Source organism: Escherichia sp. SCLE84 (assembly GCF_012584495.1).
In the GTDB taxonomy this organism is placed as follows: Bacteria; Pseudomonadota; Gammaproteobacteria; order Enterobacterales; family Enterobacteriaceae; genus ECMA0423.
In genome coordinates this window covers 2,474,616-2,532,286 of sequence record NZ_CP051430.1, presented here as the reverse complement: position 1 = coordinate 2,532,286, position 57,671 = coordinate 2,474,616, and the positions used below count along the sequence as shown (strand labels likewise).

Genomic DNA, 57,671 nt, shown 5'->3' with positions numbered 1-57,671 from the left:
CTGGGTATCGAGAAATTTTTCCTGCACGAACTGGCCGAGATTTTCGCCAATCCGGTCTTTATTACGCGGGATAATCGCCGTATGACGAGAAATGATCGGAATCGGCACGCGGCGAAACAGCGCCACCACCGCAAACCAGTCCGCCAGCGCGCCGACCATCGCCGCTTCAGCAATCGCCTTCACGCCGCTCACCCAAAAATTGGGCGGCAAAAACAGCGTAACGACAAAGGTAGCAGCGGCGATAAGCAGTAAAGAGAGCGCCAACATTTTGGCGCGTCTGAGTTCAATGAGTTTATTCATAACGTTAAGAATAGAGCCTGACGGCAGGATCGCGCAAAAATCACCGCTCCTCCGCCAGCTCGGCAGCCTGATGTTGGCGCACGCGATTGAGCAATCCTGCCAGGGTGAAAACGACGATAACGCCCGCCACGACGGCTAACAGATGAAACGGCAAGCGACCGCCGTTAAACCACAGCCAGCGGCCGATTTCGACCGAGACAGACATCACCATCAGGATCACCATATTCAGCGATGCGGAGACGGTTCCTTTCGGTAAGTTATTGGAAAAAAGCGTAAAGCGGAATAAGGTCGGGAAGATCAAACCAATCCCGAAAGCATACAAACTGGTGCCCAGCACCGACCACAGCCAGACGTGCGGTGACAGCAGATTGCCGATAATCAACAGCGCGAGGCCGACCAGTTGAATGGGTACAGCACGCCAGATAAAGCGCGGTTCGGTCGGATCTTTAACGAAACGCGCCACGATGGCATTCGCGACAATCACCGCGCCGAACACCGGAACCTGTGTCCAGGCGAACTGCGAAGTTGTTAAGCCGCCTGCGTCAATCAGGATCACCGGCGAGACAGCCACCCAACTCATCATCGGGATATAGCTTAAAGAGATGGTTGCTGCGCCAAAGAGGAACAGCCGGTTGCAAAAGACATTACGAAAATCGCGCAAGACGCTTTTGGCGCTAAATGGAACCGCGCCGCGCTTCACCGTCTCTGGCATCGCCAGCAGTAAGCCAACAAATGAGATAAACCCCATAACCGCAATGATGGCAAAAAGGACTTTCCAGTGCACAAAGTGCATCAGAGCTGCGCCGGAAAGCGGGCCAATAATCGGCGCAATCAGTACGATGGAGGTGATAATCGCCATCAACTTAATCCCTTTTGTCTGTCCGAACGCCTCCTGCACCGTGACATAACCAACGGTAGCAATAAAACAGATACTGGTGCCCTGAATTGCACGCGCGATAAGAAACTGTGTCATAGACGTTGTGAACATTGTCGCAGCGCAGGCAAGGGTAAATATTAGCGCCCCGGTAATCAGCACCGGCCTGCGGCCAATCCTGTCGGAAAGCGGCCCCAGCAGCCACTGTAACGCCATACCCCCCGCGAGATAGAGACTGACGGCAGCCGGAGCCAGACTGACATCGGCATTAAAATCACGGACCACATTAATGATCCCCGGCTGGATCAGATCCGTCGAAAGATAGGCGGCAAAGTCATACAAAATCAACGCCATCGGGAAAAACAGCGTAGCGGCATGGCGGGCAAAAAAACGTGGCATAACAAACAACTCCTTGTCCGGAGAACCCCAACGGGGAAAACGAAATTCAATACCGTCGGTAATGACGAAAGGCAGGCGAGAAGGACAAATGTACTGAATTTCATGTAATCAACCACACTGCCTGTGAACACACAGACAGAGAAATACCTTCTGACTCCAGGTCAGAATGTATAACGATTACAAATAGTCATCAGCACATTACACCTCTTTAATTGATGGGTTGCATAGAAAATATACACCTTAAGTGTAATTAAAATTTGCGGTTAATCAAAAGAGCGCGGTGGAAAGGGGAATATCTGCCGGGTACAGGAAATGTAAAACGCGAGCCTGTTTCCGGAAAAATGTATCGTTTGCAGAGGAACACAAATAGCCTGGAAAGCGCCTCGGGGAACGAGAAATTGCCGGGTGAGAATGGTTTTGTTAGTCGCTACAGTCGGGCCATCTTATCTACAGGTGACGGATCGCCATGACAAACTTCACAACCAGCACGCCGCATGACGCATTATTTAAATCCTTTCTCACGCACCCTGACACCGCGCGGGATTTTATGGAGATCCACTTACCCAAAGATTTACGTGAACTGTGCGATCTCGACAGCTTAAAACTGGAATCCGCCAGCTTCGTCGATGAAAAATTGCGGGCGCTACACTCCGATATTCTGTGGTCGGTAAAGACCCGTGAAGGTGATGGTTATATTTACGTAGTGATTGAACATCAGAGCCGCGAGGATATCCATATGGCCTTTCGCCTGATGCGATATTCCATGGCGGTGATGCAGCGCCATATCGAGCATGATAAACGCCGGCCGCTACCGCTGGTCATCCCGATGCTGTTTTATCACGGTAGCCGTAGTCCTTATCCCTGGTCCCTGTGCTGGCTGGACGAATTTGCTGACCCGACCACCGCACGGAAGCTTTATACCGCAGCGTTCCCGCTGGTGGATGTCACTGTCGTGCCAGACGACGAGATTGTGCAGCACCGCAGAGTCGCCCTGTTGGAGTTGATCCAAAAGCATATTCGCCAGCGCGATCTGATGGGGCTTATCGATCAACTGGTAATATTACTGGTTACAGAGTGTGCTAATGACAGCCAGATAACTGCGCTGTTAAATTACATTTTACTGACTGGCGATGAAGCGCGTTTTAAGAAGTTTATCAGCGAACTTACCCGTCGAATGCCACAACACAGGGAGCGAATAATGACGATTGCAGAGCGAATTTATAATGATGGATGGCTGTTGGGGATGGAAAAGGGGAAAGAAGAAGGGGAACAACGCCTCCTTAGATTGTTGTTGCAGAATGGGGCAGATCCTGAATGGATACAAAAGATTACCGGACTTTCGACAGAGCAAATGCAGGCATTAGAGCAGCCCTTGCCTGAAATCAAGCGCGATCCATGGATCGAATACTAATCAGAGACGGATGACAAACGCAAAGCTGCCTGATGCGCTACGCTTATCAGACCTACATTTCCTCTGCAATCTATTGAATTTGCGCGGTTTGTAGGCCGGATAAGGCGTTCACGCCGCATCCGGTATGAACGAAGCACACTTTGCCTAAGCCATGCTGGAACGTGGCGATGACCCTGCAAAGATACAACGAGTTACAGGCGATTCGTGAGAGGAAATCAGGTGCTTCGCCACTAATTCGAATTTATTCCATTGCCCGATACACGGCCTCGCCAATTTGCTTTAGTGCTTCGCGATAGGTTTCGCTGAGCGGCAAAGCGCAGTTGATGCGTAGACAATTACGGTATTTGCCGGAAGCCGAGAAAATCGAGCCTGCTGCCACCTGGATATTCATGCGGCACAGCTGCCGCGCAACGCAGACCATATCGACCTGTTCAGGCAATTCTATCCACAGTAAAAATCCGCCTTTCGGGCGCGTAATACAGATTTCGCAGGGAAAATATTCCCGTATCCAGCAGGTATAAAGCGCCAAATTGCGCTGATAGCTCTGCCGCATCCGCCGGATATGGCGATGATAGTGACCTTCCAGCACAAACGTTGCCGCCGCCATTTGCGTGGACGGCACATTAAAGCTGCTGATGGCGTATTTCATATGCATCAGTTTATCGTGATAACGCCCCGGTGCGACCCAACCCACGCGCAGGCCTGGAGCAATACTTTTACTGAACGAGCTGCACAACAACACTCGCCCGTCGATATCCCATGAATGGATGGTCCGCGGGCGCGGATACTCCGTTGCCAGTTCGCCGTAGACATCATCTTCAAAAATCACAATATCATGACGCTGAGCGAGAGAGAGAACGGCCCGTTTGCGTGCGTCCGGCATAATAAATCCCAGCGGATTATTACAGTTTGGCACCAGAATGATGCCTTTAATCGGCCACTGTTCCAGCGCCAGTTCCAGTGCTTCAACGCTGATGCCAGTTTCTGGATCGGTTGGGATTTCAATCACTTTCACGCCCATGCCTCGCAGCATCTGCATCGAACCGTAATAACAGGGAGATTCGACCGCGACAATATCGCCCGGTTTACACACCGCCATTAACGCCAGCGACATCGAGTTATGGCAGCCGCTGGTGATGATGATGTCATCGGCGGTGACCACCGAGCCGCTGTCGAGCATCAGGCGGGCAATCTGCTCCCGCAACACTCGCTGACCGGCTAACAAGTCATAACCGAGAACGGTTTGCAGATTATGCTGCACCACCCGGCTTAGCTCACGCCACAGCGGTTTCAGGCTGGGCGTTTCGACATCCGGCGTGCTTTTGCTTAACGGAACAATGGAATTGTCGCTATGCGCCTCCAGCATATCCAGCACCTGATCCCACTGGGTAATTTCCACCGGGCGCTGCACCGGACGCGTCATCGGCGGTACAGGCGGCTGGGCTTTACGTTGTGCGACAAAATAACCCGAACGCGGCTGCGGAGTGATGAGCCTCATCGTTTCCAGCGTCTGATACGCCTGTTGCACGGTGCTGATGCTGACGCCGTGCTCCTGACTTAAGCTGCGCACCGACGGCAATTTCTCCCCGTGACGATACAGCCCTTGCTCAATCCGCTCGGCAAGTAGAGTCGCCAGATGTTGATAACGCGTCATGCTGTATTCCTTATTTGGCCCATACAGAAAGAAAAACCGGTACAGATGAGGCTAAAAAACCGGATGCAGATGCTGTTTTAACCTGTCTGTATGTTAAATAAAACTAATATTTGCATCTGTATTGTGAACTGCCAGAAGGCGGATGATGAAGCCTCTGAAAGATGAGGAGGCAGCAGATGGAATTTCACGAAAACAAAGCCAAAACGCCGTTTATCAGACTTGTGCAACTCTGGCATGCGGTGAGGCGTTGGCGGCGGCAAATGCAGACCCGACGAGTGTTACAGCAGATGAGTGATGAACGGTTGAGGGATATTGGGTTACGCAGGGAGGATGTGGAGTGAACTATGGGCGGCGTGTTGGCAAATGCTGCCTGTCTGCATTCAAAATTGCTACAAAATCCAACCATAAAAGTCGTTTACAACATATTTTTCTGATTTACATACAGATAATGACCTGAGCTGTCTCTCTGGGGGTCATCATCTATGCGTCCGGGGGATCTGTCACAAAAAGGAATAGAACAAAATCATCAGCGGTGAATAAAGCGATTCGTTTTAGATCACATTAATGAAATTTTTGTATCAAAAATTAGTTATCGCGCTCACAGTTCATAATGAAATAATTCTCTGCAAATAGATAACCGAAGCTTCGTTGCTAGTATCAATTCGCTAATTATACACCTGCCAGAGGATACAATGAAAAATAGAAATCGTATGATCGTGAACTGTGTTACTGCTTCCCTGATGTATTATTGGAGCTTACCTGCACTGGCTGAGCAGTCGTCAAGTGAGATAAAGATTGTTCGCGATGAATACGGCATGCCGCATATTTATGCCAATGATACATGGCACCTATTTTATGGCTATGGCTATGTAGTAGCACAAGATCGCCTTTTTCAGATGGAAATGGCACGTCGCAGTACTCAAGGGACTGTCGCGGAAGTGCTTGGCAAAGATTTTGTGAAATTTGATAAAGATATCCGTCGTAACTACTGGCCGGATGCTATCCGGGCGCAAATTGCTGCCCTTTCCCCAGAGGATATGTCCATTCTGCAAGGCTACGCTGATGGAATGAATGCCTGGATTGATAAGGTAAATACCAATCCAGAGACGCTCTTACCAAAACAGTTTAATACATTTGGCTTTACTCCTAAGCGCTGGGAACCGTTTGATGTCGCGATGATATTTGTGGGCACCATGGCAAACCGCTTCTCTGATAGCACTAGCGAAATTGATAATCTGGCACTGCTAACGGCTTTAAAAGATAAATATGGTGTATCACAAGGCATGGCGGTATTTAATCAGTTGAAATGGCTGGTAAACCCATCAGCGCCAACCACTATTGCCGTACAAGAGAGTAACTACCCACTTAAATTTAATCAGCAAAACTCGCAAACAGCAGCTCTGTTGCCACGCTACGATTTACCTGCACCAATGCTTGACCGACCAGCAAAAGGGGCGGATGGCGCACTGCTGGCGTTAACAGCAGGGAAGAACCGGGAAACTATTGCTGCACAATTTGCACAGGGTGGTGCCAATGGTCTGGCGGGGTATCCAACGACCAGCAATATGTGGGTGATCGGCAAAAGCAAAGCCCAGGATGCGAAAGCAATCATGGTAAATGGTCCGCAGTTTGGCTGGTATGCGCCTGCGTATACTTATGGTATTGGTCTGCACGGTGCTGGTTATGATGTCACTGGCAATACACCATTTGCCTATCCTGGGCTGGTTTTTGGTCATAATGGTGTGATTTCCTGGGGATCAACGGCAGGTTTCGGCGATGATGTCGATATTTTTGCTGAACGGCTGTCGGCAGAGAAACCAGGCTACTACTTGCATAATGGTAAGTGGGTGAAAATGTTAAGCCGTGAGGAAACCATTACGGTGAAAAATGGTCAGGCAGAGACCTTTACTGTCTGGCGTACGGTGCATGGCAACATTCTCCAAACTGACCAGACGACACAAACGGCTTACGCTAAATCCCGCGCATGGGATGGTAAAGAGGTGGCGTCTTTGCTGGCCTGGACTCATCAGATGAAGGCCAAAAATTGGCAGGAGTGGACACAGCAGGCAGCGAAACAAGCACTGACCATCAACTGGTACTATGCTGATGTAAACGGCAATATTGGTTATGTTCATACTGGTGCTTATCCAGATCGTCAATCAGGCCATGATCCGCGATTACCCGTTCCTGGTACGGGAAAATGGGACTGGAAAGGGCTATTGCCTTTTGAAATGAACCCTAAGGTGTATAACCCCCAGTCGGGATATATTGCTAACTGGAACAATTCTCCCCAAAAAGATTATCCCGCTTCAGATCTGTTTGCCTTTTTGTGGGGTGGTGCAGATCGCGTTACGGAGATCGACCGACTGCTTGAGCAAAAGCCACGCTTAACTGCTGATCAGGCATGGGATGTTATTCGCCAAACCAGTCGTCAGGATCTTAACCTGAGGCTTTTTTTACCTACTCTGCAAGCAGCGACATCTGGTTTGACACAGAGCGATCCGCGTCGTCAGTTGGTAGAAACATTAACACGTTGGGATGGCATCAATTTGCTTAATGATGATGGTAAAACCTGGCAGCAGCCAGGCTCTGCCATCCTGAACGTTTGGCTGACCAGTATGTTGAAGCGTACCGTAGTGGCTGCCGTACCTATGCCATTTGATAAGTGGTACAGCGCCAGTGGCTACGAAACAACCCAGGACGGCCCAACTGGTTCGCTGAATATAAGTGTTGGAGCAAAAATTTTGTATGAGGCGGTGCAGGGAGACAAATCACCAATCCCACAGGCGGTTGATCTGTTTGCTGGGAAACCACAGCAGGAGGTTGTGTTGGCTGCGCTGGAAGATACCTGGGAGACTCTTTCCAAACGCTATGGCAATAATGTGAGTAACTGGAAAACACCTGCAATGGCCTTAACGTTCCGGGCAAATAATTTCTTTGGTGTACCGCAGGCCGCAGCGGAAGAAACGCGTCATCAGGCGGAGTATCAAAACCGTGGAACAGAAAACGATATGATTGTTTTCTCACCAACGACAAGCGATCGTCCTGTGCTTGCCTGGGATGTGGTCGCACCCGGTCAGAGTGGGTTTATTGCTCCCGATGGAACAGTTGATAAGCACTATGAAGATCAGCTGAAAATGTACGAAAATTTTGGCCGTAAGTCGCTCTGGTTAACGAAGCAGGATGTGGAGGCGCATAAGGAGTCGCAGGAAGTGTTGCACGTTCAGAGATAATTAAGCCCGAAAGCCCTCATATTCTGGAGGAATATGAGGGTGATAAAGTCTCAGGTATTGTGATGTTGGAGGGCTGGTTACTTTTTGAGTCCCGCAAACGCCGCCCGAATCTCATCCTCCGGCAACTGAATCCCGATAAACACCATCGTGCTATGCGGTGTTTCATCGCCCCATGGCCTGTCCCAGTCGGCGCTGTAGAGGCGCTGGACGCCCTGGAACAGCAGGCGGTTAGGTTCGCCGTCAATCCACAGCATCCCTTTGTAACGCAGCAGTTTATCCGCCGATTCCAGCAGCAGGTTTTCCATCACCCGGGAAACTTCGCTGATATCTACCGGGTAATCCAGTTCCACCACAATCGACGAAATATCGTTTTGTTTGTCCGCGATAAAATGGAAACGCGGTTTGGTGCTGACGACGTTTTCTTCCAGCATAAAACCGTTGGTGTTGAACAGCAGACCCAGGTCGATGTCGCCGTGGGTGACGGTGTAGACCGGTGCACGGGCGTTGATGCGTGCCAGACGTTCACGCAGTTTTTCTGCTTCGCCTGCGACGTCGGTTTTAGTCAGCAGAATACGGTCGGCGTAGCCCACCTGGGACTGGGCGATGGTGAACTGGTTCATCTGCTCATCGGCATGTACCGCATCCACCAGCGCAATCACGCCGTCCAGCAGGTAGCGCTGGCATAAAATCTCATGGGAGAAAAAGGTTTGAATAATCGGGCCAGGATCGGCCATGCCGGTGCATTCAATGACCAGACGATCGAACTGAATATTGCCCTTGTCGAGATTATCCAGCAGGTCGAGTAGCGCGTCCTCCAGCTCGTTGGAGCGCGAACAGCAGATGCAGCCGTTGGTCAGCGTTTTGATCTGCGTTGCGCGATCACCAATCAATTGATCATCAACGGAGACTTCGCCGAATTCGTTTTCAATCACGGCAATCTTGTAGCCGTGTTGTTCATTAAGAATATGGCGCAGCAGGGTGGTTTTGCCCGCGCCTAAAAAACCGGTGAGTAGGGTAACTGCAATCGGGTTCATGCTCTCTCCATTAACAACAGCGCATACCGCCTTTACCATCGCTGCCGTAGCGTGCGTTCTGGCGTTCGCGGAAGAATTCTTCATAGCTCATGTACGGCTTGTCGGGATGGTTGGTCTTCATATGCTCGACGTAGTTGTCGTAGTCTGGAATGCCAATCAACATCTTCGCCGCCTGGCCGAGATATTTTTTTGCCTGTCCTAAGTTACCAAACATAGTTCACTCTGATAAGAACAAAGCCCCGCCGAAGCGGGGCTAAATACGGTTAGTGGTGCGAAGAGATCTTCACGCCGCCTTCCGGGATTGGAACGTACGGTGTTTCTTTGTCAGTACGTTTGTCGCTGTTACGCACATTCAGCCAGGTTTTGAAACCGTAGAAGATGATGCTGTACACCACAATCAGGAACAGAATACTCAGGCCTGCGTTGGTGTAGTTGTTCACAACGATGTGGTTCATGTTGGCAATCTGCTGCGCCGTCAGGTCAGTACCGTTAGCAATCTTCTCTTTGTACTGGCTTGCCATGTAGAAGAAGCCTTCCATCTGCGGGTTGGTGCTGAACAGTTTCAGACCCAGCGCCCAGGTGGTGCAGATAAGCAGCCATACAGCCGGAACAACAGTTACCCAGATGTATTGGGTGCGCTTCATCTTAATCAGCACAACGGTGCCCAGTACCAGCGCTACGGCTGCCAGCATCTGGTTGGAAATACCGAACAGCGGCCACAGGCTCTTAACGCCGCCCAGCGGATCGACCACGCCCTGATACAGCAGGTAGCCCCACAGACCCACACAGCCCGCAGTACCGATGATACCGGCAACCAGAGAGTCGGTTTTTTTCAGGAACGGGATGAAGTTACCCAGCAGGTCTTGCAGCATAAAGCGGCCAGAACGAGTACCCGCATCCAGCGCGGTCAGGATGAACAGGGCTTCGAACAGAATACCGAAGTGATACCAGAAGCCCATGTCAGCCATCGGCAGCACTTTGTGGAACACGTGAGCGATACCTACCGCCAGCGTTGGCGCACCACCTGCACGGTTCAGGACAGAAGGCTCACCAATGTCTTTCGCGGTTTGCAGGATCTGCTCTGGCGAAATCACGAAGCCCCAGGAGCTGACGGTCGCTGCCGCGTGTGCGGTAACGTCTTTCAGCTGCGCCATGATGATCGGCGCGTTCTCGCCACCCATTTCATGCAGGTTAGGCATGGTGATGCCAAGGCCAGCAGGCGGGGTATTCATCGCGAAGTAAAGACCCGGTTCGATGATGGACGCTGCAACCAGCGCCATAATCGCCACGAAGGACTCCATCAGCATTGCGCCGTAGCCAATGAAACGCGCGTCGGTTTCGTTAGCCAGCAGTTTCGGCGTCGTACCGGAAGAGATCAGCGCGTGGAAGCCAGATACCGCACCACAGGCGATGGTGATGAACAGGAACGGGAACAGAGCGCCTTTCCACAGCGGGCCAGTACCGTCAATGTACTGGGTCATCGCAGGCATTTTCAGTTCCGGGTTCAGCACCACGATACCCAACGCCAGGCCGACGATAACGCCGATTTTCAGGAAGGTTGCCAGATAGTCGCGCGGTGCGAGGATCAGCCACACCGGCAGCAGTGCGGAAACAAACGCATAGCCAATCAGCGCGAAGGTAATGGTGGTGTCTTTAAAGGTCAGTGCCGGACCCCAGTACGGATCGTGAGCAATCACGCCACCGAAGTAGATAGAGGCAACCAGCAGCACGATACCAATGACAGAGACTTCACCCACACGCCCCGGACGGATAAAGCGCATGTAGATACCCATAAACAGCGCAATCGGTACGGTTGAGCAAACGGTGAAGACACCCCACGGACTTTCGGCCAGGGCTTTAACCACAATCAGCGCCAGAACGGCGAGGATGATGATCATGATTAAGAAACAGCCAAACAGCGCGATAGTCCCCGGAACTGGCCCCATCTCTTCTTTTATCATCTCACCGAGAGATGCGCCGTTACGGCGAGAGGAGATAAACAGCACCATAAAGTCCTGAACCGCACCGGCCAGTACTACCCCCGCCAGCAGCCACAGCGTGCCAGGCAGGTAGCCCATCTGTGCGGCGAGAACCGGACCGACCAGCGGACCAGCACCGGCGATAGCGGCGAAGTGGTGACCAAACAACACGTAACGGTTGGTCGGAACGTAGTTCAGACCGTCGTTGTTAATAACCGCAGGCGTCGCGCGCGTGGGGTCGAGTTTCATCACCTTCTGGGCGATGTACAGACTGTAGTAGCGATACGCCACCAGATACACCGACACAGAGGCGACCACGATCCACAGGGCGCTGACGTGCTCCCCCCGACGTAATGCAACTACCGCGAGGCAGAATGCACCGATGATTCCGAGAATCACCCAGGGTATGTGCTTGAATAGTTTTTTCGTATCCATAGTAAAACCTGGCATTTTACTCGTCGTCTTTTAGCTTACAGGTGCGGCAGTTGCGTTCGTTCACCCCTGTCACTTACTGTTGTAAGCTCCCGGGGATTCACTCACTTGCTGCCTTCCTGCAAACCAAAATTCATAGAGTAATTTGTTAATCATAGGCCGAAGCCGTTCTAGGTTTGCGTTGCGTTTGAGGAGGTAAATTGACCGCTATCCTGCAGTGATGTTGCCAGAGTTACGCGCGCGTAAAGTAAGGTAAATAACTGAGTGGTTATTTTAGGGACGTAAGCGGTCAGGAATGGCGGTGAGCGGTTGGGCAAGAATTATTCATCGGGTGGATATGTGATTGAGATCACAATAAAAATGCCCCTTCGACGAATGCGTGAAGGGGCTGGAGCTTAAATCGCAGCTTCCATTTCCAGCATCACCGGATGGAAACGGCGTTTAAAGTAGATAAGTCCGTGACCTTCTGCACTGAGGATGATGTTTTTAATCTCCACCAGATACACCAGATGTGTGCCAATTGCCTGCACATCGCGGATCTCACCTTCAAGACTGGCCAGCGAACCTTTCAGCACCGGCTGCGCCAGCGGACCTTTTTGCCAGCATGAGAGGCTAAAACGCTCTTCCATCGCCATGCCTGTCATGCCCGCGAAGTGGCGTGCCATCAGTTCCTGCTCATGGTTGAGGACGTTGACGCACAACTTGCCGTTGCCCTGAAAAACCGGGTTCATCGCACTGTTGGCGTTAATGCACACCATCAGCGACGGTGGTGTATCCGTGACCGAGCAGACAGCCGTTGCCGTAATCCCGCATTGTCCGGCGTCGCCCTCGGTGGTGATAATATTTACCGCTGCCGACAGGCTGGCCATCGCGTCACGAAAGCGCAGGCGTTGTTCATCTAATTGCATCTTAACCTCCTGCTGCGTTATTTCAGCAGCTTATCCAGCATGTTGATATCGTCGTTGTTGTGCAGGTGAGGCACAGTCCAGCCGTTCTGGTCGTATTCCGACAGGCAGCGATCAACCATCGCCATCATCTTGTCCATATTGCCGGAGCTTTGTGCCTGGCGCAGACACTGCAGGCGAATCTCATCCTGGCTACCGGAGTAGTTGATTTCATACAGTTCGTGACGACCACCAAACTCGCTGCCAATGGCATCCCACATCAGTTTGAGGATCTTGATGCGCTGGACGTGATCCATCCCGTTCGAACCGCGCACATACTTCGCCAGATACTGGTCGATCTGCGGATTGTTCAGGTCACGGGCACTGGAAGGGAGATAGATCAGGCCACTGGTAACGTTGCGTTCGATAATGTTTTTGATCTTCGCGTAGGCCATTGGTGCCAGTACGCGATAGGTTTGTAGTGCGGCATGATCCGGTAAATAAGCCCCGTTGACCCACGGCGTCGCTTCAGAACACATCGAGTCACTCAATGCCCAGAAGGTGTTGCGCCACGCCACCACTTCACCGAGATCGGCCTGCACACCACGGAACTCCAGGGTGCCGGTACATTCGAGTGATTTTTTCAGCAGTGCCGTAATGAAGTCGAGTTTCACTGCCAGGCGCACACAGGCTTGCAGAGGATACATACGGGCGAAACCGCCTTCCATCGTCCAGCGACGGCAGCGATCAAAATCGCGGTAGATCAGTACGTTTTCCCATGGGATCAGCACGTTATCCATCACCAGAATCGCATCATTCTCATCAAAGCGGCTGGAGAGCGGGTAGTCGTACGGCGAGCCGGTAGCACCCGCGACCATCTCATAAGAGGCGCGGGAGATTAATTTCACGCCATCGGCATCCATTGGCGCAACGAACATCAGTGCGAAGTCCGGGTTTTCGCCCATCACTTGTGCCGAGCCGAAGCCAATCATGTTGTAGTGAGTCAGCGCCGAGTTGGTGGCAACCACTTTCGCACCGCTGACGATAATCCCGGCGTCAGTCTCTTTTTCCAGCTTGATGTAAACGTCTTTCACTTTATCGGTCGGCAAATGACGATCGATCGGTGGGTTAACAATCGCGTGGTTAAAGTAGAGGCCAGTTTCCTGAATACGGGTGTACCAGTTACGGGCGTTCTGCTCGAACTGACCGTAAAAGCCCGGATTCGCGCCCAGTGCGCAACCGAAAGCAGCTTTGTAGTCTGGGGTACGGCCCATCCAGCCATAGCTCAGGCGTGACCACTCAGCGATGGCGTCACGTTGCTGGCGCAGGTCGTCGGCACTTTTCGCCACGCGGAAGAATTTATGGGTATAGCCGCCGCTGCCGGTGTCGGTGTTCCAGCACAGAGAGTCCTGCATCTCCGGTTTGTGCAGCGCGTCGTACAGTTGGGCAACAGACGCTGCCGCATTACGAAATGCCGGATGAGTAGTGACGTCTTTCACTCGCTCGCCATAGATATAGATCTCGCGACCATCCTGCAGGCTTTTCAGATACTCTTCCCCGGTGAACGGACGTTGGGTACTGGCGCGGAAATCTTCTGGTTTCATGTCGACCTCTACAGTATTAATCGGAATACGATTGTTAATTTTGTGTGTTGTTTTTGTTATTCAATTGAAGCTTGCAGGGGCGATTACGGGAAGACACTTTTGGGACAATGGCTGGTACTTTTCAGGTCGGGTACGGTTTTGTGATCGAGGTCGCTTTTAGCGATTTTTGACGTTACTAAATCCCCTTGCTCCAGGCGGAGAAAGGGGAATAGCAGGTGGTGCCTGGTTTCCCGTTAAGGCTAAGGGATTTTCACGTCACAGGTACTTTTTTGGCACGATAAGCACTGGGCGAGCAACCGACTAAGCGATTAAAAAAGCGCGCAAAATAAGCTGGATCCTTAAAACCGAGTTGCCAGGCAATATTGTTCACGGCGTTATCAGAAAACAGCAGCAGCCGCTTGGCTTCTCGCAGCTGCCTGTCGAAAATCAACCGTTTTGGCGGACGGTTGGCAAAGCGGCGGCAGATGTCCGTGAGGCGTGATTCGGTGATATGCAGTTCGTTAGCGTAATCCGGTACTGTCCAGTGCTGATGAAAATGGCTTTCAATCAGCATATGAAAACGCTGGAACAGTTTTAATTCTCCGCGCATTCCGCTGGCGGCATGGTCGTCGAGTTTTGCGTTACGCAGCAGTAGGGTGAACACTGCCTGTGCCAGTAACGTCAGGGTGTGTTCCCGTCCAGGCAGTTGTTCTACCGATTCCCGCTCTATCAGTTGCCAATAGTGTTCCAGCGCCGCCAGTTCGTCGGGTTTATCTGCCAGTGACAGGCAAATCCCCGGCAGGCCGAAGGTTTCCCGAGTGCCTGGATAAAGAACTTCCAGCAGGGGCCAGATCAGATCTTCCCGTACCGTCAACACATGACCGTCGGCGTCAGACTCCGTAATAAACGCATGAGGTACTGACGGCGGCGTCAGGACAAACAGGGGCGCTTCCACCGAGTAGCGATGATCGTCAAGCTGTAGCTCAATCTGTCCGCTATTGAGGAAATGCATCTGAAAGTACTGTTCGTGGCGATGTGGCAGCATATGGCGGCCAAAAAATGCCGCCATGCGGGCGAAGGACTGATAATGCACATCGTCCGTGCCCAGGCTTTCATCGTACTCTTTGCTGATATCAATATTGGCAATCTGACGGTCACACATCGTCGTTCCTTACGGGGTCGCTCGCGGACGGGAGGACTGCATTGGAATTGCCCAGATAATCCCCGCACCAATCACCAGCAGCGCGGCAACAAACCACAATCCACTGTTAAAGCTGCCGGTCAGATCTTTCAACCAGCCGATCATAAACGGACTTAACGCTGAGCCAATGTTGCCAGTGGCGTTGATCACCGCAATACCGATCGCTCGTGCCCGCAGGCTGATGGACTGATCAGGTGTTGTCCAGAAAATCGCCATTGCGCTGAATGATCCGGTCGAAGCCATAATGATCCCCAGCATCTGGATCATGTTGTGATCAGTTGCCGAAGCCAGTAACCAACCCGCGGCAGCGAACAAATAAGGAAGGGCGGTGTGATGCCTTCGTTCCTGGCGGCGATCTGAGTGACGGCTCCAGTAGATCATCCCGAGAATGGTACAAATCTGCGGTACGGCGGCCAGCAGGCCGATGGTGATATTACTGCTGCCCTGATTAAAGCTTTGCAGGATCTGCGGTGTCCAGATGCTGATCGCACTAAGTGTGTTGGTCAGGCAGAAATACGCCAGGGTATACATCATCACCACCGGAGTGAAGATCTCCCGCCACATGCTGCGTTGTTGCATGGCGTGGTGGCTGATGGCTCCCTCTGGCTGAACCAGCGTCAGACGATCGTTATCCATCATCTCTTGCAGGCATTTTTTGTCTTCTTTCGTCAGCCACTTAGCTTTGTCCGGTGAGTCATCAAGCCAGAACCACACCATGACGCCGAGTAATACCGACGGGAAGCCTTCCAGCAAAAACAGCCACTGCCAGCCTTTTAATGCCATTACGCCATCCAGCGACAAAATGTAGCCGGAAACGAGCGATCCCAACGCTGTCGTTACCGGCATTGCAACCATAAACAAGGCGTTGGCACGGGCGCGGAAATAGGCTGGAAACCAGAAGGTTAAATACAGCAGAATGCCAGGCAGAAAGCCGGCTTCGGTAATGCCAACCAGTATACGCAGTACGTACAAGCTGGTGGGGCCAGTGGCAAACATGGTGGCAGTAGAGGCGATGCCCCAAAGCACCATGATGGTGGCGATCCAGCGCCGCGCACCGACAATACTCAGCATAATGTTGCTGGGAATGCCGAAGATGACATAAGCGGCGTAGAACAGGGTGGTAGCGAGGCCAAACATGGTGGCGCTCAGACCGAGGTCGCGTCCCATCGTGAGTCCGGCAAAGCCGATGTTGATGCGATCAAGGAACGAGAAGATAAACAGCACGAACAGAAAGACGATCAGGCGGCGAAATAGCTTCTTAATAACCGCCTGTTGTCCGGCAGTCAGCGCTTTATGCTGATTCGCCGGATCGATACTCTCCGGTATGGCAGGTGAGGTGTCGCTCATTTTTCTTCCTCTAATGGGATTTTTGTAGGGTACGACAAGGTTTTTGCTGGATGCGGCGTAACGCCTTATCCGGCCTACGATTTGGTGCGAGTGTAGGCCGGATAAGCGCAGCGCATCCGGCATTAATACACGCCGGGCTTCACGGCGGTAGCCTGCGCACCAAACCGTGCTGCCAGCGCTTCAGCGGCGCGGGCGAGCAGGGTGGTGTCAACGCCGACGGCGACAAACAGCGCGCCCAGTTCCAGATAGCGTTTTGCCAGTTGCTCATTGGCGATCAGGATCCCCGGTGCTTTGCCCGCTTCGCGGATCTGCACGATCGCCTGCTCAATGGCGGCCTGTACTTCCGGGTGCTGTGGATTACCGGCATAACCCATATCGGCGCTCAGATCCGCCGGGCCGATAAACACGCCGTCGACTCCTTCCACGTCCAGAATCTGCGGTAAGTTCTTCATTGCCTCACGCGTTTCGATCTGCACCAGCACGCACATTTGATCGTTGGCTTTTTGCAGGTAATCAGGAATACGATTCCAGCGCGAGGCGCGGGCCAGCGCACTGCCCACACCGCGAATACCGGCGGGGGGATAACGGGTGGCGCGTACCGCTTCACGGGCTTCGTCAGCGTTTTGAACCATCGGCACCAGTAAGGTTTGTGTGCCGACGTCCAGCAGTTGTTTGATTTGCACCGGATCGTTCCACGACGGACGTACTACCGGCTGGCTGGGGTAGGGCGCAATCGCCTGTAGCTGGGTGAGCACGGTTTGCACGTTATTCGGCGCGTGCTCACCGTCGATCAACAACCAGTCGAATCCTGCTCCGGCCAGTAACTCCGCGCTGTAGCTGCTGCTCAGCCCCAGCCATAATCCAATCTGCGGACGGCCTGCTTTCAGCGCCGCTTTAAAACTGTTTTCCATCGTTCTCTCCTTAAACAAAGCGGCAGCTAATGGAGCCCATGTTGCCGTAATCGACGTGGAAGGTGTCGCCCTTACGCGCTGGAACCGGGCGGGTGAACGAACCGCCGAGAATGATTTGCCCGGCTTCCAGTTGTACGTCATACGGTGCGAGTTTGTTCGCCAGCCAGGCCACGCCGTTTGCCGGATGATTCAGCACACCAGCGGCGACGCCGGTTTCTTCAATCACGCCATTGCGATACATCAGGGCGGAGATCCAACGCAGATCCAGTTCGTCTGGTTTGATCGGACGACCGCCGAGGATCACCCCGGCGTTGGCGGCGTTATCGGAAATGGTGTCGAACACTTTGCGCGGGCGCTGGGTTTCCGGATCGATGTTGTGGCAGCGAGCGTCGATCAGCTCCAGCGCCGGGATCACATAGTCCGTGGCGTTGTAGACGTCGAACAGCGTGCAGTTTGGCCCACGCAGCGGTTTTGCCAGCACGAAAGCCAGCTCCACTTCAATGCGCGGCACGATAAAGCGATCGGTCGGGATATCGCTGCCATCGTGGAAGAACATGTCATCCAGCAGGGCACCGTAATCCGGCTCGCTGATTTGTGAGCTGGCCTGCATCGCTTTCGAGGTCAGGCCGATTTTGTGGCCTTTCAGCGTGCGACCTTCGGCGATTTTCAGTCGAACCCATTCACGCTGCACCGCGTAAGCGTCTTCGATGGTGATCTCCGGGTAATCCAGCGAGATCGCGCGGATCTGTTCGCGCTGTTTTTCTGCCTGATCCAGACGCTGGGCGATCAGGGTGTGGGTGTGTTTATCGAACATAGCGATATCCTGTGGCATTGCCGGATGCGGCTGCGCCTTATCATCCGGCCTGGAAGCTGGTGCAAATTTATTTAAACAACGCGTGCACGTTGTTTTGTTTAAAATTCAGCGTCGGGTGCAGCTCTGCAATCTCAAATGAAAGCGCCAGGTAACGGCTCTCCATCAGTGAGGCGAAGTGCGTTTTAATCAGATCAAACAGCATTTCGCCCACTTCCTGACGGCTTTCCAGGCTGCGCCCGCTGCCGATTTTTAGCGTCATATGCACAAAGGCGTAATCGTGCTTGCCATCAGCCATTTGCCAGGTATCGATCCAGTGCGCCCGGCTACGTATTCCCCCAAGCGGAAAAATCCCCGTTGCCGCCAGTGCAGTGTTAACACTGGCAAACAGCTCAGGTAAGCGGGCTTCTTCACGAATATTTTCAGTACATTCCACGATAAAGTGCGGCATGGTGGTTCCTTACGCGGGAAGCGGGAAAACAGCGTTAACCTGACCGGTGCCAGAGCTTGGGAATAGCTCGGTGATAAACTCCACCTTGCCGTCGTATTTATCCCAGCCGAGCATCCCCAGCAGCATCACCGTGTCGTGCATATTGCCTTCGCCGTAGCAGTAGTCGGCGTACTCCGGCAGCATATTGCAGAACTCTTTGAACTGGCCTTCGCGCCACAACTTCACCACGCGCTCGTCCATCTGGCGGTCGAACTCGCGGGTGTAGCTGTTCATCCCTTCTTCTGCACGCTGATCGTCAATAAAGCGGTGCGATAACGAACCGCTGGCAAGGACCGCCACGGTGCCGTCGTACTGTTCGATCGCTTTCAGAATCGCTTCGCCCAGCTTGCGGCTGTCAGCAAAATCGTGAACCGTGCAGAAAGCCGAAATGGAGACCACTTTGAAGTGCTTGTCTTCATTCATGTAGCGCATCGGTACCAGCGTGCCGTATTCCAGTTTCAGGCTGGGAATGTTGTGCGCTTTTGCCCGCACGCCGAGCTTTAAGGCTTCATCGGCAATAAGCTGCCCCAACTCCGGGTTGCCCTCGTAGTTGTAGGTCATATCGCGGATAAAATGCGGCAGCTCGTTGCTGGTGTAGATGCCTTCAAAATGGTCTGCACAGTTGATGTGATAAGCACTGTTGACCAGCCAGTGGGTATCGAAAACGATAATGGTATCGACGCCCATTTCCCGGCAACGCTTGCTGATCTCTTTATGCCCGTCGATCGCGCCCTGGCGGCAACCGTGGTTTTTCCCTGGCAGTTCAGAGAGATACATCGACGGTACGTGCGTGATCTTGGCGGCTAACGCTAACTTACCCATATCAGACTCCCCATTTCGGAATTGGATGGTCGCCCATGGAAATGCAGACGTTCTTCATTTCCGCGAACACTTCGAAGCTGTACTCACCGCCTTCACGCCCGGTGCCGGAGGCTTTTACGCCGCCAAACGGCTGGCGCAAATCACGCACGTTCTGGGTGTTGACGAACACCATGCCAGCTTCAATGCCACGCGCCAGACGCAGCACTTTGCTGACATCCTGAGTCCAGATGTACGACGCGAGGCCGTACTCCACGTCGTTTGCCAGGCGTAAGCCTTCAGCTTCGTCTTTAAACGGCAGCAGGCAGGCGACCGGCCCGAAAATCTCTTCCTGGGCGACGCGCATACGGTTATCAACGTCTGCCAGCACGGTTGGGCGCAGAAAGTTGCCGCCTTTCAGGTGCGCAGGCAGGTCGGACGGTTTATCCGGGCCGCCCGCCAGCAGGGTTGCGCCTTCTTCAATGCCGAGACGGATATAGCCGGAGACTTTTTCCCAGTGCTGCTGGCTGATAAGCGCGCCAACCTGGGTATTCGGATCGTTCGGATCGCCCACGCGCAGACGGTTGGCGCGTTCGGCAAAGCGTTTAACGAATTCCGGGTAGATGCTTTGCTGAATAAAGATGCGCGAACCGGCGGTGCAGCGTTCGCCGTTGATCGAGAAGATGGTGAACAGGGCGGCGTCCAGCGCGCGTTCAATATCAGCATCTTCAAAAATCAGCACCGGCGATTTACCGCCCAGTTCCATGGAGTATTTTTTCAGCCCGGCGTTTTTCATGATGTTGCGCCCGGTCGCCGTACCGCCGGTGAACGACACGGCACGCACGTCATGATGACGGACCAGCGCATCGCCTGCGGTTGCGCCGTAGCCCTGTACCACGTTCAGCACGCCCGCCGGAATACCAGCTTCCAGCGCCAGCTCACCCAGGCGGTCGGCGGTCAGCGGGGAGAGTTCCGACATTTTCAGTACCGCGGTATTGCCCAGCGCCAGACACGGCGCGACCTTCCAGGTGGCGGTCATAAACGGCACGTTCCACGGTGACACCAGTGCACAAACGCCTACCGGCTGCACCAGCGTGTAGTTGAGCATCTTGTCGTCGACCGGATAAGTCTTGCCGTTCATCTGCTGGCAGACTTCCGCGAAAAATTCAAAGTTGTGAGAAGCGCGTGGGATCAACACATTTTTGGTCTGATGGATCGGCAGGCCCGTGTCCGCGGTTTCCATCGCGGCGATCTCCGGCACGTTCTGGTCGATCAGATCGCCCAGACGGCGCATCAGGCGCGCGCGCTCTTTCATCGGCAGATTGGCCCATTTCGGGAACGCCTCTTTCGCTGCCGCTACCGCCTGATTGATCTCCGCTTCACCGCCGGAGGCCACATCCGCCAGCACTTCACCCGTTGCCGGATTGGTAGTCTGGAAGTAGTCGTTACCTGCAACATTTTTACCGTTGATCCAATGATTTACTTTTTTCATTTCGCTGTTTCCTCACTCACAATTCGGTTCACCAGGCGGCCCACGCCTTCTACTTCCACCACCACTTCATCGCCAGGCACCACGTCAGATAAGCCTTTTGGTGTGCCGGTGGCGATCATGTCGCCCGGATTCAGGGTCATAAATTCGCTTAAGTAGGCGATCAGGAAGGGCACGCTGAAGATCAGATCGGCGGTGGTGCCTTGCTGGCGTAACTCGCCGTTGACGAAGGTGCGAAGGGTCAGATTATGCGGGTCCGGGATCGCCTCTTTCGGCACGATGGTTGAAAGCATCGGCGTCAGTCCGTCGCGGCTTTTGACCCGCAGGTTAGGGCGGTAGTAGTTTTCCAGATAGTCGCGAATGGCGTAGTCGTTACACACGGTGTAGCCCGCGACATAATCCATGGCATCGGCTTCGCTGACGTTACGCGCCTGTTTGCCAATAACTACCACCAGCTCCGCTTCATAGTGCATGTATTCAATATTGTTTGGACGCACGGAGGTCTGGTTATCGCCAGTGAGGGTATTTGGCGCTTTCAGGAACACCAGCGGTTCTTCCGGTGGCTTAAATTCCAGTTCGCTGGCGTGGTCGGCGTAGTTCAGGCCGAGGGCAAACAGCGTGCCGTGCGGGTGTGGCTGCGTTGGGAAGCTCTTGCGCGTGGTCACTTCACGTTCGTCCACTACCGGATTTTCCAGCGGCGGGAAACCTTCTGCGAGAACACGAACGCGATCGCCTGGCTGTATTTCCACGCGCGCCTGTGGCGTGCCGAGCAGAATGGCGTCGCCTGGATTCAGCGTGGCAAATTCGCTCAGGGCGCTCAGCAACTGCGCGGCGTTACGTTGTAAATCGGCGGTATTCCAGTGATCGGCAGGACGCCCGTTGATCTCGGTATAGATGGTCAGATTATCGACATTGCTGAGAGCCACGGTTTCGCCAATGGGGCAGAATCCATCACGACATTGTGCTTTGATTGCCGGGCGGTAAAAGCTCTCTTCCGGCAGGCTGACGTCGTTAGCCAGCGCATATCCGGCGATGTACTCTGCCGCATCTTCTTCACCTACTTTCGTCGCCGTTTTTCCCACAATCAGCGCAACAGTCGCACCGCTCAGTACCTTTTCACCCTGTGGAAAGGGAATCGGTTCACCGCAACCAATCACCGTATTGCGCGGTTTAATAAACCAGACCGCAGTTTTAGGCGGGGCTTTGTAGGGGGATTGCTGGAACGCTTCCTGCCATGCATCAAGTTGGCTGCGATGGTTCAACGCTACGGCGAAGATAGTGCCTTTCATTACCACTCCTCGGATTCGATCATTTTAATCATTAATATGTTAATGATTACTTTTATTCCCGATTGCGTAGTTTGGCAAAAGTAAGTGATGTAAATGTGATCTAATTAACAAACTATTTACATTTAAAGATAATAAAATATTAAATATCAGCAAGTTAACAAAACATGCTCAATTTTGATAAAATGAAGAATTGCAGGGGCAGCGCAGTCCCGGTAACGTGATGATTAACTGTTTCTATATTAATGATTTTGAATTTTTCAGGGGAAAGATAATGCACGACTCTCTAACCATTGCGTTGCTCCAGGCGCGAGAAGCGGCGATGAGTTATTTTCGCCCAATCGTTAAACGGCATAATTTGACTGAGCAACAGTGGCGCATCGTGCGTATTCTGGCGGAAAGCCCATCAATGGATTTTCACGATCTGGCGTATCGCGCCTGCATTTTGCGCCCAAGCCTGACCGGGATCCTTACGCGGATGGAACGCGACGGTTTAGTGTTGCGATTAAAGCCGATCAATGATCAGCGGAAGCTCTATATCTCGCTAACCAAAGAGGGGCAGGCGCTGTATAACCGCGCTCAGACACAGATTGAAGAAGCCTATCGGCAGATTGAAGCTCAGTTTACTGCCGAGAAAATGCAACAGTTAACCCATCTGTTAGAGGAATTTATTGCTCTGGGCAATTCCCGACAAGAAGACATCCCGGGCGATAATGAATAACTTTTTAGTATCTGATAACCAGCGCCTGGTTTTTCCATGGATGGCGGGTTACACCTTTTCATAAAGTTTTTGCTTTCCAGGCCGAAAATCTTGCATCGGTCCACAGGAAAGAGAAACCATGTTAAAACGTATCAAGATCGTGACCAGCTTACTGCTGGTTTTGGCTGTTTTTGGCCTTTTACAACTGACATCAGGCGGTCTGTTCTTTAATGCCTTAAAGAATGACAAAGAAAATTTCACTGTTTTACAAACCATTCGCCAGCAGCAATCCACGCTGAATGGCAGCTGGGTCGCGTTGTTGCAGACGCGTAACACCCTCAACCGCGCGGGTATCCGCTACATGATGGATCAGAATAATATTGGTAGCGGTTCAACCGTTGCTGAGCTGATGCAGAGTGCCAGTATTTCGCTGAAACAGGCGGAAAAAAACTGGGCGGATTACGAAGCGTTGCCGCGTGACCCGCGTCAGAGCACCGCCGCAGCGGCAGAGATCAAACGTAATTACGATATTTATCACAATGCGCTGGCGGAGCTGATCCAACTATTAGGTGCAGGCAAAATCAACGAGTTCTTTGATCAGCCGACCCAGGGATATCAGGACGGTTTCGAGAAGCAGTATGTGGCTTACATGGAGCAAGACGATCGGCTCTATGATATCGCCGTCAGCGATAACAATGCCTCCTACAGCCAGGCGATGTGGATTCTGGTGGGCGTGATGATCGTCGTACTGGCGGTCATCTTCGCCGTCTGGTTCGGTATTAAAGCCTCGCTGGTAGCGCCAATGAATCGCCTGATTGACAGCATTCGTCATATTGCAGGCGGCGATCTGGTGAAACCGATTGAGGTGGATGGCTCTAATGAGATGGGGCAACTGGCAGAGAGTTTGCGCCATATGCAGGGAGAGCTGATGCGTACCGTCGGTGATGTGCGCAACGGGGCCAATGCCATCTATAGCGGTGCCAGCGAAATCGCCACCGGCAATAACGATCTCTCTTCGCGCACCGAGCAACAGGCCGCTTCGCTGGAAGAGACGGCAGCCAGCATGGAGCAACTGACCGCAACGGTGAAGCAGAACGCCGAAAATGCGCGCCAGGCCAGCCATCTGGCGTTAAGTGCTTCTGAAACGGCGCAACGCGGCGGCAAAGTGGTAGATAACGTGGTGCAGACTATGCGCGATATCTCCACCAGTTCGCAGAAAATCGCCGATATTATCAGCGTAATTGACGGCATTGCCTTCCAGACCAATATTCTGGCTTTGAACGCGGCGGTTGAGGCTGCGCGTGCGGGTGAGCAAGGGCGCGGTTTTGCGGTGGTCGCGGGAGAAGTGCGTAATCTGGCCCAGCGCAGCGCCCAGGCGGCTCGTGAAATTAAAAGCCTGATTGAAGACTCGGTGGGGAAAGTGGATGTTGGCTCTACGCTGGTCGAAAGCGCCGGGGAAACAATGGCGGAGATTGTCAGCGCCGTGACCCGCGTGACGGACATTATGGGCGAAATTGCTTCTGCTTCTGATGAGCAGAGCCGTGGTATCGATCAGGTTGGCTTAGCGGTTGCTGAGATGGACCGGGTAACTCAACAGAACGCCGCGCTGGTGGAAGAATCTGCCGCTGCCGCCGCCGCGCTGGAAGAGCAGGCCAGTCGCCTGACCGAAGCTGTGGCAGTGTTCCGGATTCAGCAACAGCAGCAACAGCAGCGTGAAACATCGGCTGTGGTAAAAACCGTGACGCCAGCTGCGCCGCGTAAAATGGCCGTGGCAGATAGCGAGGAGAACTGGGAAACATTTTAATCGCCATGAAAATGCCCGATAAGCAAAATGTTATCGGGCATAAGGAGATTAATCTTTACGTGGGTCGTTGATCGGCTGACGAACCAGGAAGATGTACGCCAGTGCCCCCGCTGCGGTGACGCAACCGCAGATGATTAGTGCCAGACGGAATGAGTGGGTGGTATCAACAATAAAACCAGTAATGATCGGCGCAAAAGAGGCGCAGATGAAGCTGGCAAAGTTCTGGATACTGCCCACCGACGCAGTCATGCGAGAAGCAACTGCGACGTGGATCAAGCCCCAGCAGGATGTTCCGGCAAAGTGAATACAGAACAGTGCCATGCCAATCAGCAGAACCGCCGTCATGGATGTTGTCGCTTGTGGTACTATCAGCGTAAAGGCGGCAGAACAGAACATCCCGGCAATAATGCAGATCTTACGGCTTTTAATCGGAGCCATTCCCCCTTTGACCAGCCAGTCAGTAACGTAACCGTTGACCAGCATCCCGGCAGCCCCAAACAGGAAAGGGATAGCCGCCATCAACCCTGTGCTTTTTAAATCCAGGTTATAGGCTGTTTGCAGGTAACCAGGAAGCCAGGCCAGATACAGCCACGCAGTGTAGTTGATGCCACTGAATCCGAGCATCATTCCCCACATTGTACGGTTACGGAACAGGCTGCGCCATTCGGCAAAACTGAGCGGATCTCGGCGGGCATTGACGCTACCTGCATTGAGATAAGCTTGTTCAACGGCAGTCAGTTCTACGTGCTCGCGGTTGCGATAGAGCATATACCAGCCGATGGCGAGAAAAATCCCCAGTACACCAATGGTAATAAACATCCCGCGCCAGCCCATCACCAGCATCATCGCCGCCAGAATCGGTGGGCTTACGGCAACGCCAATGGTAGAAGCTGCGTTGAAGAAGCCCATCGGGCGTCCGCGCTCTTTGATGTTGAACCAGTCGTTAATGACTTTTACACCGCATGGGTTCATCGGCGCTTCACCAATCCCCATACCGATACGCACCAACACGAACTGCGTAAAGTTGTGCACCATGCCAGACATTGCCTGGAACAGTGACCAGAAGAACATCCCCAGTCCCAGCATCAGGCGTGGGCCTTTACGATCCAATAGTGGGCCGCAAGGAAGTTGCGCAATCCCGTAAGCGAGTGAAAACACGGAGAGCAAAGCGCCGATTTCGGTGGCACTTAATCCCAATTCTTCACGAATCGTTAAATTTGCTACCGACAGCGAACTGCGGTCGAGATAATTGATTACCGCCGCAAAAAATAATAACAACATGGCGGTGGTTTGAATGCGTTTAATTCGGGTACTGCGTTGAACTAATCCATCTGGTGGCACGGGAATATCTGCCGACGAAGATGGAGTAAATGAAGAACGCGGATCGAGGGTGATATTTTCTTTTTCCACGCCGGACTCCTGTATTTATAATTTTAATTGTTTACGTAATTGTGAATTACGCAAGGTTGACATTAACGGCAGGTTAAAGTTTTAGGACTTTACTACCGCTCACAAAAAAATTTTTAGTCGACTGATTGTGAGCATAGGTAAGCGGGAATTTCCCGGTATTTATCTTTTGATAAAACCGTGCACCCGCTAATAGTTTGCTGTTTTTAATCCGTACTTAATGAGCATAACGCGTGTTCTCATTAATGGATCGAATCATTGATTGTTTAGCTGAATTCAAATGGTTACGGAGCGCAAGGGTGGCATCAAGGTCACTGCGGCAAATCAGAGCGCTGAGAATGGTCATATGCTCATCGACGGCAATGATATTGCGCTGTTTAAGATCGCTTTCGTCCCATTGATAGTGAAAATGAAAGATGACTGAGATGATCTCAAGCGATTGATCAAAAAAGATATTGTCGGCAGCTGAAAGCAGTAAGGAGTGAAAATCTCTGTCAAGTTGCGAGAACATGCGAAAGCTATTGCCGATGTTGTCACGCAGTAGCCGATGACGTTCGAGCATGGTTTTCGCCTGCAGCCAGCGGGGATCATGATCAGGCAGGTTGAGAAAGTGCTGAAGTGAATGTGTTTCGAGCATTTCGCGTAGCTCAAACAGCTGCTCGGCGTAGGATTGATCGAATTGCTTCATGCTCCACTGGCCGCGTTTTTCGCTTTGAATAAGATTATAACGGCCGAATTTTAAAAGATATTCTCTTACAACCACCGGGCTGACACCCGCGGCCCGAGCCAGTTGCAGTTCAGAAAAAGTTTCCCCAGGGCGTAACTGACGCTGGTTTATCATCGTGAAAAAAGCCTGCTCAAACACTTTGTTTTGTTCACTCATTGAAGCGGTAGTACAGGCGAAACCGTCATCATGGTCAGGTTTACGCGCAATAACATAGTCGTTTCCAACCTGCGTTAAGACGCCGCATTCGCGTAAGTGGCTGAGAATATGACGCACTGTTGTGCGGCTGATGTTGTACATTTCCGCCAGCGCACTTTGCGATGGAAGTGGGGAAGGGATATGACCCCGCGCCATATCATCAATGACCTGGTTAATCACATTGTGGCGTAAATTTTGTGAACGACTCATATTTTCCTCCTTGTGAGTCCATTAAAACCCGATTTAAAACATTTTTATGCGTGTGTTTTCACAAAACAGATTTTCCGTTCCGCTGCCATTTTTCATTTTCATTGATATCTAAGGCAACAAAAAATGGAGAGCCGAATCATGTCTACGATGAATGTTTTAATTTGCCAGCAGCCGAAAGAATTAGTCTGGAAACAACGCGAGATACCTATTCCGGGTGACAATGAAGCATTAATAAAAATTAAGTCTGTCGGGATTTGCGGTACCGATATTCATGCCTGGGGTGGAAATCAACCATTTTTTAGTTATCCACGTGTTTTAGGCCATGAAATATGTGGGGAGATTGTTGGGCTGGGTAAAAATATTGCTGATCTTAAAAATGGTCAGCAAGTTGCTGTGATCCCTTATGTTGCCTGTCAGCAATGCCCGGCGTGTAAAAGCGGGCGTACCAATTGCTGTGAAAAAATTTCAGTCATTGGCGTGCATCAGGATGGCGGTTTTAGTGAGTATTTGAGCGTGCCGGTGGCGAACATTTTGCCCGCAGACGGTATTGACCCGCAGGCGGCCGCATTGATTGAACCTTTCGCTATTAGCGCTCATGCGGTGCGTCGCGCAGCCATTGCTCCCGGCGAGCAGGTGCTGGTGGTCGGGGCGGGGCCAATCGGTCTGGGCGCGGCGGCAATCGCTAAAGCCGATGGCGCACAGGTGGTGGTGGCGGATACCAGTCCGGCGCGCCGTGAACATGTGGCAACGCGTCTGGAATTACCTTTACTGGACCCGTCAGCCGAAGATTTTGACGCGCAGCTACGGGCGCAGTTTGGTGGTTCGCTGGCGCAGAAAGTGATCGACGCGACAGGTAATCAACATGCGATGAATAACACCGTGAATTTGATTCGTCACGGCGGCACGGTGGTATTTGTCGGCCTGTTTAAAGGTGAGTTGCAGTTCTCCGATCCGGAATTCCATAAAAAAGAAACGACGATGATGGGCAGCCGCAACGCCACGCCGGAAGATTTTGCTAAAGTCGGTCGACTGATGGCGGAAGGAAAAATCACTGCCGACATGATGTTAACCCATCGCTATCCGTTCGCCACGCTGGCAGAAACCTACGAGCGCGATGTGATTAACAATCGTGAGTTGATTAAGGGTGTAATTACTTTCTGATAAGGCGAGATTATTAAAGTTGCCATGCAGCGTCCGGGGAAGTGTTGGGCGCTGTTTTTTTTCTGTTTCTCAATGATGTTTTGTAGGCCGGAGAAGGTGTGTAGGTCGCACCTTATGCGACCTACACATCAGTCAGGAATTACCCTTCACGTTCCACAACTTTAATTTCCACCATGCCGATCCCGAGCTTACGCGGCGAGTGTCCGAGGATATTCCCTTCGTTGGTTGAGACAGGTTCCGGCGGCACAATTACCAGTGTGTCGGCATCGGTTGGGTTATCGAAATGCAGTGTGGTGGTGGTCACTTCATTGCCCAGCACAAGAGTTTGTTCTTCATTGCCTACGCGTACCGGAATAGGACGGCTGGCGTTATTGCCGTATGCTTTGGCGGTAATCACCAGGTCAAATTTCTTCGGCAGCGGATGCTTGTACTCGATTTTTACTTCATCGCCCAGCTGCGCGTTGGACCAGCGGCCCCACGACTCTGGACGGGAAATCCCACTAAACTGTTTCACCTCTTCAGGCGCACCGGCGACGTTGAAGATGAAACTGTCGGCTTTGTAGCGAATATCGTTATCAACAATTTTCAGCGTATCGACATTGCCTTTATAACGCGCCATGTCGATGACCGTATCTTTAAATGCCGTTTTGCCCTGCCATGTTGTTTTGTCAACATGCTGAACAATTTGCTGACCGCCAAGCTGCCCTTGCGAGACACACCAGTCGGTGGAGAGTGCCAGTTCCGGAGCCCAGAGTTGTGCCATCTTATAGCAACGGTCAACCCAGACGAAATTGTCGCGTGGAGCGAAATCGGCCAGCTGGAAACGCAGCGGTGCTGAGTATTCGCTTTCCGGCAGCGGTTCCACGCGTTTGTCTGAAACCCGCAACAGCAGCGGCAAACGGAAATGGCTACCCGAGAAGGCAATCATGTTTTTCTGCTGGTCGATGGTGAACTCTTTCATCTCTTTAGGGAATTTCCACAGGCGGATGATATCCGGCTTCCACGCCAATGTTTTCTCTTTGATATTGAGGAAGATTTCCGACATTGACTGCCCGGATAAACTGCTACGACCAAGTCCGAGATAGTTATCGCCACCGAGAATGTCCAGCACCGTCGCGCCGTTATCCATCGTGTTACGCTTCACTGCCAGCGTCTCTTGCTGCGGCTTGTCGCCACGAATGACAAAAAACAGGTTATTGCGATCCTGCTTATTAAGGTATTTCCACGCCGTGTTGTTCATCGCTAAATGGTCAGAAGAGACGACGATGACGGTATCTTTAAACCACGGTGACGCTTTGATTTTGTTGATAAACGCCGCGATATTCTCCTGGCTGCAACTTACCGCGCTGAATGACTGGTTCGGCTTACCGTCAAAATCATATTTTTTGCGGTTACAGGTACGCGAGATAAAACCATCCGGGTGATGGGTATCGACTGTCAGGGTAAACAGTGAGAATCGCTGACCTGAGCGGGAAAGCTCTTCAAACTTTTTCCACGCTTCATCGAGAACGGTATCGTCGTAGAATCCCCAGTCGTTGCGATAGTGCGGGTCGGCCACCACGCTTTTCAGCTCTTCTGAGCCGTATAAGTGGTCGAAGCCATGCGACTTCAGGAACACATCTTTACCGGCAAAACGCAGATTCGCGCCCTGCACGAAATAGTTCTGATAACCCGAGTTTTTCAGGATATCGCCCAGACAGATGTTCTGCGGGAAGAAGCTGGAGACAGAGGCGGAGGCGTTGCCTTCAAAGGGGGCAAACAGCGGTATGCCGCACTGAGAAGCCACCATGCCCGCAATCGTGTAATCCGTTCCTGGCAGCTGCTGCGTGTGGCTGAAATCCAGGCCTTCATTTTTCAACGCGCCCAGTTCAGGCGTGAGATCCGGGAAAGCTTCGTTATCAAAATAGGTCCGCTCGAGACTTTCGCCGTAGATATAAACCAGGTTGAGTTTCGGGTCAGGGATAGTTTTCGACGGCTCTTTATAATAAGCCGCAAAGTCCGGGTCGCCATCGCGTGACTGGGATTTCACCAGTTCCGTTATCTGACGAAATGCCGGGCTGGCGTCCACCGAACCCAGCGCCAGTAAGAGCGCCAGCAGGCTGTAACCAAAATGGTGCGGATGATGACGACGACGGCGCAGGATCCAGCCCAGCGCACCGAACACCGCCGTCAGCCCCAGCACAATGCCGATACCCGGCAGGATGTATTTGCTGACGCCAGCACCGGTCAGGCTGTTGGTTAAGGTATAGAGAACCGCGTCGTTAATACCATCGCCAGTAAAATAGTCGCTGGCAAACAGGGTGATATTTAAAACGACAAATAGCCCCAGCACCGTTAATGTGGCTGCAAACCACCAGGTGTTACGTCCCGCTTTCCATGCGTAAATCAGCACAGAGGCGAGAAAAAGGGCGAAAGAGAGTAGTTCTGACAACGGGCGATCCTCACTAAACCGGGCCGTTTAGCCAACGTTTAAGCTTTTTGAGAAGCACAATGTAATGGCGTCGCCATATTGCTGCAATTCTAGTGTCAAAAAAATGCGATGTTGTTAGGAATTAGTTTATAAACAGACTTTTTTGATCGCGGTCGCTTCCCGTGTAACAGGGGGAAAACCGTCCAGGAGCAGGGAAAAGGGCAGGAGAGAGCCGCGTCAGCCGGGTAACAGCTAAAACGCGGCGTTTCGCGGTTCAGGAAATGAAGTTCAGCCCCTGCTTTAACACCAGATCGCAGGCTTTGGTTTTCACCTTTTCTGCCAGCGGAGTCGTTCCGATGTTATCCAGATTGAGTTGCTGACCATCTTTGGTTTTCAGCAAACCCTGAATGCCATCCAGATAGTTGGTGTCTTCTTTTTGCTCTTCACTGTTCAGGCCCAGCTTTTCCAGCACCTGGTTCTTGATGTTTTCGGCATCGGTTACCGACGCCAGCTTTTGCTTCGCGCAGTATTGCAGAATGCCTGCGGCGTTGTTCATGTTATCTGCGCTTAAGGCCTGGTTCCCGCTGCTAAGCAAGTTAGTTAATGACGCGAGCGACCAACCGCCTTCCTGTGTCGTGCTGTTTTGGTTGCCAAGTTCGCTGGCGGCGCTGGAGAGCGCATCTTTCCAGGACGCAGCATGCACCCCGGTGGAAATTAATGCGCTGGCGGCAATGGCACAGCACAGAAGATGTTTAACAGTTTTCATCATCATTACTCAAGGTGGAATTGTGTCGCAGTATACCGCCAGAAACGGGGATTAATACTCTTTACCTGTTACCCGGCTACGGTAGCTATCCCAGTTGAAGATCACCCACAAACTGTTACCCAGGCGCATACGGTCCATCACGCGTTCGCCCAGCAACTTGGTCATCTCTTCCATATTACTGTTGGTCAGCATCCCGGTTGGGCGTTTGGAAGAAGAGCGGCGATCGACGATTTGGTTGATGATCACTTTTTCGTATTTCGATTCGGTCTGCACGCCGATCTCATCGATCACCAGCAGATCAACGTTGCTCAGATCGTTAAGCAGTTGTTCTTCACTGGTACCGCTATTCCTGAAGGTATCTTTCATCGCCGACATAATATCGGCCACGGTGATGATCAATACGGATTTACCGCGTAGCAGCAGCTCGTTGCAGATTGCCGCCGCCAGATGGTTTTTGCCGGTTCCTGGCTTACCAGAAAAGATGAAGCTGGCGATGTTGCCGTCAAACTCTTCGACGTACTGGCGCGCTTTGCTTAACGCATTCATCTGCCCTTCACACTCAACGCGATAGTTCTCAAAGGAGCAGTTCTGATGCAGTGGCCGAATACCGGAGCGGTTAAAGGTGCGCTGCATTTTCATCGCCCGATTTTCACGTTCGAGAGCGGCGGAGCGGATCGCTCCTTGTTCTTTCTGCCAGGCCAGTAGCTCTTCACCCGTTTTGAATGCAGGTTTGATATGGGCAGGCATCATTTTTTGCAGGCGTTGCATCAGGTCGCCAACGTTTTTCATCGTTACCCTCTGAATCCTGGTGGAATTTGGCTGTCAGGTTCGCTGACCGTATTCACATCTCGTTTCGGCAGTCCGCCGTTGCTGGCACGACCGATTTGCAGGCTGCGCGCCAGTTTTTGTTGCCACTGCACATGGTGAAAGACTTTACCTTCCGCCTGCCAGTAGGCAATGAATGAGGCCAGTTCTTCGGTAGTCACCGGCTCTCTTAGCGCCACACCCCATAGCGCCGCCAGGCGGATAAAATCGGCATCGGGTTGCCAGTCCGGATACATGGCGAATTTCCCCATGGGTACAGCAACGGGAGCGGCTTGCGGTTCCTGATAGAGTTGATCGTCCAGAGCGACATCGCTTCCCGGACGCGCCAGCTTTTCTTCCAGCGCCAGCAGTTCAGCCAGGCGTGCAGGCGTGACGGCATAAAACGCCGGGGTATTGTTAGCAAATACGGCAACCACACCGCCTTCAGCTTTTGCCAGAACGGTTTGGTGATCGTGTACCAGGGCGTCAATACCAACGACGTCCGGGGTCAAAACTCTGGAAGACATACTGTTTCTCAAATATGGAACGATGAACGAGAAGGGAGATAACTTTTATAGTAACACACGGAGGAGAGGCGGCTGTCTCTCATCCGCGTGCTTTAAGCGAGGCAATTTTATACGCGAGGGCGCTTGCGGTACAACCATAATCCAGGGATGGAAAGACCGATGGATAACGCACCAACAATCGATGAAGCTGTAAGAAAATTGGTTAACAGGGTAATCATCAATGACTCGCTGTAACCTAACTGGCTGATTTTTACGGCCGAAATCATTGCGGTATAAGCCGATATGCCAGGGAACATAGGGATAACAGCCGCCACGGTAAACACTTTCGGATGTGCCAGATACCAGCGCGACCATTGAATACCAATGGTGCCGACCAGCATAGAAGCCATAAAGGTTGACCACTCAATATTCAGCCCGCTGGTCATTAAGATCATTCGTGAACCATGACCAATCGCGCCAAGCAGCGCACACCAGCGTAATGCCCGAACGGGAACGTTGAACACCATCGCAAAGCCGACCGCTGGAATGGCGGCGAGGATCATATCCTGCGCCAATGCAAACAGAAACTCGATCACACCCATCCGCGTAGCCCCCAAATCGTCAGTGCCATCACCACGCCGACGCAGGTAGCCAGTGTCAGCAGACTGGCGATCGCCCAGCGTGCCAGTCCGGTATTGATGTGGCCTTTAAACATATCGGCGACGGCATTTATCAACGGAAATCCCGGCACCAGCAGCAGAACGCTGGCGGCCATCGCAATGGTGGGGGTATTGCTGAAAGTGGGGAGTTGCAAAAGCAATCCGGAAATGGTGGTGGCGGCGAAAGCGGTAAGGCAAAAGTTGATTTGTGGATGAAGATGACGTTGTGCCAGCAGCTGGCGGATATACATCGCGGCCGTACTGGCAAAGAAGGTGATGACGGCACCATCCCAGCCACCTTTATTGAGTTTACAGAAACAGGCACAAGAAAGGCCAACCATTAAGGCTACCAGCCATCTTGGGTAACGTAATGGCTGAATTTGGCTAAATCGTTTCTCTACGCCTTTGTAATCCAGCAGATGGTGCTCCGCCAGAATCACAATGTGCTGGACTTCAGTCACCACATGCATATTAATGCCGCGATCGTGATTTTTACGTGTCGATGTCAGGCATTGCCCATCTTTAATGGTTGTCAGCACTATGGCGTTCGAAGAGATAGAACTTTCGACGCTGTCCATCCCCAACGCCCGACCCAGTCGTGAGGAAAGCTCATCAACCAACGCGCTTTCCGCACCATGTTGCAAAAGAAATAATCCACACTGGATACAAAGCCGTGTTACGGCTCGCTGTTGCTCAGTTTGCATAACTCGCCCTTTGTCATAGACGTGCTGCGTATTGTTCAGATAATGAGAATCCATTTGTATCATGAAGCACGGTTGTTTTGCGGTAGGTTAAGATCAAAATTGCGCTGATTAATCCTGGTTATCGGGACAAGCTCGGTGATAAAAAGCGAATTATCTCTCGCCGCAAACAAACTATCACATGAATATTATCACTATAATGAATTTATTGTTTGGCCTTTACGAATCAGGATAATAGATAACCGGGCACGTTTTTTAATGTTAACAAGTTAAAACCATCAGATTTCATTGAATAAATATTGGTTGTGTGATTTTTCATTCTGCGGGAAGGAATATCATTTAATTATAAATTAAATGAATGTGATTTCTGTTTTTCATTAAGTATTCCTAACAACTTAATGTAGATATTTTAAATGTCTCCAGGCTATTTCACCAGGTTATCATTTGATGCTAACCTTCTGACACATGCAGTGGAGTTGTTGTGCAGCAGGAGTATGCTGATATGAAAGTGAATGCTAAGGATAATTTATTCGCTTAATCTATTAATTTGCTGGAAACATTTAAGGAATGAATATCCTGAATAAACCATCATGATTTTTAGACAGTGGATGTGGAGGAAATATGTTGCCAGGATGCTGCAAAAATGGAATTGTTATCAGTAAAATACCTGTTATGCAAGCAGGGTTAAAAGAGGTCATGAGGACTCACTTCCCTGAATATGAAATAATATCCAGCGCCTCTGCGGAGGACCTTACCTTATTACAATTACGTCGTTCCGGATTAGTCATTGCTGATTTAGCCGGTGAAAGTGAAGATCCTCGTTCTGTTTGTGAACATTATTATTCTTTAATCTCACAATATCGGGAAATTCACTGGGTTTTCATGGTGTCACGCTCCTGGTATTCCCAGGCAGTAGAATTGCTCATGTGCCCTACGGCGACGTTATTGTCTGATGTTGAACCCATTGAGAATCTGGTCAAGACCGTACGTTCCGGCAATACGCACGCAGAGCGTATCAGCGCCATGCTGACCTCTCCGGCAATGAATGAAACTCATGATTTTAGCTATCGCTCCGTCATTCTCACTCTTTCAGAGCGCAAGGTACTGCGGCTATTAGGTAAAGGATGGGGCATCAACCAGATAGCTTCGTTGCTTAAGAAAAGTAATAAAACTATCAGCGCCCAAAAAAACAGTGCGATGCGTCGACTGGCAATTCACAGCAACGCTGAAATGTATGCATGGATAAATAGCGCGCAGGGTGCAAGAGAACTTAACTTGCCTTCTGTTTATGGAGATGCCGCAGAATGGAACACAGCCGAATTAAGAAGAGAAATGTCGCACTCATAGAAAAATGCGTCATGAGCAGTATCGGTATTGAGAGTTTATTCAGAAAGTTTGCGGGTAACCCTTATAAGCTCCATACCTATACCAGTCAGGAGTCATTTCAGGATGCCATGTCGCGGATCTCATTTGCGGCGGTCATTTTTTCTTTTTCTGCCATGAGAAGTGAGCGCAGAGAGGGATTATCTTGCCTGACTGAACTGGCGATTAAGTTTCCGCGTACCCGGCGTTTAGTTATTGCGGATGATGATATTGAAGCTCGGCTGATTGGTTCATTGTCGCCATCACCGCTGGACGGTGTATTAAGTAAAGCGTCAACGCTGGAGATTTTTCATCAGGAACTCTTTTTGTCATTAAATGGTGTACGTCAGGCGACCGACCGACTGAACAATCAGTGGTACATTAACCAAAGCCGGACGCTAAGCCCGACGGAGAGAGAAATATTGCGCTTTATGTCGCGTGGCTACTCAATGACACAAATTGCCGAGCAGCTTAAACGCAATATCAAAACGATCCGTGCACATAAATTTAATGTGATGTCGAAACTGGGCGTCAGTTCTGATGCAGGGTTGTTGGAGGCCGCAGATATTCTGTTATGTATGCGGCATTGCGAAGCAAGTAATGTGTTGCATCCCTATTAATCCGCATGATGCCGGGTTTACTTCCCCGGCAGTGCTTTCATTTCAGCGTACAATCGCCACATTGCTGCACATCCGGTAAGCGATAACGCTGGCAGCAGGTCCGGCGCACCAGCAGGCCGTCGCGTAGCACCACGGTACGCCAGAGTGGATTATCTTCACCGGTAGTAAGCGTTTTCTCAAAAAAGAGGGCATGGCGCAGCGATTCAACCGTCGCCTCGCCGAGCAGTTGCTTCATCTCAGTAAGATACCAGTTGATCAAATAACCGGTATTACTCCAGATAAGTTTGCCGTTGATCTCTCCGGTCGCTTCTAGTGCCTGCACAACCGGAACCAGCGCCTGGCTGATTAACCTTTCCATTCGCTGCTGCGGCGAATGTGGTGTTGCGTTTTTATCTTCACACACATCGACCCAGAAACAGGCGGCACGGCCGGTTTCGTGAAACTCAGCATGGAAATGTTCCGGCGACACATCTAATGCCTTTTCCTGCGTCAGTAGCGCCAGCATTAATGGTGGCACCATCAGGCCGATATACCATTGTGCCCATAGTGAGATCAGCGGTTTGTTCTCGCGGATCATCGTTGGTTGGTTGCGATAGATATGATCGGAATAGACCGCGAGTAGAGAACTTAGCGCATTCGGTGATGACCATTGCGCCAGCGTCATGGCGTTAAGCGGAGCGGGTTCATCCAGGCGGATAAACTCCAGCAAATGTTCACGATGTTCGGCGATCGTCGCACGTACGGCTTGTGCAAGCCCAGCATCCTGTGGCTGGAGATGCGTTCGCCAGATAACATCTTCATAGAGCGGTGCGGAACGATAGGCCATAATCGGGATAGTAATCTAAATGATAATGATTGCTAATCCTAGCGATAGGTTTACCCGATAGCAAGGGATTTCTCTGGCTTGCAAATGATAAAAATTATCATATGATATTGTTTATCATTATCAATGAAAGAGATGAAACCATGTTGCAACGTACGCTGGGCAGTGGCTGGGGAGTGTTGCTGCCAGGATTGCTGATTGCAGGGCTGATGTATGCGGATTTATCACCGGATCAGTGGCGGATTGTCATTCTGATGGGATTAGTATTGACGTCGGTGATGCTGTATCACAAACAGTTACGGCATTACGTTTTGCTACCATCGTGCCTGGCGCTTATTGCTGCCATCATGCTGATGATAATGAATTTGAATCAGGGATGAAAAATCAAGGAAGAAACAAGAAAGGAAGTAAAGATAATTGGTGCGAGGGGGGGGACTTGAACCCCCACGTCCGTAAGGACACTAACACCTGAAGCTAGCGCGTCTACCAATTCCGCCACCTTCGCACAGTCATCTTACTTTTTTTGATATCGCCTCGTTTGGTGCGAGGGGGGGGACTTGAACCCCCACGTCCGTAAGAACACTAACACCTGAAGCTAGCGCGTCTACCAATTCCGCCACCTTCGCCCAGTGCGAGCAATATCAACGTGGTTTTTGGTGCGAGGGGGGGGACTTGAACCCCCACGTCCGTAAGGACACTAACACCTGAAGCTAGCGCGTCTACCAATTCCGCCACCTTCGCATACCATCAATTCTTAAAAAGAATTGCTACCACGGAGGCGCATTCTAGTGGTTTTCAGCTTTTCGTCAATAGTTAATTATCGCCGGAGGTGTAATTGCTGGAAAAATGTCCATCAGGAAACTAGCGTGCAGGTTTGGTAGGCATGCGGGGGCAGATGCCAGATGCGACGCTGGCGCGTCTTATCTGGCCTACGAAGGGCTAACGTGCAGGTTTTGTAGGTCGGATAAGGCGTTCACGCCGCATCCGACACGGTATTCGGCGAGATAATTAACCTTTCTTCGCCTGGCGGGTCATAATGGCGCGATACACCTTGAAACGCCCGGTTTGCGCAATCACTTCATGGAAGCCAAATGTCTCATCCAGCACGTCCGGGTAAGGCAGGAAGGCGTTCGCTACAATTCGCAGCTCGCCGCCGCTATTAAGATGACGCACCGCGCCGCGAATCAGCGTTTGCGCCGCATCCAGGCTGGTTTGCATCCCATCGTGGAACGGCGGGTTGGAGATGATCATATCAAAACGACCTTTCACCTCGGAAAAGACGTTGCTGGCAAAGACTTCACCTTCAACACAGTTGGCCGCAAGTGTTGCGCGGCTGGCTTCTACCGCTGGCGCAGAGACATCGCACAAGGTGAGACGAATTTTCGGCGAATGGCGCGCAAAGGCAACTGAAAGCACCCCCGCGCCACAGCCGACATCCAGCACTTTACCTTTCGTGTGCGGAGTTAACGTCGAGAGCAGCAACTGGCTACCGACATCCAGACCGTCGCGGCTAAACACGCCAGGCAGCGTTTTGACCGTCAGGCCATCGACGCTGTATTCGCCCCAGAATTTATCGGCATCAAATACCGGCTGTTTTTCCAGACGACCAAAATAGAGGCCACAGCGACGAGCGCTGTCGACTTTATTCAACGGCGCATAATCTGCCAGCATCTGCTCGGCGCTGCGCACGCCGCTGCGGTTCTCGCCAACGACAAAAATATCCGTCCCCACCGGCAGCAGAGAAAGTAAATTCATCAACTGGAACTGGGCTTCCGGTTTGTTCTTCGGCCAGTAGTAAATCAGCGTATCGCAATCTGCGACGTCATCCGCCGTGGCGACCAGACTGAAACGGGCGTTATCCCCCATCTGGCGGCTTAATACCTGCCAGTGGTGGAATTGCTGGGTATGAGCACGGCTGGCCGCGGTATCTAAACGCGCGGGCAGGTCATCCTGTAAGTCTCCGGCAAACAGAATACGGCTTTGTTCGAAATCATCACTGTGACGCAGCAAGACTTCACTTGCCGGGGTAAATGCAGACATGGAATGCTCCTCAATTGATACTGGCGGCGATTATAGCCATATGTTGGCGCGGTATCGACGAATTTGCTATATTTGCGCCCCTGACAACAGGAGCGATTCGCTATGACATCCCGACGAGACTGGCAGTTACAGCAACTGGGCATTACCCAGTGGTCGCTGCGTCGCCCTGGCGCGTTGCAGGGGGAGATTGCCATTGCGATCCCGGCACACGTCCGTCTGGTGATGGTGGCAAACGATCTTCCCGCCCTGACCGATCCTTTAGTGAGCGATGTTCTGCGCGCATTAACCGTCAGCCCCGATCAAGTGCTGCAACTGACGCCAGAAAAAATCGCGATGCTGCCGCAAGGCAGTCGCTGCAACAGCTGGCGGTTGGGTACTGACGAACCGCTATCACTGGAAGGCGCTCAGGTGGCATCACCGGCGCTCACCGAATTACGGGCAAACCCAACGGCACGCGCCGCGTTATGGCAACAAATTTGCACATATGAACACGATTTCTTCCCTCGAAACGACTGATTTACCAGCGGCTTACCACATTGAACAACGCGCCCACGCCTTTCCGTGGAGTGAAAAAACCTTTGCCAGCAACCAGGGCGAGCGTTATCTCAACTTTCAGTTAACGCAAAACGGCAAAATGGCGGCGTTTGCGATTACGCAAGTGGTGCTGGATGAAGCTACATTGTTCAATATTGCGGTCGATCCTGACTATCAGCGTCAGGGATTGGGAAGGGTGCTGCTGGAACATCTGATCGACGAACTGGAAAAACGCGGCGTGGCGACACTATGGCTGGAAGTCCGTGCCTCAAATGCTGCCGCCATTGCCCTGTACGAAAGTTTAGGCTTTAACGAGGCGACGATTCGCCGCAATTACTACCCCACCACGGACGGTCGCGAAGACGCCATCATCATGGCGTTGCCAATCAGTATGTAAGACAAGGTGGAATAATGAAGTGGGACTGGATTTTCTTTGATGCCGATGAAACGCTGTTTACCTTTGACTCATTCACCGGCCTGCAGCGGATGTTTCTTGATTACAGCGTCACCTTTACCGCTGAAGATTTTCAGGACTATCAGGCCGTTAACAAGCCACTGTGGGTGGATTATCAAAACGGCGCGATCACTTCATTACAGCTTCAGCACGGGCGTTTTGAGAGCTGGGCCGAACGGCTGAAAGTTGAAGCAGGCTTGCTTAACGATGCCTTTATTAATGCGATGGCGGAAATCTGCACGCCGCTGCCGGGCGCGGTTTCTCTGCTTAACGCCATTCGTGGCAACGCCAAAATCGGCATCATCACCAACGGCTTTAGCGCCTTGCAGCAAGTGCGTCTGGAACGCACGGGCCTGCGTGATTACTTCGATTTGCTGGTGATTTCCGAAGAAGTTGGCGTTGCCAAACCGAATAAGAAAATTTTCGATTATGCGCTGGAACAGGCGGGCAATCCTGACCGTTCACGCGTGCTGATGGTTGGCGACACTGCCGAGTCCGATATTCTCGGTGGCATCAACGCCGGGCTTGCGACCTGCTGGCTGAATGCGCACCATCGCGAGCAACCAGAAGGCATCGCGCCCACCTGGACCGTTTCTTCGTTGCACGAACTGGAGCAGCTCCTGTGTAAACACTGATTGCCTCCCCCCCGTTGATGGGTAAAATAGCCGCAATTTTTCGTTTTCAACAAGCGCGGCGCGATGCCGCTTACTCAAGAAGAAAGAATTATGACGTTGTCTCCTTATTTGCAAGAGGTGGCGAAGCGCCGCACTTTTGCCATTATTTCTCACCCGGATGCCGGTAAGACTACCATCACCGAGAAGGTGCTGCTGTTCGGACAGGCCATTCAGACCGCCGGTACAGTAAAAGGCCGTGGTTCCAACCAGCACGCTAAGTCGGACTGGATGGAGATGGAAAAGCAGCGTGGGATCTCCATTACTACGTCTGTGATGCAGTTTCCGTATCACGATTGCCTGGTTAACCTGCTCGACACCCCGGGGCACGAAGACTTCTCGGAAGATACCTATCGTACCCTGACGGCGGTGGACTGCTGCCTGATGGTTATCGACGCTGCAAAAGGTGTTGAAGATCGTACCCGTAAGCTGATGGAAGTTACCCGTCTGCGCGACACGCCGATCCTCACCTTTATGAACAAACTTGACCGTGATATCCGCGACCCGATGGAACTGCTCGATGAAGTTGAGAACGAGCTGAAAATCGGCTGCGCACCGATCACCTGGCCGATTGGCTGCGGCAAGCTGTTTAAAGGCGTTTACCACCTTTATAAAGACGAAACCTATCTCTATCAGAGCGGTAAAGGCCACACGATTCAGGAAGTCCGTATTGTTAAAGGGCTGAATAACCCGGATCTCGACGCTGCGGTTGGTGAAGATCTGGCACAGCAGCTACGTGACGAACTGGAACTGGTGAAAGGCGCGTCTAACGAGTTCGACAAAGAACTGTTCCTTGCGGGCGAAATCACTCCGGTATTCTTCGGTACTGCGCTGGGTAACTTCGGTGTTGATCATATGCTGGATGGCCTGGTGGAGTGGGCTCCTGCGCCGATGCCGCGTCAGACTGATACCCGTACCGTAGAGGCGAGCGAAGACAAATTTACCGGCTTCGTATTTAAAATTCAGGCCAACATGGACCCGAAACACCGCGACCGCGTGGCGTTTATGCGCGTAGTATCCGGTAAATATGAAAAAGGCATGAAGCTGCGCCAGGTGCGTACTGCGAAAGATGTGGTTATCTCCGACGCGCTGACCTTTATGGCGGGCGACCGTTCGCACGTTGAAGAAGCGTATCCGGGCGATATCCTCGGCCTGCACAACCACGGCACTATTCAGATCGGCGACACCTTTACCCAGGGTGAGATGATGAAGTTCACCGGTATTCCGAACTTCGCACCAGAACTGTTCCGTCGTATCCGCCTGAAAGATCCGCTGAAGCAAAAACAGCTGCTCAAAGGGCTGGTACAGCTTTCCGAAGAGGGCGCGGTGCAGGTGTTCCGTCCGATCTCCAACAACGATTTGATCGTTGGTGCTGTTGGTGTGCTGCAGTTTGATGTGGTGGTATCGCGCCTGAAGAGCGAATACAACGTTGAAGCAGTATATGAATCAGTCAACGTTGCCACTGCCCGCTGGGTAGAATGTGCGGACGCGAAGAAATTCGAAGAGTTCAAGCGTAAGAACGAAAGCCAACTGGCGCTTGATGGCGGCGATAACCTCGCTTACATCGCTACCAGCATGGTCAACCTGCGCCTGGCGCAGGAACGTTATCCCGACGTTCAGTTCCACCAGACCCGCGAGCATTAATTCTTGCCTCCAGGGCGCGGTAGCCGCTGCGCCCTGTCAATTTCCCTTCCTTATTAGCCGCTTACGGAATGTTCTTAAAACATTCACTTTTGCTTATGTTTTCGCTGATATCCCGAGCGGTTTCAAAATTGTGATCTATATTTAACAAAGTAATGACATTTCTGACGGCGTTAAATACCGTTCAATGCGTAGATATCAGTATCTAAAGCCGTCGATTGTCATTCTACCGATATTAATAACTGATTCAGAGGCTGTAATGGTCGTTATTCATCACCCATCGCTTTTGTGATGGCGACCATTGACTTCTGTAGAGGGTGAAGTCTCTCCCTATTCAGCAATGCAACCTCGTGTTGCCAGGCTCAAATTACGAGCAAACATACAGGAATAAATCGATGACTATGACAAGACTGAAGATTTCGAAAACTCTGCTGGCTGTAATGTTGACCTCTGCCGTCGCGACCGGCTCTGCCTACGCGGAAAACAACGCACAGACTACCAATGAAAGCGCAGGGCAAAAAGTCGATAGCTCTATGAATAAAGTCGGTAATTTCATGGATGACAGCGCCATCACCGCGAAAGTGAAGGCGGCGCTGGTGGATCATGACAACATCAAGAGCACCGATATCTCTGTCAAAACCGATCAAAAAGTCGTGACCCTGAGCGGTTTCGTTGAAAGCCAGGCTCAGGCCGAAGAGGCAGTGAAAGTGGCGAAAGGCGTTGAAGGGGTGACCTCTGTCAGCGACAAACTGCACGTTCGCGACGCTAAAGAAGGCTCGGTGAAGGGCTACGCGGGTGACACCGCCACCACCAGTGAAATCAAAGCCAAACTGCTGGCGGACGATATCGTCCCTTCCCGTCATGTGAAAGTTGAAACCACCGACGGCGTGGTTCAGCTCTCCGGTACCGTCGATTCCCAGGCACAGAGCGACCGTGCTGAAAGTATCGCCAAAGCGGTAGATGGTGTGAAAAGCGTTAAAAATGATCTGAAAACTAAGTAATTCGTCGTAATTCGTCCTCCCGAACTTTGTCGGGAGGCGCGATGTGCACCACACTAAAAATATCGCATTGAGTGATTTTCACGCTCATATCAAGCGGTGACATTAACTATGGTAAAGGAGACGCTTATGTTTCGTTGGGGCATCATATTTCTGGTTATCGCGTTAATCGCCGCCGCACTTGGGTTTGGTGGTCTGGCCGGTACCGCTGCAGGCGCAGCTAAAATTGTCTTTGTCGTCGGGATTATTCTGTTCCTGGTGAGTTTGTTCATGGGCCGAAAACGACCCTAGATTTCAGACCATTAAGAAAATTTTATCCAAAGCCAGTCCAGCGGACTGGCTTTTGCGGTTTTAGCGAATAATAAATTGCGTTACTTTGTCATTCTTTCACAACAAAAACAGGAAGGCAGAGGTGGGGCAGCGAATACCTGTAACGCTTGGTAATATTGCGCCGTTGTCGCTAAGGCCGTTCCAGCCTGGACGAATAGCTCTGGTGTGCGAAGGCGGCGGACAGCGTGGAATTTTCACGGCTGGCGTGCTGGATGAGTTTATGCGCGCGCAGTTTAATCCTTTCGATCTTTATCTCGGCACATCTGCCGGGGCGCAGAACCTCTCGGCGTTTATCTGCAATCAGCCCGGTTACGCGCGCAAAGTCATCATGCGCTATACCACAAAACGCGAATTTTTCGATCCATTGCGCTTTGTCCGTGGAGGAAATCTTATCGATCTCGACTGGCTGGTGGAGGCCACCGCAAGCCAGATGCCGTTGCAAATGGATACCGCCGCGCGGTTGTTTGACAGCGGCAAATCGTTTTATATGTGCGCCTGTCGTCAGGATGACTACGCGCCTAATTACTTTTTACCAACCAAACAAAACTGGCTGGATGTGATTCGCGCCTCCAGTGCGATACCTGGCTTTTATCGTAGCGGAGTGTCGCTGGAAGGCATTAACTACCTGGATGGCGGGATCAGTGATGCGATTCCGGTTAAAGAGGCGGCAAGGCAGGGCGCTAAAACGTTGGTCGTCATCCGCACTGTGCCGTCACAAATGTACTACACGCCGCAGTGGTTCAAACGCATGGAACGCTGGCTGGGTGACAGTAGCCTGCAGCCGCTGGTCAATCTGGTGCAGCATCATGAAACCAGCTATCGTGACATTCAGCAATTTATTGAGAAACCACCGGGCAAGCTGCGGATATTCGAAATTTATCCACCGAAGCCATTACATAGTATCGCGCTTGGCAGTCGGATTCCGGCGCTGCGTGAAGACTATAAACTTGGGCGTTTATGCGGTCGTTATTTCCTCGCCACGGTTGGCAAGCTATTAACTGAAAAAGCGCCGCTTACCCGCCATCTGGTGCCAGTGGTGACGCCGGAATCAATCGTTATTCCGCCTGCGCCAGTCGCCAACGATACGCTGGTTGCCGAAGTGAGCGATGCTCCGCAGGCGAACGACCCGACATTTAACAATGAGGATCTGGCTTGATTTGCCGTTTTATCGATACCCACTGCCATTTTGATTTCCCGCCGTTTAGTGGCGATGAAGAGGCCAGCCTGCAACGCGCGGCACAAGCGGGCGTAGGCAAGATCATTGTTCCGGCGACAGAGGCGGAAAATTTTGCCCGCGTGCAGGCGTTAGCGGAAAAATATCAACCGCTGTATGCCGCATTGGGGTTGCATCCGGGGATGTTGGAAAAACATAGCGATGTGTCTCTTGATCAGCTACAGCAGGCGCTGGAAAGGCGTCCGGCGAAGGTGGTGGCGGTGGGGGAGATCGGTCTGGATCTCTTCGGCGACGATCCGCAATTTGAGAGGCAGCAGTGGTTACTCGACGAACAGCTGAAACTGGCGAAACGCTACGATCTGCCGGTGATCCTTCATTCCCGGCGTACACACGACAAACTGGCGATGCATCTTAAACGTCACGATTTACCGTGCACTGGCGTGGTTCACGGTTTTTCCGGCAGCCTGCAACAGGCCGAGCGGTTTGTACAGCTGGGCTACAAAATCGGCGTAGGCGGTACTATCACCTATCCACGCGCCAGTAAAACCCGCGATGTCATCGCAAAATTACCGCTGGCATCGTTGTTGCTGGAAACCGACGCGCCGGATATGCCGCTCAACGGCTTTCAGGGGCAGCCTAACCGACCGGAACAGGCTGTGCGGGTGTTTGACGTGCTTTGCGAGTTGCGCCCGGAACCAGAAGATGAGATTGCCGAAGTGTTGCTTAATAATACGTATGCGTTGTTTAGCGTTAGTGGGTAGTTTACCCTTCGTAGGCAGCATCCGGCAGTCGGCGCATAATGCCTGATGCGACGCTTGTCGCGTCTTATCATGCCTACAGGTTTGTGCCGAACCGTAGGCCGTATCCGGCATGTCACAAATAGAGCGCCGGAAATATCAACCGGCTCACCCCGCGCACCTTTAACGCATCAGCCAACGGCTCAACGTCTTCCGGCGTGGCGCTCGCCCAGCTTTGCGCCTCGCCATACACGCCGTGGGCATGAAACGCATTCAGGCGAACCGGAACATCGCCAAGTCTCTTGATAAACGTCGCCAGCTCATCGATGTGATGCAAATAATCCACCTGGTCTGGAATTACCAGCAAACGCAGTTCCGCCAGCTTACCGCGCTCTGCCAGCAAACAGATGCTGCGCTTAATCTGCTGATTATCGCGTCCGGTTAATTGCTGATGACATTCGCTCCCCCACGCTTTGAGATCGAGCATCGCGCCGTCGCACACCGGGAGTAATTTTTCCCAGCCGGTTTCGCTCAACATACCGTTACTGTCCACGAGGCAGGTGAGGTGGCGCAGTTGCGGATCGTTTTTGATGGCTGTAAATAGCGCCACTACAAACGGCAGTTGGGTCGTGGCTTCGCCGCCGCTTACCGTTATCCCTTCAATAAACAGCACCGCTTTGCGGATATGGCTAAGCACCTCATCCACGCTCATGGATTGCGCCATTGGCGTGGCATGTTGCGGACACCTCTTCAGGCAGGTATCACACTGCTCGCAAACCACAGCGTTCCACACCACTTTGCCGTCAACAATCTGCAACGCCTGATGCGGACACTGTGGCACGCACTCCCCACAGTCATTGCAACGTCCCATCGTCCACGGATTGTGACAGTTTTTGCAGCGCAGATTGCAGCCCTGCAAAAACAGAGCCAGACGACTGCCTGGCCCGTCAACGCAGGAGAAGGGGATAATCTTACTGACTAAAGCGCATCTGCTGTTCATGGCTTATCACGCGCGGCTGGCGTTCCAGAATACGAGTGTTGCGTGCGGCTTCTTCGCCCAGCCAGGTGGTGTTGGTGCGTGAACCTTCGGCGCGATATTTTTCTAAGTCCGACAAACGCACCATATAACCGGTAACGCGAACCAGATCGTTACCGCTGACATTGGCGGTAAATTCACGCATTCCGGCTTTAAAGGCACCGAGGCAAAGCTGTACCAGTGCCTGCGGGTTACGTTTGATGGTTTCGTCGAGCGTCAGAATGTCGCTGATGCCGGAATAATAATAAGCATGATGCGGGGCGACAGTTTGCAGATGGGTGATCGGATCTGGCTCATCGCCATACGGCAAACGCGCGCCCGGCGTGGTGCCGATATCGGAACTGATCCCCGACTGTGCGTGTAACATGGCGCGTTTTTGCCAGCCATATTTCACGGGGGTATTGGCGACAAACTCCGCCAGTTGCGCGCTGATGCGATAACCCACTTCATTTGCGGCGGCTTCTTTACCGTAGCGCGCGGCAATCCCTTCTTTCTCACACAGCAAGTTAACCGCTTCCGCCAGCCCATACATGCCAAACATTGGCACAAAACGTTCAGGGTTAATCAGCCCTTCTTTCACCAGGAAGCTATTCTCAAAGAAGTGTGATTGTTGATAGAGGAATTCACACCGCGCATCGATGATGGCGATCTGCTGCTGGCAGTAGTGCGGTAGAGTGCGCGTAAAGAAGTCATCCAGCGATTCGCTGCGCTCGGCAATGGCTTTCAGGTTAAGGCGTACCAGCGTGCTGCCACCACCCGCCAGCGGCAGTGAGTTGTAACAGCTCACAATCCCGTAGCCCCCTTTTGTGAAAATTTTATCATGCACCGGACCGTTGGCGATGTGCGGTTTGCTACATTCACAGATGTTCTTCGCCACTTCCAGCAGCAGGTCATCAGGGGTGATTTCAGGATCGTAGATAAAGGTCAGGTTCGGTGAAACCTGCTTCAACTCTGCGTCTGCACGTAAGATCGCGCGGGTAATGGGCGAATCAGACGGGCCGATATTGGCGTGCATAAAGGCGTCTGGCAGGGTTCTGTCGAGGTAACGCCAGAAACGTTTTATTCGAACATCGATCTCGTCTTGTGTTAGAATTCTAACATACGGTTGCAACAACGCATCCAGTTGCCCCAGGTAGACCGGCATCGATGTGACCGACGGTACGTGGTGGTAAAGAATGGTCAGCAGAGAGAGTGCGTCATCAAGATCTTTCGCGCCTTCCAGCTCCAGCCATTCGGAACCGTTCGCCAGAAAACGGGCGTAATCGGGTAAGACATAGCGCGGTTTGTACGGCGCATGACCTTCAAACATATCGCAGATTACACCCTCATCCAGCGCGCGGCGGGCTTCGGCAGGAAGCTGCGGATAAGGCAGATTGTTTTCTGCTTCCAGAGCCAGAAAATGGCGCTTCTGCTCCGGGCTAAGCACTGGGCTGGTGACAATTTGCTGGCAACGTTGTTGCAGTGCATTTTCATGAGAAGTGGGCATCTTCTTTTCCTTTTATGCCGAAGGTGATGCGCCATTGTAAGAAGTTTCGTGATGTTCACTTTGATCCTGATGCGTTTGCCACCACTGACGCATTCATTTGAAAGTGAATTATTTGAACCAGATCGCATTACAGTGATGCAAACTTGTAAGTAGATTTCCTTAATTGTGATGTATATCGAAGTGTGTTGCGGAGTAGATGTTAGAATACTAACAAACTCGCAAGGTGAATTTTATTGGCGACAAGCCAGGAGAATGAAATGACTGATCTGAAAGCAAGCAGCCTGCGTGCACTGAAATTGATGGACCTGACCACCCTGAATGACGACGACACCGACGAGAAAGTAATTGCTCTGTGTCATCAGGCCAAAACTCCGGTCGGCAATACCGCCGCTATCTGTATCTATCCTCGCTTTATCCCGATTGCTCGCAAAACGCTGAAAGAGCAGGGCACCCCGGAAATCCGAATCGCTACGGTAACCAACTTCCCACACGGTAACGATGACATCGAAATCGCGCTGGCAGAAACCCGTGCGGCAATCGCCTACGGTGCTGATGAAGTTGACGTTGTGTTCCCGTACCGCGCGCTGATGGCGGGTAACGAGCAGGTTGGTTTTGACCTGGTGAAAGCCTGTAAAGAGGCTTGCGCGGCAGCGAATGTACTGCTGAAAGTGATCATCGAAACCGGCGAACTGAAAGACGAAGCGCTGATCCGTAAAGCGTCTGAAATCTCCATCAAAGCGGGTGCGGACTTCATCAAAACCTCTACCGGTAAAGTGGCTGTGAACGCGACGCCGGAAAGCGCGCGCATCATGATGGAAGTGATCCGTGATATGGGCGTAGAAAAAACCGTTGGTTTCAAACCAGCGGGCGGCGTGCGTACTGCGGAAGATGCGCAGAAATATCTCGCCATCGCAGATGAACTGTTCGGTGCTGACTGGGCAGATGCGCGTCACTACCGCTTTGGTGCTTCCAGCCTGCTGGCAAGCCTGTTGAAAGCGCTGGGCCACGGTGACGGTAAGAGCGCCAGCAGCTACTAAGTAAGATGCTTTACGCCTGATGCGCTGCGCTTATCAGGCCTACGAGACGTATCTACCCGTAGGCCGGATAAGGCGTAGACGCATCCGGCAAAAGCCGCCTCATACTCTTTTCCTCGGGAGGTTACCTTGTTTCTCGCACAAGAAATTATTCGTAAAAAACGTGATGGTCATGCGCTAAGCGATGAAGAAATTCGTTTCTTTATCAACGGTATTCGCGACAACACTATCTCCGAAGGGCAGATTGCCGCCCTCGCGATGACCATTTTCTTCCACGATATGACAATGCCTGAGCGTGTCTCGCTGACCATGGCGATGCGAGATTCAGGAACCGTTCTCGACTGGAAAAGCCTGCATCTGAATGGCCCGATTGTTGATAAACACTCCACCGGCGGCGTCGGCGATGTGACTTCGCTGATGTTGGGGCCGATGGTCGCAGCCTGCGGCGGCTATATTCCGATGATCTCCGGTCGCGGCCTCGGTCATACTGGCGGTACGCTCGACAAACTGGAATCCATCCCTGGCTTCGACATTTTCCCGGATGACAACCGTTTCCGCGAAATTATTAAAGACGTCGGCGTAGCGATTATCGGCCAGACCAGCTCACTGGCTCCGGCGGATAAACGTTTCTACGCGACCCGTGATATTACCGCAACCGTGGACTCCATCCCGCTGATCACTGCCTCGATCCTGGCGAAGAAACTGGCGGAAGGTCTGGATGCGCTGGTGATGGACGTGAAAGTGGGTAGCGGCGCGTTTATGCCGACCTACGAACTCTCTGAAGCCCTTGCCGAAGCGATTGTTGGCGTGGCTAACGGCGCTGGCGTGCGCACCACCGCGCTGCTCACCGATATGAATCAGGTACTGGCCTCCAGTGCAGGTAACGCGGTTGAAGTTCGTGAAGCGGTGCAGTTCCTGACGGGTGAATATCGTAACCCGCGTCTGTTTGATGTCACGATGGCGCTGTGCGTGGAGATGCTTATCTCCGGCAAACTGGCGAAAGATGACGCCGAAGCGCGCGCGAAATTGCAAGCAGTGCTGGACAACGGTAAAGCGGCAGAAGTCTTTGGTCGTATGGTAGCGGCACAAAAAGGCCCAACCGACTTCGTTGAGAACTACGCGAAGTATCTGCCGACAGCGATGCTGACGAAAGCAGTCTATGCTGATACCGAAGGTTTTGTCAGTGAAATGGATACCCGCGCGCTGGGGATGGCAGTGGTTGCAATGGGCGGCGGTCGTCGTCAGGCATCTGACACCATTGATTACAGCGTCGGCTTTACTGATATGGCGCGTTTGGGCGACCAGGTAGACGGTCAGCGTCCGCTGGCTGTTATCCACGCGAAAGACGAAAACAGCTGGCAGGACGCGGCGAAAGCGGTGAAAGCGGCAATTAAACTTGCCGATAAAGCACCGGAAAGCACACCAACTGTCTATCGCCGTATCAGCGAATAACGGTATACTGATCTGATCATTTAAATTTGAAGCACTGAGTACGGAGAACATATGAAACGTGCATTTATTATGGTGCTGGACTCATTCGGCATCGGCGCTACAGAAGATGCAGAACGCTTTGGTGACGTCGGGGCTGACACCCTGGGTCATATCGCAGAAGCCTGTGCCAAAGGCGAAGCTGATAACGGTCGTAAAGGCCCGCTCAATCTGCCAAATCTGACCCGTCTGGGGCTGGCGAAAGCACATGAAGGTTCTACCGGTTTCATTCCGGCAGGAATGGACGGCAACGCTGAAGTTATCGGCGCGTACGCATGGGCGCACGAAATGTCATCCGGTAAAGATACCCCGTCTGGTCACTGGGAAATCGCCGGTGTCCCGGTTCTGTTTGAGTGGGGATACTTCTCCGATCACGAAAACAGCTTCCCGCAAGAGCTGCTGGATAAACTGGTTGAACGCGCTAACCTGCCTGGTTATCTCGGTAACTGCCACTCTTCCGGTACGGTCATTCTGGATCAGCTGGGCGAAGAGCACATGAAAACCGGCAAGCCGATTTTCTATACCTCCGCTGACTCCGTGTTCCAGATTGCCTGCCACGAAGAAACCTTTGGCTTGGATAAACTCTACGAACTGTGCGAAATCGCCCGTGAAGAGCTGACCAACGGCGGCTACAACATCGGTCGTGTTATCGCTCGTCCGTTTATTGGCGACAAAGCCGGTAACTTCCAGCGTACCGGTAACCGTCACGACCTGGCTGTTGAGCCGCCAGCACCGACCGTGCTGCAGAAACTGGTTGATGAAAAACACGGTCAGGTGGTTTCTGTCGGTAAAATTGCAGACATCTACGCCAACTGCGGTATCACCAAGAAAGTGAAAGCAACTGGCCTGGACGCGCTGTTTGACGCCACCATCAAAGAGATGAAAGAAGCGGGTGATAACACCATCGTCTTCACCAACTTCGTTGACTTCGACTCTTCCTGGGGCCACCGTCGCGACGTCGCAGGTTATGCGGCGGGTCTGGAACTGTTCGACCGCCGTCTGCCGGAGCTGATGTCTCTGCTGCGCGATGACGACATCCTGATCCTCACTGCTGACCACGGTTGTGATCCGACCTGGACCGGTACTGATCACACGCGTGAACACATTCCGGTACTGGTTTACGGCCCGAAAGTAAAACCGGGCTCACTGGGTCACCGTGAAACCTTCGCGGATATCGGCCAGACTCTGGCAAAATATTTTGGTACTTCTGATATGGAATATGGCAAAGCCATGTTCTGATAATGGGTGCGGCTTGATGCCCTCACCCCGGCCCTCTCCCTCAGGGAGAGGGTGAAAACATGTAGATAAGGATAAAACAATGGCTACCCCACACATTAATGCAGAAATGGGCGATTTCGCTGACGTAGTTTTGATGCCAGGCGACCCGCTGCGTGCAAAGTATATTGCTGAAACTTTCCTTGAAGATGCCCGTGAAGTGAACAACGTTCGCGGTATGCTGGGCTTCACCGGTACTTATAAAGGCCGCAAAATTTCCGTAATGGGTCACGGTATGGGTATCCCGTCCTGCTCCATCTACACCAAAGAACTGATCACCGATTTCGGCGTGAAGAAAATTATCCGCGTGGGTTCCTGTGGCGCAGTTCTGCCGCACGTAAAACTGCGCGACGTCGTTATCGGTATGGGTGCCTGCACCGATTCCAAAGTTAACCGCATCCGTTTTAAAGATCATGACTTTGCCGCTATCGCTGACTTTGACATGGTGCGTAACGCGGTAGACGCGGCTAAAGCACTGGGCATTGATGCTCGCGTTGGTAACCTGTTCTCCGCTGACCTGTTCTACTCTCCGGACGGCGAAATGTTCGACGTGATGGAAAAATACGGCATCCTCGGCGTGGAAATGGAAGCGGCTGGTATCTACGGCGTCGCTGCAGAATTTGGCGCGAAAGCCCTGACCATCTGTACCGTGTCTGACCACATCCGCACTCACGAGCAGACCACTGCCGCTGAGCGTCAGACCACCTTCAACGACATGATCAAAATCGCACTGGAATCCGTTCTGCTGGGCGATAAAGAGTAATTGTGTTTCGCTGAAAGGCGATTGTCGTGTGAAGCCGGAGTGGGAGACTGCTCCGGCTTTTTAGTATCTATTCATCAATAGCAACTGATTTATAGATTTACTATTATTTTTCATATGGATAGAGAATAAAATCTATTCAAGTATCTATTCACGAATCTATTCATTTATGTTCAGCCGTCATCCAGGAAGGGCATATCAGCAACTCTGGTGGACAACCATAAATTTCTGCCATTTTGCTTTTGATGTTTGAGCTAAACCGTTCCGTCTTTTCGATCTATTTTAGAGAATTAATCGAGATACCTAACATTTTACTTACTTCAGCAAGCGATAATTTATGCCTGATACGCACGGCGGCTAGCCAGGAAATACGCTGGCTTAACATTATATTGATAATCTCCCGCTCCTGGTTTTCCAGATCGATCATATTCCCTTCCTTTGGTATTTTAATCAGCGAGTTACCTTACCGCCCCCGCTATCCACGTCGACAACTCCCGTAGCTCTTTTTCCTGGTCCGGGAAGTCAACCAACAGCGCTTCGCACTCTTGTTGCAGCATATCCGCGCGGTACAGGCCGCCTTGCAGTCGCCCGGCGAGGGCTTCCAGCGGCGCGGGGTTGAGGCTGTCGGTAAACACCTGGGCGCGGGTGATATGGCCTTTTTCAACGTCGAAATGCAGTTCCACGCCGCCCCAGCTAAAGCGTTCATCCAGCAGATGCGAGAATGCCGGAGCCTGACCGAAGTTCCATTCCCAGCTACTCTGACGGGCAAAGGTTTCGGCGAAGTTTGGCAAGTCTGGCGTTTTGTCCGGGGAGATGATTTCCGCTTCTACACGCTCGCCATAATGGGCGAAAAAGGCCTTGGTTATGGCCTCGCAAACCTGCTCATGGGTGATCCCCGGCAGCAGCTCGGTGAGGTTGGTCACGCGGGAACGCACTGAGGTAATGCCTTTCGCCGCCAGTTTCTTTTTATCCGGATTGAGATAGTTTGCCAGGCGGCTAAGGTCGGCATTGAGCAGCAAGGTGCCGTGGTGGAAGCCACGATCTTTGGTTTCGCGATAGGCCGATCCTGAGACTTTGCGGTCACCTTCGGCGGTTTTCACCACCAGATCGTTACGCCCGGACGCTTCGGCGCTGACGCCAAGCGCGTTCAGCGCATTGAGCACAATCGACGTGGAGATGGTTTTATCGTACTCCGGCTTGCCAGCCATAAAGGTAAAGCAGGTATTGCCGAGATCGTGGAACACCGCGCCGCCACCGCTACTGCGCCGTGCCAGGCGGACGTTATCTTCTTCCATCCGCCGGGTATTACACTCTTTCCACGGGTTCTGCGCGCGACCAATCACTACCGTGTCGGCATTGCGCCAGAGAAACAGAACGCGCTGCGTGGCGGGCATCTGGCGAAAAATACACTCCTCCACCGCCAGGTTAAACCACGGGTCGTAAGAGTCAGAGATGAGCAGGCGTAATGTGGACATAACGATTTCCTTTCTTGTAGTAATGGGTCACTCTTTTTTCTCGCTTTCTTCCTCTTCCGGCACCGGTTTGCTGGCGGTTAACAGGAAGGGCGATTGCTGCCAGCGGGTACGTTTACCCTGTAGCAGCGTGCGGGTCAGCACTACGCCGATTGCCAGTGAAAGCAGCAACATCAGGCGTAAAATGTTAGTGGTGTTATCCACCTGTTGGGCTTCGGTGGCGAGCGTATGGGTGTCGAGCGTCAGGCGCAGATAGCCGAGCGGTCCGTTTTTCCCGGCAATTGGTTCGACAATCTGCTGGTTAAAATAGCCGCCCGCTTTTTTACCGTCGAGCGCCAGCCGGTCGCGCACTTCGACGCTTTCGCCAGAACGTGCGATAAGATCGCCTTGTTCGTCATACACACCCGCGTCGAGGATACGGCTTTCATCCGTTAACTGATCGAGGATCGCCTGAATGCGTTTTTCATCCGGTGAGTCGGTACGCATCAGCGGTGCAACGTTCAGCGTTACCTGACGCGCCAGGGTGCGGGCCAGTTCTTCCAGCTGTGGATTACGTTGTCGCTGGTGGTTTTGACTAAACCATGACGCTCCCTGCATCAGCGCCACTAACAAGGCAAGACAGAACAGGACAATCACTGCCCGATGCAGCCGGAATTTCAGTTTTGTGCGAGCCATCTTCCACCCTTTGAAAATTTGAGACTTAATGTTGCCAGAAGCAATGGATACAAGGTAGCCTCATGCGTTATTTTCCCTGCTTCGAACGATTTTACAGGAGCCTTAATGCCTAACATTACCTGGTGCGACCTGCCTGAAGATGTCTCTTTATGGCCTGGTCTGCCTCTTTCATTAAGTGGTGATGAAGTGATGCCACTGGATTACCACGCAGGTCGTAGCGGCTGGCTGCTGTATGGTCGTGGGCTGGATAAACAGCGTCTGACCCAATACCAGAGCAAACTGGGTGCGGCGATGGTGATTGTTGCCGCCTGGTGCGTGGAAGATTATCAGGTGATTCGTCTGGCAGGTTCACTCACCGCACGGGCTACGCGCCTGGCCCATGAAGCGCAACTGGATGTCGCCCCGCTGGGGAAAATCCCGCACCTGCGCACGCCGGGTTTGCTGGTGATGGACATGGATTCCACCGCCATCCAGATTGAATGTATTGATGAAATTGCCAAACTGGCCGGAACGGGCGAGATGGTGGCGGAAGTAACCGAACGGGCGATGCGCGGCGAACTCGATTTTACCGCCAGCCTGCACAGCCGTGTGGCGACGCTGAAAGGCGCTGACGCCAATATTCTGCAACAGGTGCGTGAAAATCTGCCGCTGATGCCAGGCTTAACGCAACTGGTGCTCAAGCTGGAAACGCTGGGCTGGAAAGTGGCGATTGCCTCCGGCGGCTTTACTTTCTTTGCTGAATATCTGCGCGACAAGCTGCGCCTGACCGCCGTGGTAGCCAATGAACTGGAGATCATGGACGGTAAATTTACCGGCAATGTGATCGGCGACATCGTAGACGCGCAGTACAAAGCGAAAACTTTGACTCGCCTCGCGCAGGAGTATGAAATCCCGCTGGCGCAGACCGTGGCGATTGGCGATGGAGCTAATGACCTGCCGATGATCAAAGCAGCAGGGCTGGGGATTGCCTACCATGCCAAGCCAAAAGTGAATGAAAAGGCGGAAGTCACCATCCGTCACGCTGACCTGATGGGGGTATTCTGCATCCTCTCTGGCAGCCTGAATCAGAAGTAATTGCTCGCCCGCCATCCTGCGGGCGGCACAGCATTAACGAGGTACACCGTGGCAAAAGCTCCAAAACGCGCCTTTGTTTGTAATGAATGCGGGGCCGATTATCCGCGCTGGCAGGGGCAGTGCAGTGCCTGTCATGCCTGGAACACCATCACCGAGGTGCGTCTTGCTGCGTCGCCAACGGTGGCGCGTAACGAGCGTCTCAGCGGCTATGCCGGTAGCGCCGGGGTGGCAAAAGTCCAGAAACTCTCCGATATCAGCCTTGAAGAGCTGCCGCGTTTTTCCACCGGATTTAAAGAGTTCGACCGCGTACTAGGCGGCGGCGTGGTGCCAGGAAGCGCCATTCTGATTGGCGGTAACCCAGGTGCGGGGAAATCCACGCTGCTACTGCAAACGCTGTGCAAACTGGCCCAGCAGATGAAAACGCTGTATGTCACTGGCGAAGAGTCGCTGCAACAGGTGGCAATGCGCGCTCATCGCCTTGGCCTGCCGACTGACAATCTCAATATGTTGTCGGAAACCAGCATCGAACAGATCTGCCTGATTGCCGAAGAAGAGCAACCGAAACTGATGGTAATTGACTCGATCCAGGTGATGCATATGGCGGATGTACAATCATCGCCTGGTAGCGTGGCGCAGGTGCGTGAAACGGCGGCTTATCTGACGCGCTTCGCCAAAACGCGCGGTGTGGCGATTGTCATGGTTGGGCACGTAACCAAAGATGGCTCGCTGGCTGGCCCTAAAGTGCTGGAACACTGTATCGACTGTTCGGTGCTTCTGGATGGTGATGCCGACTCCCGTTTTCGCACCTTGCGCAGCCATAAAAACCGCTTCGGCGCGGTGAATGAGCTGGGCGTCTTCGCGATGACCGAACAGGGGCTGCGTGAAGTCAGCAACCCTTCGGCAATTTTCTTAAGTCGCGGAGATGAAGTGACCTCCGGCAGCTCCGTGATGGTGGTGTGGGAAGGAACGCGTCCGTTGCTGGTGGAGATTCAGGCGCTGGTCGATCACTCGATGATGGCGAATCCGCGCCGCGTGGCAGTGGGGCTGGAACAAAACCGTCTGGCAATCCTGCTGGCTGTCTTGCACCGTCACGGTGGTCTGCAAATGGCCGATCAGGATGTATTTGTGAACGTGGTCGGCGGCGTGAAGGTAACCGAAACCAGTGCCGATTTAGCGTTACTGCTGGCGATGGTTTCCAGCCTGCGTGACAGACCGCTGCCACAGGATCTGGTGGTGTTTGGTGAAGTCGGGCTGGCAGGGGAGATCCGCCCGGTGCCCAGCGGTCAGGAACGAATTTCAGAAGCGGCGAAACACGGTTTTCGCCGGGCGATTGTTCCGGCGGCTAACGTACCGAAAAAAGCGCCGGAAGGGATGCAGATTTTTGGCGTTAAAAAACTCTCCGACGCGCTTAGCGTGTTCGACGACTTATAATGAGAGATACGGAGGGAGATATGTCGTCATTTGATTACCTGAAAACTGCCATCAAGCAACAGGGCTGCACGCTACAGCAGGTAGCTGATGCCAGCGGTATGACCAAAGGGTATTTAAGCCAGTTACTGAATGCCAAAATTAAAAGCCCCAGCGCGCAAAAGCTGGAGGCGTTGCACCGTTTTTTGGGGCTTGAATTTCCCCGACAGAAGAAAACCATTGGTGTCGTATTCGGTAAGTTCTACCCGCTGCATACCGGACATATCTACCTTATCCAGCGCGCCTGTAGCCAGGTTGACGAGCTGCATATCATTATGGGTTTTGACGATACTCGCGACCGCGCGTTGTTTGAAGACAGCGCCATGTCGCAGCAGCCCACGGTGCCGGATCGTC

The 57,671-nt window shown here is 52.3% G+C and carries 54 protein-coding genes, 3 tRNA genes and 1 pseudogene (2 of these 58 cut by a window edge); 24 read left to right on the top strand and 34 right to left on the bottom strand.

Annotation, left to right across the window (positions count from 1 at the left end; all coding sequences use genetic code 11):
* Together HGD79_RS12410 and mdtM are read right to left on the bottom strand one after the other, a co-directional pair.
* Positions 1-300: the 5' end (the start) of a DUF445 domain-containing protein gene (locus HGD79_RS12410; RefSeq protein ID WP_001037395.1), read on the bottom strand. Its footprint begins 981 nt before the window's first position; the window shows 300 of its 1,281 coding nt (coding positions 1-300); the start codon lies at positions 298-300; its stop codon lies off the left edge, out of view.
* Between the two features lie 40 nt (positions 301-340).
* Positions 341-1,573: a multidrug efflux MFS transporter MdtM gene (gene mdtM / locus HGD79_RS12405; protein ID WP_001137015.1), complete on the bottom strand. Its 1,233-nt coding sequence runs from the start codon at positions 1,571-1,573 to the stop codon at positions 341-343.
* Between the two features lie 466 nt (positions 1,574-2,039).
* Here mdtM and HGD79_RS12395 point away from each other — a divergent pair, with 466 nt between their 5' ends.
* Positions 2,040-2,984 carry an Rpn family recombination-promoting nuclease/putative transposase gene (locus tag HGD79_RS12395; RefSeq protein WP_000181170.1) on the top strand — a complete coding sequence of 315 codons (945 nt, stop codon included), beginning with the start codon at positions 2,040-2,042 and terminating at the stop codon, positions 2,982-2,984.
* Positions 2,985-3,225: 241 nt separating this feature from the next.
* Here HGD79_RS12395 and HGD79_RS12390 read toward each other — a convergent pair whose 3' ends face one another.
* A complete protein-coding gene (locus tag HGD79_RS12390) occupies positions 3,226-4,638 on the bottom strand; it encodes a PLP-dependent aminotransferase family protein (RefSeq protein WP_000199339.1) in 1,413 nt (470 codons plus the stop codon).
* Positions 4,639-4,814: 176 nt separating this feature from the next.
* On the opposite strand from HGD79_RS12390, the gene HGD79_RS12385 reads away from it, so the two are divergent.
* Both HGD79_RS12385 and HGD79_RS12380 read left to right on the top strand, forming a co-directional pair.
* Positions 4,815-4,979, top strand: coding sequence for a DUF1127 domain-containing protein (locus HGD79_RS12385; protein WP_000394270.1), 165 nt, complete (start codon positions 4,815-4,817; stop codon positions 4,977-4,979).
* 351 nt (positions 4,980-5,330) lie between these two features.
* Complete coding sequence (locus HGD79_RS12380; protein WP_000797400.1) at positions 5,331-7,871, top strand: penicillin G acylase; 2,541 nt, start codon at positions 5,331-5,333, stop codon at positions 7,869-7,871.
* A 77-nt stretch (positions 7,872-7,948) separates the two neighbouring features.
* On the opposite strand, the gene yjiA is transcribed toward HGD79_RS12380, so the two are convergent.
* The 13 genes from yjiA to hpaG form a co-directional block, all read right to left on the bottom strand.
* Positions 7,949-8,905, bottom strand: coding sequence for a GTPase (gene yjiA / locus HGD79_RS12375; protein WP_001298945.1), 957 nt, complete (start codon positions 8,903-8,905; stop codon positions 7,949-7,951).
* Positions 8,906-8,915: 10 nt separating this feature from the next.
* Positions 8,916-9,119: a YbdD/YjiX family protein gene (locus tag HGD79_RS12370; protein ID WP_000467860.1), complete on the bottom strand. Its 204-nt coding sequence runs from the start codon at positions 9,117-9,119 to the stop codon at positions 8,916-8,918.
* A 49-nt stretch (positions 9,120-9,168) separates the two neighbouring features.
* Positions 9,169-11,319, bottom strand: a complete 2,151-nt coding sequence (gene btsT / locus HGD79_RS12365) for a pyruvate/proton symporter BtsT (protein ID WP_001351407.1) — start codon at positions 11,317-11,319, stop codon at positions 9,169-9,171.
* 392 nt (positions 11,320-11,711) lie between these two features.
* Complete coding sequence (locus HGD79_RS12360) at positions 11,712-12,224, bottom strand: 4-hydroxyphenylacetate 3-monooxygenase reductase subunit (protein WP_001175455.1); 513 nt, start codon at positions 12,222-12,224, stop codon at positions 11,712-11,714.
* Positions 12,225-12,241: 17 nt separating this feature from the next.
* Entirely contained in the window at positions 12,242-13,804 is a 1,563-nt protein-coding gene (gene hpaB / locus HGD79_RS12355) for a 4-hydroxyphenylacetate 3-monooxygenase, oxygenase component (protein WP_000801473.1), read from the bottom strand.
* Between the two features lie 250 nt (positions 13,805-14,054).
* Complete coding sequence (gene hpaA, locus HGD79_RS12350; protein WP_000332890.1) at positions 14,055-14,945, bottom strand: 4-hydroxyphenylacetate catabolism regulatory protein HpaA; 891 nt, start codon at positions 14,943-14,945, stop codon at positions 14,055-14,057.
* A 9-nt stretch (positions 14,946-14,954) separates the two neighbouring features.
* Positions 14,955-16,331: a 4-hydroxyphenylacetate permease gene (hpaX, locus tag HGD79_RS12345; RefSeq protein WP_001285777.1), complete on the bottom strand. Its 1,377-nt coding sequence runs from the start codon at positions 16,329-16,331 to the stop codon at positions 14,955-14,957.
* Positions 16,332-16,453: 122 nt separating this feature from the next.
* The gene (hpaI, locus tag HGD79_RS12340; protein WP_000431704.1) at positions 16,454-17,242 is read right to left on the bottom strand and encodes a 4-hydroxy-2-oxoheptanedioate aldolase; all 789 of its coding nucleotides are present in this window, start codon (positions 17,240-17,242) and stop codon (positions 16,454-16,456) included.
* Between the two features lie 10 nt (positions 17,243-17,252).
* Positions 17,253-18,056, bottom strand: coding sequence for a 2-oxo-hept-4-ene-1,7-dioate hydratase (gene hpaH, locus HGD79_RS12335; RefSeq protein ID WP_000459750.1), 804 nt, complete (start codon positions 18,054-18,056; stop codon positions 17,253-17,255).
* Between the two features lie 67 nt (positions 18,057-18,123).
* Complete coding sequence (locus HGD79_RS12330; RefSeq protein WP_001119868.1) at positions 18,124-18,504, bottom strand: 5-carboxymethyl-2-hydroxymuconate Delta-isomerase; 381 nt, start codon at positions 18,502-18,504, stop codon at positions 18,124-18,126.
* A gap of 9 nt (positions 18,505-18,513) precedes the next feature.
* Positions 18,514-19,365, bottom strand: a complete 852-nt coding sequence (hpaD, locus tag HGD79_RS12325) for a 3,4-dihydroxyphenylacetate 2,3-dioxygenase (RefSeq protein ID WP_000516983.1) — start codon at positions 19,363-19,365, stop codon at positions 18,514-18,516.
* 1 nt (position 19,366) lies between these two features.
* Positions 19,367-20,833 (bottom strand): 5-carboxymethyl-2-hydroxymuconate semialdehyde dehydrogenase, encoded by a 1,467-nt coding sequence (gene hpaE / locus HGD79_RS12320; RefSeq protein ID WP_000757512.1) that lies wholly within the window; start codon positions 20,831-20,833, stop codon positions 19,367-19,369.
* The gene (gene hpaG, locus HGD79_RS12315) at positions 20,830-22,119 is read right to left on the bottom strand and encodes a 4-hydroxyphenylacetate degradation bifunctional isomerase/decarboxylase (RefSeq protein WP_168848406.1); all 1,290 of its coding nucleotides are present in this window, start codon (positions 22,117-22,119) and stop codon (positions 20,830-20,832) included. The genes hpaE and hpaG overlap by 4 nt, the downstream gene beginning before the upstream one ends.
* A gap of 271 nt (positions 22,120-22,390) precedes the next feature.
* Between hpaG and hpaR the strand changes: the two genes are divergently transcribed.
* Positions 22,391-22,837, top strand: coding sequence for a homoprotocatechuate degradation operon regulator HpaR (gene hpaR / locus HGD79_RS12310; RefSeq protein WP_000543916.1), 447 nt, complete (start codon positions 22,391-22,393; stop codon positions 22,835-22,837).
* Positions 22,838-22,955: 118 nt separating this feature from the next.
* On the top strand, positions 22,956-24,620 hold the full coding sequence (gene tsr / locus HGD79_RS12305) for a methyl-accepting chemotaxis protein (protein ID WP_124062238.1): 1,665 nt from the start codon (positions 22,956-22,958) through the stop codon (positions 24,618-24,620).
* 48 nt (positions 24,621-24,668) lie between these two features.
* Here tsr and HGD79_RS12300 read toward each other — a convergent pair whose 3' ends face one another.
* Together HGD79_RS12300 and HGD79_RS12295 are read right to left on the bottom strand one after the other, a co-directional pair.
* Positions 24,669-26,030, bottom strand: coding sequence for an MFS transporter (locus tag HGD79_RS12300; RefSeq protein ID WP_000410127.1), 1,362 nt, complete (start codon positions 26,028-26,030; stop codon positions 24,669-24,671).
* Between the two features lie 214 nt (positions 26,031-26,244).
* Complete coding sequence (locus tag HGD79_RS12295) at positions 26,245-27,159, bottom strand: GntR family transcriptional regulator (RefSeq protein WP_000091572.1); 915 nt, start codon at positions 27,157-27,159, stop codon at positions 26,245-26,247.
* 138 nt (positions 27,160-27,297) lie between these two features.
* Here HGD79_RS12295 and lgoD point away from each other — a divergent pair, with 138 nt between their 5' ends.
* On the top strand, positions 27,298-28,320 hold the full coding sequence (gene lgoD / locus HGD79_RS12290) for an L-galactonate oxidoreductase (RefSeq protein ID WP_000106030.1): 1,023 nt from the start codon (positions 27,298-27,300) through the stop codon (positions 28,318-28,320).
* A gap of 139 nt (positions 28,321-28,459) precedes the next feature.
* On the opposite strand, the gene opgB is transcribed toward lgoD, so the two are convergent.
* The 6 genes from opgB to HGD79_RS12260 form a co-directional block, all read right to left on the bottom strand.
* Positions 28,460-30,751, bottom strand: coding sequence for a phosphatidylglycerol--membrane-oligosaccharide glycerophosphotransferase (gene opgB, locus HGD79_RS12285; RefSeq protein WP_001292661.1), 2,292 nt, complete (start codon positions 30,749-30,751; stop codon positions 28,460-28,462).
* Positions 30,752-31,004: 253 nt separating this feature from the next.
* Positions 31,005-31,499, bottom strand: coding sequence for a DUF2501 domain-containing protein YjjA (gene yjjA, locus HGD79_RS12280; RefSeq protein ID WP_001308243.1), 495 nt, complete (start codon positions 31,497-31,499; stop codon positions 31,005-31,007).
* A 48-nt stretch (positions 31,500-31,547) separates the two neighbouring features.
* Entirely contained in the window at positions 31,548-32,285 is a 738-nt protein-coding gene (gene dnaC, locus HGD79_RS12275; RefSeq protein ID WP_000799911.1) for a DNA replication protein DnaC, read from the bottom strand.
* A 2-nt stretch (positions 32,286-32,287) separates the two neighbouring features.
* Positions 32,288-32,827 (bottom strand): primosomal protein DnaT, encoded by a 540-nt coding sequence (gene dnaT, locus HGD79_RS12270; protein WP_000098824.1) that lies wholly within the window; start codon positions 32,825-32,827, stop codon positions 32,288-32,290.
* A gap of 107 nt (positions 32,828-32,934) precedes the next feature.
* Positions 32,935-33,408 (bottom strand): threonine/serine exporter, encoded by a 474-nt coding sequence (locus tag HGD79_RS12265; RefSeq protein WP_000538177.1) that lies wholly within the window; start codon positions 33,406-33,408, stop codon positions 32,935-32,937.
* On the bottom strand, positions 33,399-34,169 hold the full coding sequence (locus HGD79_RS12260) for a threonine/serine exporter ThrE family protein (protein ID WP_001340933.1): 771 nt from the start codon (positions 34,167-34,169) through the stop codon (positions 33,399-33,401). The genes HGD79_RS12265 and HGD79_RS12260 overlap by 10 nt, the downstream gene beginning before the upstream one ends.
* Before the next feature lie 618 nt (positions 34,170-34,787).
* On the opposite strand from HGD79_RS12260, the gene HGD79_RS12255 reads away from it, so the two are divergent.
* Both HGD79_RS12255 and bglJ read left to right on the top strand, forming a co-directional pair.
* Positions 34,788-35,513, top strand: a complete 726-nt coding sequence (locus tag HGD79_RS12255) for a response regulator transcription factor (protein WP_000936630.1) — start codon at positions 34,788-34,790, stop codon at positions 35,511-35,513.
* Positions 35,471-36,148: a DNA-binding transcriptional activator BglJ gene (gene bglJ / locus HGD79_RS12250; RefSeq protein ID WP_001300509.1), complete on the top strand. Its 678-nt coding sequence runs from the start codon at positions 35,471-35,473 to the stop codon at positions 36,146-36,148. The genes HGD79_RS12255 and bglJ overlap by 43 nt, the downstream gene beginning before the upstream one ends.
* 37 nt (positions 36,149-36,185) lie before the next feature.
* Here bglJ and fhuF read toward each other — a convergent pair whose 3' ends face one another.
* Entirely contained in the window at positions 36,186-36,974 is a 789-nt protein-coding gene (gene fhuF, locus HGD79_RS12245) for a siderophore-iron reductase FhuF (protein ID WP_000331602.1), read from the bottom strand.
* A 140-nt stretch (positions 36,975-37,114) separates the two neighbouring features.
* Here fhuF and HGD79_RS12240 point away from each other — a divergent pair, with 140 nt between their 5' ends.
* Positions 37,115-37,351, top strand: a complete 237-nt coding sequence (locus tag HGD79_RS12240) for a DUF1435 domain-containing protein (protein WP_001350028.1) — start codon at positions 37,115-37,117, stop codon at positions 37,349-37,351.
* Between the two features lie 38 nt (positions 37,352-37,389).
* On the opposite strand, the gene HGD79_RS12235 is transcribed toward HGD79_RS12240, so the two are convergent.
* From HGD79_RS12235 to rsmC, 4 genes are all read right to left on the bottom strand, one after another.
* Positions 37,390-37,476 (bottom strand) — tRNA-Leu (locus tag HGD79_RS12235).
* Positions 37,477-37,510: 34 nt separating this feature from the next.
* Positions 37,511-37,597: transfer RNA gene (locus HGD79_RS12230), tRNA-Leu, on the bottom strand.
* 28 nt (positions 37,598-37,625) lie between these two features.
* Positions 37,626-37,712, bottom strand: a tRNA-Leu gene (locus tag HGD79_RS12225).
* Between the two features lie 267 nt (positions 37,713-37,979).
* On the bottom strand, positions 37,980-39,011 hold the full coding sequence (rsmC, locus tag HGD79_RS12220; protein WP_001272319.1) for a 16S rRNA (guanine(1207)-N(2))-methyltransferase RsmC: 1,032 nt from the start codon (positions 39,009-39,011) through the stop codon (positions 37,980-37,982).
* A gap of 102 nt (positions 39,012-39,113) precedes the next feature.
* Between rsmC and holD the strand changes: the two genes are divergently transcribed.
* The 8 genes from holD (at position 39,114) to HGD79_RS12180 (ending at position 45,574) form a co-directional block, all read left to right on the top strand.
* Positions 39,114-39,527: a DNA polymerase III subunit psi gene (gene holD, locus HGD79_RS12215; RefSeq protein ID WP_000204018.1), complete on the top strand. Its 414-nt coding sequence runs from the start codon at positions 39,114-39,116 to the stop codon at positions 39,525-39,527.
* Positions 39,496-39,942, top strand: coding sequence for a ribosomal protein S18-alanine N-acetyltransferase (gene rimI / locus HGD79_RS12210; protein WP_001092465.1), 447 nt, complete (start codon positions 39,496-39,498; stop codon positions 39,940-39,942). The genes holD and rimI overlap by 32 nt, the downstream gene beginning before the upstream one ends.
* A 14-nt stretch (positions 39,943-39,956) precedes the next feature.
* Positions 39,957-40,634, top strand: coding sequence for a pyrimidine 5'-nucleotidase (gene yjjG / locus HGD79_RS12205; protein ID WP_000870700.1), 678 nt, complete (start codon positions 39,957-39,959; stop codon positions 40,632-40,634).
* Between the two features lie 90 nt (positions 40,635-40,724).
* Positions 40,725-42,314: a peptide chain release factor 3 gene (prfC, locus tag HGD79_RS12200; RefSeq protein WP_000175943.1), complete on the top strand. Its 1,590-nt coding sequence runs from the start codon at positions 40,725-40,727 to the stop codon at positions 42,312-42,314.
* Positions 42,315-42,706: 392 nt separating this feature from the next.
* A complete protein-coding gene (gene osmY / locus HGD79_RS12195; RefSeq protein WP_001295748.1) occupies positions 42,707-43,312 on the top strand; it encodes a molecular chaperone OsmY in 606 nt (201 codons plus the stop codon).
* A gap of 126 nt (positions 43,313-43,438) precedes the next feature.
* A complete protein-coding gene (locus tag HGD79_RS12190; RefSeq protein ID WP_000490275.1) occupies positions 43,439-43,600 on the top strand; it encodes a DUF1328 family protein in 162 nt (53 codons plus the stop codon).
* 121 nt (positions 43,601-43,721) lie between these two features.
* A complete protein-coding gene (locus tag HGD79_RS12185) occupies positions 43,722-44,795 on the top strand; it encodes a patatin family protein (RefSeq protein ID WP_001299799.1) in 1,074 nt (357 codons plus the stop codon).
* Complete coding sequence (locus HGD79_RS12180) at positions 44,792-45,574, top strand: metal-dependent hydrolase (RefSeq protein ID WP_000563058.1); 783 nt, start codon at positions 44,792-44,794, stop codon at positions 45,572-45,574. The genes HGD79_RS12185 and HGD79_RS12180 overlap by 4 nt, the downstream gene beginning before the upstream one ends.
* A gap of 112 nt (positions 45,575-45,686) precedes the next feature.
* Here the strand turns inward: HGD79_RS12180 and HGD79_RS12175 are convergent, their stop codons facing one another.
* Together HGD79_RS12175 and HGD79_RS12170 are read right to left on the bottom strand one after the other, a co-directional pair.
* Positions 45,687-46,550 (bottom strand): YjjW family glycine radical enzyme activase, encoded by an 864-nt coding sequence (locus tag HGD79_RS12175; RefSeq protein WP_001088395.1) that lies wholly within the window; start codon positions 46,548-46,550, stop codon positions 45,687-45,689.
* Positions 46,522-48,072 (bottom strand): YjjI family glycine radical enzyme, encoded by a 1,551-nt coding sequence (locus tag HGD79_RS12170; protein WP_001143253.1) that lies wholly within the window; start codon positions 48,070-48,072, stop codon positions 46,522-46,524. Before HGD79_RS12170 ends, HGD79_RS12175 begins: the two co-directional genes overlap by 29 nt.
* Positions 48,073-48,329: 257 nt before the next feature.
* Between HGD79_RS12170 and deoC the strand changes: the two genes are divergently transcribed.
* The 4 genes from deoC to deoD all read left to right on the top strand — a co-directional run bounded on the left by deoC (position 48,330) and on the right by deoD (position 52,632).
* On the top strand, positions 48,330-49,109 hold the full coding sequence (deoC, locus tag HGD79_RS12165) for a deoxyribose-phosphate aldolase (RefSeq protein WP_001295412.1): 780 nt from the start codon (positions 48,330-48,332) through the stop codon (positions 49,107-49,109).
* Positions 49,110-49,235: 126 nt separating this feature from the next.
* Positions 49,236-50,558 carry a thymidine phosphorylase gene (gene deoA / locus HGD79_RS12160; protein ID WP_000477808.1) on the top strand — a complete coding sequence of 441 codons (1,323 nt, stop codon included), beginning with the start codon at positions 49,236-49,238 and terminating at the stop codon, positions 50,556-50,558.
* Positions 50,559-50,609: 51 nt separating this feature from the next.
* The gene (gene deoB / locus HGD79_RS12155; protein ID WP_000816471.1) at positions 50,610-51,833 is read left to right on the top strand and encodes a phosphopentomutase; all 1,224 of its coding nucleotides are present in this window, start codon (positions 50,610-50,612) and stop codon (positions 51,831-51,833) included.
* A 79-nt stretch (positions 51,834-51,912) separates the two neighbouring features.
* The gene (gene deoD, locus HGD79_RS12150; RefSeq protein ID WP_000224877.1) at positions 51,913-52,632 is read left to right on the top strand and encodes a purine-nucleoside phosphorylase; all 720 of its coding nucleotides are present in this window, start codon (positions 51,913-51,915) and stop codon (positions 52,630-52,632) included.
* Positions 52,633-52,792: 160 nt separating this feature from the next.
* Here the strand turns inward: deoD and HGD79_RS26635 are convergent.
* The 3 genes and pseudogenes from HGD79_RS26635 to HGD79_RS12135 form a co-directional block, all read right to left on the bottom strand.
* A pseudogene (locus HGD79_RS26635) lies at positions 52,793-53,056 on the bottom strand (helix-turn-helix transcriptional regulator).
* A 31-nt stretch (positions 53,057-53,087) separates the two neighbouring features.
* Positions 53,088-54,104, bottom strand: coding sequence for a lipoate--protein ligase LplA (gene lplA, locus HGD79_RS12140; protein ID WP_000105865.1), 1,017 nt, complete (start codon positions 54,102-54,104; stop codon positions 53,088-53,090).
* Positions 54,105-54,131: 27 nt separating this feature from the next.
* Complete coding sequence (locus HGD79_RS12135; protein WP_000124615.1) at positions 54,132-54,776, bottom strand: YtjB family periplasmic protein; 645 nt, start codon at positions 54,774-54,776, stop codon at positions 54,132-54,134.
* 105 nt (positions 54,777-54,881) lie between these two features.
* Between HGD79_RS12135 and serB the strand changes: the two genes are divergently transcribed.
* The 3 genes in view from serB to nadR are tightly spaced (at most 48 nt apart) and all read left to right on the top strand, a layout consistent with a single transcriptional unit that may run on beyond the window.
* Positions 54,882-55,850 carry a phosphoserine phosphatase gene (gene serB, locus HGD79_RS12130; RefSeq protein ID WP_001132949.1) on the top strand — a complete coding sequence of 323 codons (969 nt, stop codon included), beginning with the start codon at positions 54,882-54,884 and terminating at the stop codon, positions 55,848-55,850.
* Between the two features lie 48 nt (positions 55,851-55,898).
* Entirely contained in the window at positions 55,899-57,281 is a 1,383-nt protein-coding gene (gene radA, locus HGD79_RS12125) for a DNA repair protein RadA (protein ID WP_001029698.1), read from the top strand.
* Positions 57,282-57,301: 20 nt separating this feature from the next.
* Positions 57,302-57,671: the start of a multifunctional transcriptional regulator/nicotinamide-nucleotide adenylyltransferase/ribosylnicotinamide kinase NadR gene (nadR, locus tag HGD79_RS12120; protein WP_000093810.1), read on the top strand. It continues 863 nt past the right edge of the window; only the first 370 of its 1,233 coding nucleotides appear in the window; its start codon is at positions 57,302-57,304; its stop codon lies beyond the right edge, outside the window.

Bases quoted from the DNA above. Each gene is read 5' to 3' on its own strand.
- mdtM (WP_001137015.1), bottom strand. From the start codon at position 1,573: ATGCCACGTTTTTTTGCCCGCCATGCCGCTACGCTGTTTTTCCCGATG.
- HGD79_RS12395 (WP_000181170.1), top strand. From the start codon at position 2,040: ATGACAAACTTCACAACCAGCACGCCGCATGACGCATTATTTAAATCC.
- HGD79_RS12390 (WP_000199339.1), bottom strand. From the start codon at position 4,638: ATGACGCGTTATCAACATCTGGCGACTCTACTTGCCGAGCGGATTGAG.
- HGD79_RS12385 (WP_000394270.1), top strand. From the start codon at position 4,815: ATGGAATTTCACGAAAACAAAGCCAAAACGCCGTTTATCAGACTTGTG.
- HGD79_RS12380 (WP_000797400.1), top strand. From the start codon at position 5,331: ATGAAAAATAGAAATCGTATGATCGTGAACTGTGTTACTGCTTCCCTG.
- yjiA (WP_001298945.1), bottom strand. From the start codon at position 8,905: ATGAACCCGATTGCAGTTACCCTACTCACCGGTTTTTTAGGCGCGGGC.
- HGD79_RS12370 (WP_000467860.1), bottom strand. From the start codon at position 9,119: ATGTTTGGTAACTTAGGACAGGCAAAAAAATATCTCGGCCAGGCGGCG.
- btsT (WP_001351407.1), bottom strand. From the start codon at position 11,319: ATGGATACGAAAAAACTATTCAAGCACATACCCTGGGTGATTCTCGGA.
- HGD79_RS12360 (WP_001175455.1), bottom strand. From the start codon at position 12,224: ATGCAATTAGATGAACAACGCCTGCGCTTTCGTGACGCGATGGCCAGC.
- hpaB (WP_000801473.1), bottom strand. From the start codon at position 13,804: ATGAAACCAGAAGATTTCCGCGCCAGTACCCAACGTCCGTTCACCGGG.
- hpaA (WP_000332890.1), bottom strand. From the start codon at position 14,945: ATGTGTGACCGTCAGATTGCCAATATTGATATCAGCAAAGAGTACGAT.
- hpaX (WP_001285777.1), bottom strand. From the start codon at position 16,331: ATGAGCGACACCTCACCTGCCATACCGGAGAGTATCGATCCGGCGAAT.
- hpaI (WP_000431704.1), bottom strand. From the start codon at position 17,242: ATGGAAAACAGTTTTAAAGCGGCGCTGAAAGCAGGCCGTCCGCAGATT.
- hpaH (WP_000459750.1), bottom strand. From the start codon at position 18,056: ATGTTCGATAAACACACCCACACCCTGATCGCCCAGCGTCTGGATCAG.
- HGD79_RS12330 (WP_001119868.1), bottom strand. From the start codon at position 18,504: ATGCCGCACTTTATCGTGGAATGTACTGAAAATATTCGTGAAGAAGCC.
- hpaD (WP_000516983.1), bottom strand. From the start codon at position 19,365: ATGGGTAAGTTAGCGTTAGCCGCCAAGATCACGCACGTACCGTCGATG.
- hpaE (WP_000757512.1), bottom strand. From the start codon at position 20,833: ATGAAAAAAGTAAATCATTGGATCAACGGTAAAAATGTTGCAGGTAAC.
- hpaG (WP_168848406.1), bottom strand. From the start codon at position 22,119: ATGAAAGGCACTATCTTCGCCGTAGCGTTGAACCATCGCAGCCAACTT.
- hpaR (WP_000543916.1), top strand. From the start codon at position 22,391: ATGCACGACTCTCTAACCATTGCGTTGCTCCAGGCGCGAGAAGCGGCG.
- tsr (WP_124062238.1), top strand. From the start codon at position 22,956: ATGTTAAAACGTATCAAGATCGTGACCAGCTTACTGCTGGTTTTGGCT.
- HGD79_RS12295 (WP_000091572.1), bottom strand. From the start codon at position 27,159: ATGAGTCGTTCACAAAATTTACGCCACAATGTGATTAACCAGGTCATT.
- lgoD (WP_000106030.1), top strand. From the start codon at position 27,298: ATGTCTACGATGAATGTTTTAATTTGCCAGCAGCCGAAAGAATTAGTC.
- yjjA (WP_001308243.1), bottom strand. From the start codon at position 31,499: ATGATGAAAACTGTTAAACATCTTCTGTGCTGTGCCATTGCCGCCAGC.
- dnaC (WP_000799911.1), bottom strand. From the start codon at position 32,285: ATGAAAAACGTTGGCGACCTGATGCAACGCCTGCAAAAAATGATGCCT.
- dnaT (WP_000098824.1), bottom strand. From the start codon at position 32,827: ATGTCTTCCAGAGTTTTGACCCCGGACGTCGTTGGTATTGACGCCCTG.
- HGD79_RS12265 (WP_000538177.1), bottom strand. From the start codon at position 33,408: ATGGGTGTGATCGAGTTTCTGTTTGCATTGGCGCAGGATATGATCCTC.
- HGD79_RS12260 (WP_001340933.1), bottom strand. From the start codon at position 34,169: ATGCAAACTGAGCAACAGCGAGCCGTAACACGGCTTTGTATCCAGTGT.
- HGD79_RS12255 (WP_000936630.1), top strand. From the start codon at position 34,788: ATGTTGCCAGGATGCTGCAAAAATGGAATTGTTATCAGTAAAATACCT.
- bglJ (WP_001300509.1), top strand. From the start codon at position 35,471: ATGGAACACAGCCGAATTAAGAAGAGAAATGTCGCACTCATAGAAAAA.
- fhuF (WP_000331602.1), bottom strand. From the start codon at position 36,974: ATGGCCTATCGTTCCGCACCGCTCTATGAAGATGTTATCTGGCGAACG.
- HGD79_RS12240 (WP_001350028.1), top strand. From the start codon at position 37,115: ATGTTGCAACGTACGCTGGGCAGTGGCTGGGGAGTGTTGCTGCCAGGA.
- rsmC (WP_001272319.1), bottom strand. From the start codon at position 39,011: ATGTCTGCATTTACCCCGGCAAGTGAAGTCTTGCTGCGTCACAGTGAT.
- holD (WP_000204018.1), top strand. From the start codon at position 39,114: ATGACATCCCGACGAGACTGGCAGTTACAGCAACTGGGCATTACCCAG.
- rimI (WP_001092465.1), top strand. From the start codon at position 39,496: ATGAACACGATTTCTTCCCTCGAAACGACTGATTTACCAGCGGCTTAC.
- yjjG (WP_000870700.1), top strand. From the start codon at position 39,957: ATGAAGTGGGACTGGATTTTCTTTGATGCCGATGAAACGCTGTTTACC.
- prfC (WP_000175943.1), top strand. From the start codon at position 40,725: ATGACGTTGTCTCCTTATTTGCAAGAGGTGGCGAAGCGCCGCACTTTT.
- osmY (WP_001295748.1), top strand. From the start codon at position 42,707: ATGACTATGACAAGACTGAAGATTTCGAAAACTCTGCTGGCTGTAATG.
- HGD79_RS12190 (WP_000490275.1), top strand. From the start codon at position 43,439: ATGTTTCGTTGGGGCATCATATTTCTGGTTATCGCGTTAATCGCCGCC.
- HGD79_RS12175 (WP_001088395.1), bottom strand. From the start codon at position 46,550: ATGAACAGCAGATGCGCTTTAGTCAGTAAGATTATCCCCTTCTCCTGC.
- HGD79_RS12170 (WP_001143253.1), bottom strand. From the start codon at position 48,072: ATGCCCACTTCTCATGAAAATGCACTGCAACAACGTTGCCAGCAAATT.
- deoC (WP_001295412.1), top strand. From the start codon at position 48,330: ATGACTGATCTGAAAGCAAGCAGCCTGCGTGCACTGAAATTGATGGAC.
- deoB (WP_000816471.1), top strand. From the start codon at position 50,610: ATGAAACGTGCATTTATTATGGTGCTGGACTCATTCGGCATCGGCGCT.
- deoD (WP_000224877.1), top strand. From the start codon at position 51,913: ATGGCTACCCCACACATTAATGCAGAAATGGGCGATTTCGCTGACGTA.
- lplA (WP_000105865.1), bottom strand. From the start codon at position 54,104: ATGTCCACATTACGCCTGCTCATCTCTGACTCTTACGACCCGTGGTTT.
- HGD79_RS12135 (WP_000124615.1), bottom strand. From the start codon at position 54,776: ATGGCTCGCACAAAACTGAAATTCCGGCTGCATCGGGCAGTGATTGTC.
- serB (WP_001132949.1), top strand. From the start codon at position 54,882: ATGCCTAACATTACCTGGTGCGACCTGCCTGAAGATGTCTCTTTATGG.